This window comes from Streptomyces sp. NPDC006140 (assembly GCF_040628815.1).
Lineage (GTDB): Bacteria > Actinomycetota > Actinomycetes > Streptomycetales > Streptomycetaceae > Streptomyces.
In genome coordinates this window covers 53514-108719 of the sequence record NZ_JBEXTS010000023.1, presented here as the reverse complement: position 1 = coordinate 108719, position 55206 = coordinate 53514, and the positions used below count along the sequence as shown (strand labels likewise).

Here is a 55206-nt window from a genome sequence, read left to right as displayed (position 1 = left end):
TTCAAGGCCGCCCAGGCCCGCGCCTGGGCCGGCGCTCTCACGCTCGTCATCCTCGTGCTGCTGTTCACCGCCCTCGCGCGGCTCGCCGGACGCCGCAGCACCGTGACGAGCGCCCGGTGAAGCACAGCCAACGCAACCCCCTGACCGTCCTGGACCTCATCGCCATGAAGGAGCCCGAGATGCCGACGCCGGCGCCGCCCGTAGACCAGCCACGGACAACCAGGTTCGCCCCGGCCCGCATCGACGTTGTCGACCTGACCGCCTCCTACCGGGGCCGGCCCGCTGTCGCCGACGTGAACCTGGCCATCGAGCCGCGCCAGGTGACCGCCCTGATCGGCCCCTCGGGCTGCGGCAAGTCCACCCTGCTGCGCTGCATGAACGGCATGCACCTGATGGCCCCGCACGCGAGCGTCAGGGGCAAGGTGCTCCTGGACGACGCGGACATCTACGCCGAGCGCGTCAACCCGGTGGAGATCCGCCGCCGGGTCGGCATGGTCTTCCAGCGGCCCACGCCGTTCCCGACCATGTCGATCCGCGACAACGTCCTCGCGGGCCTGCACCTGGGGCGCAGGCTCAGCCGTGGCTCCCACGACGACCTGGTCGAGCAGGCATTGACGAAGGCCGGTCTATGGAAGGAGGTCAAGGACCGGCTCAAGGCGCCCGGCGGCGGTCTGTCCGGTGGCCAGCAGCAGCGGCTGTGCATCGCCCGCGCGCTCGCCGTCGAGCCGGAGATCCTGCTGATGGACGAGCCGTGCTCGGCCCTGGACCCGATCTCCACTCTGGCCATCGAGGATCTCATCAAGGAGATCAAGAAGACCTACACGGTTGTCATCGTCACGCACAACATGCAGCAGGCCGCGCGTGTCTCGGACACCACGGCGTTCCTGACCGTGCAGGGCGCGGGCGAGCCGGGCCGGCTGATCGAGGTCGGCGACACCGAGCTGATCTTCAACACCCCGCGGCAACAGGCCACCGAGGACTACATCTCCGGCAAGGTCGGCTGACCGCCCCTCCCGTGCACGCCGGTTCGGGAGGTCCGGAAGGGCGGTACTACGGGCCCTGCCTGGCAGCCGACGGGCTGCCAGGCAGGCGAGGCCGTGTCTACTGGCGCTTGTCGTTCCAGACCGTCACAACGGACGGCCGCGGGATGCTGCCCGGCCCGTCGGGCCAGACGGAGCCGGGCTTCTCGGCGGTGGAGCCGTCGGTCTCGCCCGGGTGCTGGGGCGCGACCAGGATGCGGTCCTTGGTGATGATGGGGCCGCAGCACTCGGCGCCGACGGGCACAGTCAGGAACTGCTTCACGTGCCCGCGCTGGGATCCCTTGACGGGGACGGAGAAGAGGCCGTCGTTGAAGCCGAGGGCCGCACCGTCGGTGGCGATCCACAGGTTGCCGTACTCGTCGAAGGCGACGTTGTCGGGGCAGGAGATCGGGCTGACCTGGTTCTTGTCGAAGCCGGCGAAGTACGTCGAGGGGTCCTCCGGGTCGCCGCAGACCAGCATCAGGCGCCAGCGGAAGCTCTTCGCCGCTGCGTTGCCGCGGTACTCGTCGAGCTCCAGGATGTGGCCGTGCTTGTTGCCGGTGCGCGGGTTGGCCTCGTCGGGGCCGGCCTTGCCGGTGGCGCCGCGGTCCTTGTTGTTGGTGAGGGCGACGTAGACGCGGCCGGTGTGCGGGTGGGGCTCGACGTCCTCGGGCCGGTCCATCTTCGTGGCGCCCACCTTGTCTGCGGCCAGCCGCGTGAAGACGTACACCTCATCGGCGCTCATCCCCGGCACGTGCGAGACCGAGCCCGAGGCGAGCGGGATCCACTCACCGCCGCCGTCGAACTCCCCGTCCGCCGGGAGCTTCCCGGTGCCGTCGATCTCGGTGGCCGGGCTGTCGCCGGTGAACTTCGCGACGTACAGGGTGCCTTCGTCGAGCAGGCGCATGTTGTGCTCGCGGGCGGCGCGGCTGTGGCCCTTCTTGTACGCGTGCTTGGAGACGTACTTGTAGAGGTAGTCGAAGCGTTCGTCGTCGCCCATGTAGAGGGCCACGCGGCCGTCGGCCGTGATGCGGGGCTCGGCGGCCTCGTGCTTGAAGCGGCCCAGCGCGGTGCGCTTGCGCGGGGTCGAGTCGGGGTCGTACGGGTCGATCTCGACGACCCAGCCGTGCCGGTTGGGCTCGTTGGGCTCCTTGCCGATGTCGAACCGGGAGTCGTATCGCTCCCACTTGCGCTCGCTGGCACCGGTGGGCAGGCCGTAGCGGGCCAGGCGGGCCTTCGCGGTCGGGTCGGTGACGGCGGCTGCGTTAGCGAAGTACTGGTTGAAGTTCTCCTCGCCGGACAGCACCGTGCCCCACGGGGTGATGCCGCCGCCGCAGTTGTTCAGGGTGCCCAGCACCCTCCGGCCGGTGGGGTCGGCGCTGGTCTTGAGCAGATCGCTGCCCGCCGCCGGGCCAGTGAAGTCGAAAGGCGTGGTTGCGGTGATGCGGCGGTTGAGGACATCGCCGACAACGGGGAACAGCCGACCGGAGCGACGGTCCTCGCGGACGACCAGAACCGTCAGGCCGTGGGCGGCCCAGGCGATCTCGACCTGCTCGCGGGTGGGGTTGGCCGGGTCGTAGCCGTAGAACATGACCTGTTCGCTGGTGTACTCGTGGTTCACCACGAGCACCTTCTGGCCATGACGGCGGGGCAGGTCCAGCAGCGCCATGTAGTCGGCGTTGTATCCGAACTGCCGCGCCTGTGCCCGCGCGCTCTGCTTGCGGGCGTCGAAGCGGGGAGCCCCGGTGAGGACGGGGTCGCCCCACCGTATGACGACCTGCTGGGCATAACCGTCCGGGATGATCACCGCGTCGGCCGTGTTCGGGTCGACAGGAGTGAAGTCCAGGCCACGCGGGGGGCGCGAACCCGACGAATGGTCCTGGCCGGCGGCTGCCACCGTCGTCGCCGCACCGGCGGCACCGGTCGCAAGAGCCAGCACAGCGGCGCCCTTGAGAGCACCTCTGCGTGACAGGGCCCGTTGCACAATGTCGCCGAAGTACGGGTTCAGCGTGCGGTTGGGAGCATCGTGGGAGCACGCGTCGCCGCAGCGGTAGCGGCAGGTCAGGGCCGAGCGGGCGGTGTTGTGGCTGGGGCTGGGGAGCACGGGCAGCTCGGCACGGCGCCCGGTGTGGTCGCCGGACTGATCAAGCACGGTTGCCTCCACGCGATCGAAGTAGGTGTTCCCGGCCGCCCGAAAATAGGCGGGTATCGATGCGTGACGCTAGGGGGCAGCACCCATCCGGGGGCGGCCGTAAGGTGAACTCTGGTCGAACCCTGCCTGCCGGGGGTGCGGACTCCGGCGCGCGGCGGTAGCTTCCGCTTACTCTCGCCTTACCGAGTTCAGTCATCTGTACCTGCACGAATGTGCAGGTCAGCAGCTCAAAGTCACGTTCCGCCACTCGATAGCAAGATCCTTCTATATAGATAAACCGCTATCATTCATACCTTGGCAGGGCCCCGTACACCTGCTGTTCACATAGGCTAGCTTCGATCCAACTGTCCGAGCGGCGCGCACCGCGCACTCATCCAGACGGCCGGAAATCTCCGGCGGACACGAGGATTGAGAGTCACGTGAACATTCCCACTTCGTTGCGCCGGGCCAAGGCACCTCTGGCCCTGACGGCTGCTGTGATGCTGGCCGCGAGTGCGTGCGGCGGCGGTGACGCCGGCAGCTCCGGCGATGGCGACGAGCTGTCGGGCAAGGTGTTGATCGACGGATCCAGCACGGTCGCTCCGCTGACGAGTGCGGCCTCGGAGTTCTACGCCGAGGAGCCGGGCAAGAACAAGGTGCAGGTCACGGTGGCCACGTCCGGCACCGGCGGCGGTTTCAAGAAGTTCTGCGTCGGCGAGACGGACATCTCCAACGCCTCCCGTCCGATCAAGGACGAGGAGATCAAGACCTGCGAAGAGAACAACGTCAAGTACGAGCAGTTCGCGGTCGCCAACGACGGTCTGAGCGTCGTGGTCAGCAAGGACAACACCTGGGCGAAGTGCCTGACCGTCGAGCAGCTGAAGAAGATCTGGGAGCCCGGCTCCAAGGTGAACAACTGGAACCAGGTCGACCCCAAGTTCCCCAACGAGCCGCTGAAGCTGTTCGGCGCGGGCACCGACTCCGGCACCTTCGACTACTTCACCGACGCCATCAACGGTGAGGAGGGCGCCTCCCGCACGGACTACAGCGGCAGCGAGGACGACAACGTCACCGTGACCGGCGTGTCCGGGACCAAGGGCGGCATGGGCTACTTCGGCTTCTCCTACTTCGAGGAGAACGCGGACAAGCTGAAGCTCGTGCAGATCGACGGCGGCGACGGCTGTGTCACCCCGAGCGTGAAGACCGTGCAGGACGGCACCTACAAGCCGCTGGGCAGGCAGCTGTACATCTACCCCTCGGACGCCGGCCTGAAGAAGAAGCAGGTCCTCGACTTCGTCGAGTACTACGTCGAGAACAACAAGAAGATCGCCGAGGACTCCAAGTTCATCCCGCTCAACGCCGAGCAGGAGAAGGAGCTCGAGGCGGCCCTGGCGAAGCTGAAGGAAGCCACCAAGTGACAGGCTCCACCGCCAAGTCCGCCGCGGGGACCGGTTCCCGGTCCCTGCGGCGGACGCGCCCGCGTTACGGCGAAGCCGCGATCAAGGGGCTGCTGCTGACGGCGGCCCTGGTCTCGGTCGCCACCACGGTGGGCATCGTCGTCTCGCTGATCCCCCCGGCCGTGGAGTTCTTCCGGACGGTCAGCCTGTCCGAGTTCTTCACCGGCACCCAGTGGACGCCGCTGTTCGCCGACAAGCACTTCGGTGTGCTGCCGCTGGTGGCCGCCACGCTGGTGATCACGGGCATCGCGCTGCTCGTCGCGATCCCCGTGGGCCTCGGTGCGGCGATCTACCTCAGCGAGTACGCCCGGCCCGGTGTCCGGAAGGTCCTCAAGCCCAGCCTGGAGATCCTCGCAGGTATCCCCACCGTGGTGTACGGCTTCTTCGCGCTCGCGTTCATCACCCCCCTGCTGCGGGACATCCTGCCCAGCGGCTGGGATATCTCGGTGCGCAACGGTCTGTCGGCCGGCCTGGTGATGGGCGTCATGATCGTGCCGACCATCGCCTCGCTCACCGAGGACGCGCTGTCCGCGGTGCCACACTCGCTGCGCGACGGGGCATTCGCGCTCGGCTCCGGCAAGCGCACCGTCTCGGTCCGCGTCGTCGTCCCCGCCGCCCTGTCCGGCATCGTCGCCGCCTGCGTCCTGGGCATCTCCCGGGCCGTCGGCGAGACCATGATCGTGCTCATCGCGGCGGGCTCGACGCCCGAGTTCACCATCAATCCGCTGGTGGAGATGGAGACGATGACCGCGTTCATCGCCCGGGCAGCCTCCGGAGACGTTCCGGTCGGCTCGATCTCCTACAACACCATCTTCGCGGTGGGTGCCCTGCTCTTCCTGGCCACCTTCGTGATGAACATGATCAGCATTCGGCTGGTGCGCAAGTACCGTGAGGTGTACGAATGACCGCCCCCGTCATCGACAAGCCGACGGCTCCCGGTCGCGGAACTCTGGCCGGCCCCCGGTGGCGACCGGGCGAGAGCCTGTTCCGCTGGATGCTGCTGGCCTGCCTGGCCATCGGGATCATCTTCCTGGTCTCGCTGCTGACGTACATCCTGATCGAGGCATGGCCGCGGCTGGACGCCCGGCTGTGGAACAACTTCCCCTCGATCCGCCGGCCCGAGAACGCGGGCGCCCAGTCGGCGATCTTCGGCACGATCTGGGTCATCTCCTTCACCGCGCTGTTCTGCCTGCCGACCGGCATCATGGCGGCGATCTACCTGGAGGAGTACGCCGACCACACCCGCTGGTACAACCGGCTGATCGAGCTCAACATCCAGAACCTCGCCGCGGTGCCCTCGATCATCTACGGCATCCTCGGACTCGGCCTGCTGGCACGGCAGTTCGCTCTCGGCACGACGGTGCTGACGGCCGCGCTGACGCTGTCGCTGCTGGTGCTGCCCGTGGTGATCATCTCCTCGCGGGAGGCGATCCGCGCCGTGCCGCAGTCCATCCGGCAGGCGTCCCTCGCGCTGGGTGCCACCCAGTGGCAGACCATCTGGCGCCAGGTACTGCCCGCCGCGGTACCGGGCATGGCGACCGGAGCGATCCTCGCTCTGTCGCGTGCGATCGGCGAGGCAGCCCCCGTGATCATGCTGGGTGCGGTCACCTTCGTCATGTTCAACCCCGAAGGTCTGCAGAGCCAGTACACGGTGCTGCCGGTTCAGATCTACAACTGGATCAGCCAGTCCCGCACGGAGTTCCACCACCTGGCCGCCGCCGCGATCATCTTGCTGCTGGGGCTCCTGCTGCTGATGAACGCCGTCGCGATCTGGCTCCGCAACCGCTACTCCCGCCGCTGGTGACCCCCATGGCCCAGACAACCGGCAAGCCAGTCACCATCGTTACCTCTCCGCAGGAGACCGCCATGACCCCTCCCTCCGACTCCGGCGGCGGCACCAAGGCCCCGCAGGTCACCTACCGTGACGCCCCGTCCCTCGTCAGCCCGGTCTTCGAGGTCGGCAGCCTGTCCGTCTTCTACGGTGACCACGAGGCCGTCCGCGACGTCAACATGACCATCGGGCACCGCCAGATCACGGCGATGATCGGCCCGTCCGGCTGCGGCAAGTCCACCGTGCTGCGCTGCTTCAACCGCATGAACGACCTGGTGCCCACCGCCCGCGTGGTCGGCAAGATCCGCTACCACGACGAGGACCTCTACGGAAAGGACGTCGACCCGATCGAGGTCCGGCGCCGGATCGGCATGGTCTTCCAGAAGCCCAACCCGTTCCCCAAGTCGATCTACGACAACATCGCCTACGGCCCCCGGGTGGGCGGCTTCAAGGGCAACCTCGACGACCTCGTCGAGGAGACCCTCACCCACGCCGCGCTGTGGGACGAGGTCAAGGACAAGCTCAAGACCTCCGCGCTGGCGCTCTCCGGCGGCCAGCAGCAGCGGCTGTGCATCGCCCGCACCATCGCGGTCAAGCCGGAGGTGATCCTCATGGACGAGCCCTGCTCGGCCCTGGACCCGATCGCCACCGCGAAGATCGAGGACCTCATGGAGCACCTGGCCCAGGAGTTCACGATCGTCATCGTCACGCACAACATGCAGCAGGCAGCGCGTGTCTCGCACCGCACCGCCTTCTTCACCGCCGACGTCGACGACAAGGGCGTACGCCACGGCCGCCTCGTCGAGTACGACGAGACGGAAAGGATCTTCGGCAACCCCTCCGACCAGCGCACCGAGGACTACATCTCCGGCCGCTTCGGCTGAGCGATGTCCCGTCCGACGTCCGTCCCTTTGCGCGCATCACGTGAAGGAGTACTACGGGTGACACCCGACGCACATCGGCCGCCAGGTCCCGCTCCACAGCGCGGTCCCGACGGCCCCGAAGCCGGCACTGCCCCGGACCTGCTACTGGCCGAGCCCGACACGGCGCTCGCCAAGGCGGCCACGGCCCGTTTCGCGCGCTCCGGCGTGCGCACCGTCGTGTGCCACGACGGCGCCGAAGCCCTCCTCCAGGTGGGCGCGCGCCACCCGCGGACGGTGCTGCTGGCCGCCCCGCTGCCGGTCGTCGGTGCGGCGAGGGTCACCGAACTGATCGCCCGTCTGCACCCCGTCCCAGTCATCGTGGGCGCCGGCGCCGACGGTGCACAGGAGGCGACCGCGGCGGTGGCGGCCGGTGCGGTCGCCTTCGTCGCCCGCCCCTACCGCGCCGAGGAGATCCTTCCCCTGCTCATGGGCGGCCGTGTCGGCGACGGGTCGGCGGAGACGCTGACCGTCGGTGACATCGAGCTTGACGTCGCAGGTTTTCATGTCTACGTCCGGGGCCAGTCCCTGCAATTGCCGGTCCGTGAATTCCTGCTGCTGCGCTATTTCATGGAGCGCCCCAACCGGGTCATCAGCCGTGCCGAACTGACCAAGGCTCTGTGGGGCACCGAAGAACTCCCCAGCAACACGCTCACGGTGCATATCCGCCGGGTCCGCAACAAGCTGCGCGACGAGGCGGGCAGCTGCTGCACGATCGACGCCATCCGCGGCATGGGCTACCGCCTGGAGTGCAGTTCCCCGGCGGCGGGAACAGCGGCCGTGTCCTCCCGCCCGGCTCCGGCGCCGTAGAGGGGGTCCCTGCCGTGCCGGACACGCCGGAGGAGGACTCCTACATCGACCTGCCGGTCTGGGCCACGCGTTACCCCCGGTTCGGCATCGTCCATGGACGGCACCACATCCCCACCGTCGGCATGCTCCTGCACCGCAAAGGGTGGTTGTCGGCGAAGGTCCGCGTGCGGTTCCTGCCCATAGGCCAGACGCAGTGGCGGACCTTCACCACTGACCGTGTGACCCTCGTGGAGATCATCACCGCGGGCAACCTGGCCGAGGCACGGACGCTGATCTCCCTGTGCCTCACTGACGCGGACCCATGACCGCGGGTACGCGTCCCCACAGACTCCGGCCGGCGGGCTGCATGGCGGTGCCCCGCCGGCCGGTTCAACTCGGCGTCCTTGCCACGTGGTTCGGTCATATGCGGTCATCCGGGGGACGGAGGCGTCCCGCGAGGGTGATCCGCACGCCTATGACGCCATGCATCGCCCCTCGGGCCAGCACCTCACGCCCGGGACGCCCCGGTCGGCAACAGCTCCCGCGCCAGCACGTCGATCCGCACGGCCAGCGCGTCCCGCACCGACCGAGCGGTCTCGATGTCGAGGCCACTCAGGTCCGGCAGGTCCCAGTCCAGATAGCGGCGGCCGGGGCGGACCGGGCAGGCATCGCCGCAGCCGAGCGTGACCACCACATCGGCGGCTGTGACCACCTCGGTGGTCAGCGGCTTGGGGAACTCCTCTCCCGTATCGAGCCCTTGCTCGGCCAGCAGTTGCTGCACCACGGGGGAAATCTCCTTACCCGGAGCGGAGCCTGCGGTCAGTACCCTGACGGCTTCACCGGTCCGGCGGCGCATCAGCGCGGCGGCCAACTGGGACCGGCCGGCGTTCTCCGTGCACACGAAGAGCACCTCCGGCGCCGGCTTGGGCGAAAGCCCCAGTCCGCGCGCGAGGGCGCCCAGCCGCTGGTCGGCGAACCGCTCGACCAGAACGGGCAGGTGGGTCCCCACGCGAGCCTGACGGCTCAGCAGCGCGGCGCACTCCTCGACGTACTGAGCGACGGTGGCCCGCGAGAACGACCTGCTGTGCCGGGCGGACAGCCTGCCGGTGATGCGCTCCAGCACGGCACTGGCGTCCCGCAGCGGCGGGGTCGGGCGGCCGAGTCCGCTTTGCTCGCCCATGGGGCACCTCCTCAGAAGGGGAGTCCCGCACTCCCTTTGAACTCGCATCATAGGTAAATGTCTATGAACTGGGTAGGGTGCATGAAAAGTGAACGCTTGATGAATAATGCTGCGTAGAGCCTTTGGCCAGAGCTGGCCGTTCCGAGCAGACCTTATGGTTGATAGATGACTGTCACTACAGAGCGTGCACCGGAGGCGCAGGTGAAGGACCCCAAGGCGTGCACGCCCGGCCTGGCCTGCCTGCTCATCGAGCGCGAAGAGGCCGAACGTCTGGCGGGCATGCTCAAGGCCATCGCCGACCCCACCCGCCTGCAGATCTTCCGGCTCATCGAGCGAGCGCCGACCGGTGAAGCCTGTGTGTGCGACCTGACCGAGTGCCTGGGCTTCCGGCAGCCGACCGTCAGTCACCACCTGAAGATCCTCACCGAGGCAGGACTGCTCAACCGCGAACGGCGCGGCACCTGGGCCTGGTTCTCCGTCAACCCCGACGGGCTGCGCCGACTCCGGGACATTCTCGAACCCGCGCACAGCTGAGCCCATCGCGCTTACGCGGGTACGGACGGACGCGCCTGCCCCCTGGCGAGTTCGTGTGCGTCTTCGAGGCAGGTGGCCAGCAATCGGTACAGAGCCCGGTCCGCCTCCTCGGCCGGGAGAGCAGCCAGTGTGCGCACCGCAGCTTCCAGAGCTCGCCGCGCCGGACCGTGCCGACGCATCCACCGCAGCGCCACCCCGGGGTGTCGTAGTGCTGCCGCATGATGCCGCAGCGCGGCATCCCGCTTCATGGGGCCCGGCGTTCAGTGGCACTGCCCGCGGGCGAGACCGAGGCCACCGCATTCCAGCAGTGATGGACGATGCGATCCACTCCCGGTTGGCCCGGCCCGAATCGCGCCAGGTGCATCAGACACGCGTGCCCGGCATCGCTCATCGCGTCGTTGACCGCCCGGGCCAGCGCACCCAGTCGTCCCTACAGGGGGCTGGTCACTGAACTCGGCTCCATCAGGCACCTCCCGTCGTCGGGGGCGAGATGGGCGTACCGCTTCAGCTGCACCGGCCTCTAACCGGGATGCGGTCATCGCACTCGCCTCCTTGCAGCGGCGGGATCAGATTCCGAGAACTAAGTGGATCAGGGCGTAGGAGCCGGCCGCCGCGATCATCAAGCGGTCAGGGGCCGAGCAGCGTCCCGCGCTGCGCACCGAGGTGGCGTTCCTGAACCCACGCCTGCGCCGCCATCTGGACCGCGTCCCATGGGGAGCCGAGCGGCGGGGTATAGGAAAGGTCCAGCTCGCTGATCCCGTCGACCGGCATGCCGTGGAAGAGGGCCGTCGCGTACGTGTCGACGCGCTTGGCGACCTCGGCGCCGAGCCGCCCGACGAGCTGGGCGCCCAGCAGCAGCCCGCCGTCGGTGTCTCCGGTGACACGGATGGAGATCGGGGTGGCCCCGGGGTAGTACGCCTTGTGGTCGTCGGGGCGGCTGGCGGTGGTCGCCGGGGCCCAGCCGCGACCGGCGGCCAGGGCCTCGTGCTCGCGCAGACCGGTGCGGGCGGCCACGACGTCGAAGACCTTCACCACCTGGGTGCCCAGGCTGCCCGCGAACCGGCGGTGGCCGCCGAGCGCGTTCTCCCCGGCGATACGGCCCTGCTTGTGGGCGGTGGTGCCCAGCGGCAGCCACGTCTTGCCCAGCAGGCGGTGATGCGTGACCACGCAGTCCCCGGCGGCATACACATCGGGGAGCGAGGTGCGCATGTACTCGTCGACGTCGATCGCTCCCTTCACCCCGAGTTGGGTCCCGGCCGCGGCGGCGAGGCTGGTGTCGGGGCGGACGCCGACGACGACCAGGACGAGGTCCGTGCCGCGGGTGAAGGTCTCGCCGTCCGGGCCGGTGGCCCGGACCCGGAGCAGGTCGCCGGTGGGCTCGCGGGTGACGGCGGAGACAGTGGTACCGGTGAGGACTTCGACGCCGTGGGTGATGAGTTCGGCGTGGACGAGGGAGCCCAGTTCCGGGTCGACGGTCGGCAGGACCTCGGGCAGCGCCTCGATCTGGGTGACTTGGATGCCCCGCGTGGTCAGGGCCTCGGCCATCTCCAGCCCGATGTAGCCGGCGCCGATGACGACGGCCGACCTGGGGCGGCGTTCGGTGAGGGACTGCATGACTTCGAAGGTGTCGCCCATGCTGTGCAGCAGGTGTACGCCGTCGGCCGGGCCGAGCGCGTCGGGCCCGGTCAGGCCCTCGATGGGCGGCCGGGCGCTGACGGCGCCGGTGCCGACGATCAGCGCGTTGTACGGCAGTTCGTCCACGCGCCCGTCGGCAGTCCGAACGGCGAGCTTCTTGCCGGTCACGTCGATGCCGGTGGCCAGGGTGTCCGTACGCACGTCCATGCCGGTGGCCTTGAGGTCGGCGAGCGTGCGGTGCGCGAGGTTGGACCAGTGGCCGACCTCGCCGGAGACGTAGTACGGGATGCCGCAGATGGAGAAGTTGGGGTAGGCGTCGGCCACGACCACGGTGACCTCGCTGTCCGGGTCGAGTTCGCGGGCGCGCAGGGCGGCGCTGATGCCCGCGTCGCTGCCGCCGACGGCGACGATGCGTTTGCTGGCCATGGGGTACCTCCGTCCGGGTGCCTACGGCGGGGTGCCTGGACACCAGGCCGTAGGCGGCCTCGTCTGTGCTTCTGGTCAGGCGAGGTGGTCGGCGAGCTCGCGTTCCAGGGCGGCCTTGGGCTTGGCTCCGACGATGGTCTGCACGACTTCACCGTCCTTGTAGACGTTCATCGTCGGGATGGACATCACGCCGTACTTCACGGCGGTGTCCGGGTTCTCGTCGATGTTGAGCTTGACGATCTCGATCTTGTCACCGTACTCCGCGGCGATTGCCTCCAGGGAGGGGGCGAGCTGGCGGCACGGACCGCACCAGGCGGCCCAGAAGTCGACCAGGACGGGCTTGTCGCTCTTGAGGACGTCCTGGGCGAAGGAGTCGTCCGTCACGCTCTTGAGGGCCATGGCGGCCTCCTCTTCGTAGGGCTGTGCTGTGGGTGCGGGTCAGACGGCGGCCGGGGTCTTCTCCGGCTCGGCGGGCGTGTTGTGGGCGAGGGCGGCCAGGTACCGCTCGGAGTCCAGGGCGGCCTGGCATCCGCTGGCGGCGGCGGTGATCGCCTGCCGGTAGGTGTGGTCGACGACGTCGCCCGCGCCGAAGACGCCCGGGATGCTCGTACGGGTCGACGGGGCGTCCACCTTCAGGTACCCCTGGTCATCCAGCTCCAACTGGCCCTTGAACAGCTCGGTGCGCGGGTCGTGGCCGATCGCGATGAACAGGCCCGTCACGTCCAGGTCCCGGGTGGCGCCGGTGAAGACGTCCCGGAGAACGACACCGGAGAGCATGCCGTTCGCCTCCTTGATCTCCGCGATCTCGCTGTCGAAGGCGAAGGAGATCTTGTCGTCGGAGAAGGCGCGATTCTGCATGACCTGCGAGGCGCGCAGGGTGGAGCGGCGGTGGACGACGGTGACCGAGCGGGCGAAGCGGGTGAGGAAGGTGGCCTCCTCCATCGCGGTGTCGCCGCCGCCGACCACGGCGATGTCACGGTCGCGGAAGAAAAATCCGTCGCAGGTCGCGCACCAGGACACGCCCCGCCCGGACAGCTCGTCCTCCTTGGGCAGGCCGAGCTTGCGGTAGCCGGAACCGGTGGCGACGATCACGGTCTTCGCACGGTGCACGGTCCCGGCCGTGTCGGTGACGGTCTTGACGTCGCCGGCGAGGTCGACCTCGACGATGTCGTCGTCGACCATCTCGGCGCCGAACTTCTCGGCCTGGGCCCGCATGTTCTCCATGAGCACGGGGCCGTCGATGCCCTCGGGGAAGCCGGGGAAGTTCTCCACCTCGGTGGTCGTGGTCAGCGCGCCGCCGACGAAGATCGCTCCGCCGAAGACCAGCGGCTTGAGCTGGGCGCGGGCGGTGTAGAGAGCGGCGGTGTATCCAGCGGGACCGGAGCCGATGACGATGACGTTCCGGATCTCGCTCACGCCGTGGTCTCCGGCTTCTCGGGAGCGATCTCCTCGATCAGACCCTCGACCAGAACCTTGATCTCGTCACGGATCGGGCGAACGGCCTCGACGCCCTGGCCCGCCGGGTCCTCCAGCTGCCAGTCCAGGTACCGCTTGCCGGGGAAGACCGGGCAGGTGTCGCCGCAGCCCATGGTGATGCAGACATCCGACTCCTTGACCGCGTCGATGGTCAGGATCTTCGGCGTCTCGGCGGAGATGTCGATGCCGACCTCGCGCATGGCCTCGACAGCGGCCGGGTTGACCTGGTCAGCGGGCGCGGAACCGGCGGAACGGACCTCGACGCGGTCTCCGGCCAGGTGGCTCAGCCACGCGGCGGCCATCTGGGAACGGCCGGCGTTGTGGACACAGACGAAGAGCACGGAGGGCTTGCCGGAAGTCTCGGACATCTGGGGGTCTCTCTTGTCTCGCAACGAGTCAGGCCCGATTGATATCAGCGCCTGGTGGCATCATCAACCACTGATGTGAGAGTATCAGTCCATGATGACGTCAGCCAACACTGATCTGATCCGGGTTCTGGCCGACCCGCTCAGACTCCAGATCGTGACCCTGCTCGCCCACGAGACACTGTGCACCTCGCACCTGGTGGAGGAGACGGGCGCGCGGCAGACGAATCTCTCCAACCACCTGCGGGTGCTGCGCGAGGCGGGTGTGGTCGAGACCGAACCGTGCGGCCGCTTCACCTACTACAAGGTGCATCCGGAGGTCTTGGACACCCTCGCCGGTATGTTCGCCGATCTGGCCGAGACCGCCCGTACCACCATCACCACCGACAAGAAGAGGTCCTGCCCGTGACCGACACCGAAACGAAGACCACACCCGGCCCTGATACGGACCAGGACGGGTCGGTCGTCGCCAAGCTGTCGACCCTCGACCGCTTCCTCGCCGTCTGGATCCTGCTCGCCATGGCCATCGGCCTCGGCCTCGGACGAGCCATCCCCGGCCTGAACGATGCCCTGGCCAAGGTCGAGTTCGGAGGCATCTCCCTGCCGATCGCCCTGGGCCTGCTGATCATGATGTACCCGGTCCTGGCCAAGGTCCGCTACGACAAGCTCGACGCCGTCACCGGCGACAAGAAGCTCATGGTGTCGTCGTTGGTCGTCAACTGGATCGTCGGCCCGGCGGTGATGTTCGCGCTCGCCTGGATCTTCCTGCCGGACCTGCCCGAATACCGCACCGGGCTGATCATCGTCGGTCTGGCCCGCTGCATCGCCATGGTCATCATCTGGAACGACCTCGCCTGCGGCGATCGCGAGGCCGCCGCCGTCCTGGTGGCGCTGAACTCAGTCTTCCAGGTCCTGGCGTTCGGCCTGCTCGGCTGGTTCTACCTCGACCTGCTGCCCGGCTGGCTGAACCTGGGCAACGGCGAGCACCTCGGCATCTCGATGTGGGAGATCGTGCTGAACGTGGTCGTCTTCCTCGGCATCCCGCTGCTGGCCGGATTCCTGACCCGCCGCATCGGCGAGCAGAAGCTGGGCCGCGAGAAGTACGAAACGCGTTTCCTTCCGAAGATCGGCCCATGGGCGCTGTACGGCCTGCTCTTCACGATCGTGATCCTCTTCGCCCTGCAGGGGAAGACGATCACCTCGCAGCCGCTGGACGTGGCCCGGATCGCGCTGCCGCTGCTGGTGTACTTCGCGGTGATGTGGTTCGGCACCTTCGCTCTCGGCAAGGCGATCGGCCTGGCCTACGACCGCACCGCCACGCTCGCCTTCACCGCCGCGGGCAACAACTTCGAGCTGGCCATCGCGGTCGCCATCGCCACCTTCGGTGTCACCTCCGGCCAGGCCCTGTCCGGGGTCGTCGGCCCGCTGATCGAGGTCCCCGTGCTGGTGGCGCTGGTCTACGTCTCGCTGGCCTGGCGGCGCCGCTTCGCGCCCTCAGCCCTGGCCACGGCCGGCGACAACCGCTGATGCACTGCTTCGAGGGCAGTGCGGCGCGGCGGGGGCACGCCGTCGTGCGAGGCAGAGCCTGACCTGCACCCGGCGTGTCTACCGGACGGTGGCCGTCAAACCGCCCGTCCGGAAACTGCTCCACGCCACCTGCGCGGCAGCACACCAGGCGTATGCCGACTGCTACCCGCAGGCTGCCCAAAGGGCGAACACCCTCTGATCCTCGCCGCCGCCGGCCGGCAGCGGCGAGGACGGCATCCAGACCACACGGAAGGACGGCTGATGCACTGCCTGGAATGCAGCACCGACAACACCGAACGGCCTGCGGTCGCCGTGTGCCAGGGCTGCGGCGCGGGTGTGTGCGCCCACCACGCCCACACGGTCCGCCGCACCGAACGCACGGGCCCGCCGCTCGGCCCTGCGGGGACGAGGCAGGCCCGCACCGTGCTGTGCCCCGCCTGCGCGGCCGCCACCGAAGCCGCATGACCGCGCCCCTGGACGTGGTGGTCGTCGGCGGCGGTCAAGCCGGTCTGGCCGCCGGCTACTACCTGCGCCGCCAGGGCCTGGGCTTCGTCATCCTCGACGCCCAGGACACCCCGGGCGGCGCCTGGCAGCACACGTGGGACTCACTGCACCTGTTCTCGCCGGCCGCGTACTCGTCGCTGCCGGGGTGGCTCATGCCGCCGCAGGAGGGCGAGGAGTACCCGGACGCCGGGCACGTCGTGTCGTACCTGCGCGACTACGAGAAGCGATACGACCTGCCCATCCAGCGCCCGGTCCGGGTGACAGGCGTCCACCGGCACAGCGAACTCCTGCGCGTCGAAACCGACTCCGGCACCTGGCGGGCCCGAGCGGTGATCAGCGCGACTGGCACCTGGTGGCGCCCCTTCCTGCCCGCCGTCCCCGGCCGCGCCGACTTCCGCGGCGAGCAGCTGCACACCGTCGAGTACCGGCGGCCGCAGGACTTCGCGGGCCGCCGCGTGATCGTGGTCGGCGGCGGCAACTCCGGCGCCCAGATAGCCGCCGACCTCGCGTACGACACGGAGTTGACCTGGGTAACCCAGCGTCCGCCGCGCTTTCTGGCCGATGACATCGACGGTCGTGCGCTGTTCGACGCGGCCAGCGCCCGCCGCCGCGCCCTCGACGAGGGCCGCACCGACACCGGCGGCGTCGCCTCACTCGGCGACATCGTCACCGTCCCTCCGGTCCGCGAAGCCCGCGACCGGGGTCTGCTCACCGTCGCCCCGATGTTCAGTCGCCTCACCCCGACCGGCGCGGAGTGGTCCGACGGCACCCACGCCGAGGCGGACGTCGTCATCTGGTGCACCGGTTTCCGCCCGGCCCTGTCCCATCTCGCGCCGCTCCAACTCCGCGCAGCCCGCGGTCACATCCCCACCGCCGGCACCCGGGCGGCAGATGAACCGCGCCTGCACCTGCTCGGCTACGGAGACTGGACCGGCCCCGCCTCCGCCACCCTCATCGGCGTCGGCCGCCCCGCCCGCGACGCAGTCCGGGAGATCGCCGAACTTCTCGGCCCCGGAGAGTGATTCCCGGCATCGTCAGCTCAACGTGCTGACAACCTTGCGCACTTCGGCGGCGACGGATTCCGGCAGCGGCGCGTAGTGAATCCTGGACAGCGGCTTCTGGCCCTCGTCGCTGGCGGTGTAGGTCAGGAACGACTTCAGGGCGGGCAGCGTCTCGGCCGCGTTGCCCCTGTCGCAGACGATCTCATAGCTGACCAGGACGATCGGATACGTGCCGTCGGTGGAAGTCCGGTAGTCGAACTTCAAGGTCATGTCCTTGCCCCTGCCGACCACCGTGGCGGCGGCGATGCCCGCGGACGACGTCTCCTCGGTCGCCGCCACGGGCTCGGAGGCGCCGGTGTCGATGCGAGCCGTCTTGATGTGGCGGGCGGCGGCGAAGGAGAGCTCGAAGTAACCGATGGACCCCGCTGTCGAGACGACCGAGGCCGCCACGGCGGTTGAACCGGGAGCCGACTCACCGCCCTTGCCGTGCCACGCCTTCTCCGCCGGGTACGACCAGACTTCGGGGGCCGCGCCCGCGAGGTACGCCTGAAAGTTCTGCGTGGTGCCCGAGTTGTCCTGCCGGTGCACAGCACGGATGGGCAGGGAGGGCAGTTCGGCACCGGGATTCAGCTTCCGGATCGCCGGATCGTCCCACGTCCTGATCTGGGAGTCGAAGATCTTGGCGATCGTCGTGGCGTCCAGGACCAGGTCGTCGACTCCCGGCAGGTTGTAGCCGATCGCGATGGAGCCGCCCACCATGGGCAGATTGATGACCCGCCCGCCTGGACACACACCCTCGTCCGGCCTGTTCTCCTTCGGATCAACCGGGCTGTCGGTGCCACCGAACGCCGTGAACTTCTGCATGAACTGGCGCACGCCGGCACCGGAACCCAAGGGGTTGTAGCCGATCTCCACCGGGGGGCACGCCCGCTCGTACTGCTTGATCCAGTACTTCATGGCGTTCTCCTGAGCGGTCGACCCAGAGCCCGGGACCTTCCCCTGCCGGGCGCAGTCGATGTCGGCCACGGGACTGGCGGACGCACGGTCACCGCTGTCCGCCGAATCTACGAGTCCACAGCCCGCCAGAAACAGCATGCCCGCCAGCCCGGCTGCAACGGCCGGGGTGCTCAGTTGACCCTTACGCTCTCCACGTCGGCGCTGCACCGTAGTCCCCTCATGTCACGCGACCAGAACATAGATGCTTGCCGATGTTCCGTGTGGCTGGGTGAGGTACAGGTGAATTTCGGCTAATGCGCTGACGTACGTCTGGTGATGCAGCCGGCCGATGCGGTCATCCGGTGCACCGGCTTCCGCCCGGCCCTCTCCCACCTGGCGCGCCTGGGGCTGCGCGGACCGCGCGGCCACCTCGCCACTGTGGGCACGGGAGCCGTGGGCGAACCGCGCCTGCACCTGATCGGCCACGGCGACTGGACCGAACCCGCCTCCGCCACCCTTATCGGCGTCGGTCGCCCCGCCCGCGATGCCGCGCAGGAGATTGCCGGCCTGCTGCGGGCTTGACCTTGAAGTCGGGTTGAAGGTTTACGTTCGAGGCATGAGCACACTGCGTATCTCGCAGCTGGCCGAACGCTCCGGTGTCCCGGCCTCCACGCTGCGGTTCTACGAGACGGCCGGGCTGCTGCCCGCTGAGCGCACCCCGTCCGGATACCGGCAGTACGGCCAGGACGCGGTGGAGCGGCTGGCGTTCATCTCCTCCGCGAAGCTGCTGGGGCTGGCGCTGGAGGACATCCGCGATCTGCTGGACGTGCGCGATGAGGGGGTGTGTGCCGCGGTGCGGGCGCGGATGATGCCGCTGGTCGCGGGCCGGATCTCGGACGCGGACCGCCGCTCGGCCGAACTCGCGGCGTTCTCCGCCCGCCTCGCCGACGTCCACCGGCAGCTGTCCGGCCCGGCCCCGCCGGCGGATGCGGCCCGGACTGCGGCTGCACCACCACCGCGGACCAGCCGCCGGGGCCGGTCCTGATCGAACTCTCACCCACCCGTCCCATCGACGTGGCCGACGAGCCGTGGCGCGAGGCGCCGGTGGCCTGCACGCTCGGCGTAAGCGAGCTCGGCGAGCGCACCGCGCAGTGGCAGGCACTCGTCGCACAGGCCACAGGCCGCGAGAACGTTGCGGACGGACTGTGCCTGACCTTTCCCAGCACCCCGGAGCTGGCCGCCGAACTCGCCTCGCTGGCGGCGGCCGAGCAGGACTGCTGTGCCTTCTTCGACTTCACCCTGAACCTCGCCCCCGCCCGGCTGACGCTGACCGTGCGGGCGCCCGAAGCCGCTGGCACCCTGCTGGCCGACCTGTTCGGAGCCACCGCATGAACCCCGAGACGAAGCCTGCCGGCAAGTCCGTCCTCGGCGTGGGCGCTCTGGCCGTCCTGGCCTGCGCGGCGTGCTGCATCGGCCCGGTCCTGGCTTTCCTCGGCGGGCTGGGAGTCCTCTCGGCGCTCGGCGCGCTGTGGGTTCCCGCCCTGGCCGCCGTCACGGTTCTCGCTCTGGCCGGCATGGCGTGGGTGCTGCACCGTCGGCGCCGGGCGGCGGTCTGCAGCACAGGGCAGGGCCCCGTGGACGTGGGCATGCCCGCCCCGCCACCCGGCAAGCCCGCCGGGCGCGCCTTGCCACAATGACTTTGCCCCGGGCGGGCAGCACGTAGATCAGCACAAGCAGGGAGTCATCGAAGGTGCCGCAGGAACCACAGGGTCTGGTCGAGCGCATGGAGCACCACCAGATCGCGATCTACCTCGGCGCCATGGCTCTGGGAGGACTCCTCGGCTGGATGGCCCCGGCCGTGGGCCCGGGACTCGAGCACGCCATCAACCCGGTCCTGGGCGCGTTGCTGTTCGTGACCTTCCTCCAGGTGCCGGCGGCCGATCTGCTGCGCTCCCTGCGGGACGGGCGGTTCCTGTCCGCGGCCCTGGCCGTGAACTTCCTCGTCGTCCCGCTGGTCGTCGCCGCGATGTTCGCCTTCCTGCCCGCCGACCAGGCCGTACGCATCGGGGTCCTGCTGGTGCTGCTGTGCCCGTGCGTGGACTACGTGATCGTCTTCAGCGGCTTGGCGGGCGGCTCCAGCCGGCGTCTGCTGGCCGCCACCCCGCTGCTGCTGGTCGTGCAGATGGTGCTCCTGCCGGGCTTCCTGTACCTCTTCATGGGCTCGGAACTCGCCGACATCGTCGAGACCGGCCCGTTCCTCGAAGCCTTCCTCCTGCTCATTGTGATTCCGCTCGCCCTGGCCTGGGCACTTCAGGCGTGGGCGGCCCGCAGGACGGCCGGGCAGAAGGTCTCGGATGCGGCTACGACGACGATGGTGCCGCTGATGGCCGCCACCCTGATCACCGTGGTCGCCTCCCAAGTCCCCAAACTCGGCGGCAGCCTCGGCAACGTAGCGGCGGTCATCCCCTTCTACGCCGTCTTCCTCGCTGTCATGGCCTTCGCCGGACGTCTCGTCGCCCGCCTCTTCCGCCTCGACACCGCGGCCTCCCGGGCCGTCGTCTTCACCGGCGCGACCCGCAACTCCCTGGTCGTGCTGCCGCTGGCTCTCGCCCTCCCCGACGAGCTGGCGGTCGCCGCGGTCGTCGTGGTGACCCAGACCCTGGTCGAGGTCATCGGCATGGTCGCCTACGTGCGCGTCGTCCCCCGCCTCGTTCCGGAGCGGGTGCCGGTCACGGCCGCGTGAGGATGGTGCAGATCTCGCCTTCCGAGCAGGTGTCCGGGTCGGTGGCGGCGGCCCGTCGGGCGAGCTCGCGCAGCGCGGTGCGGGTCTGGCGGAGTTCGGCCATGCGCCGCTCGATGTCTGCAAGGCGCCGGTCGATCAGTGTGGTGACGTGAGCGCACGGGGCCTCGCCGCTGTCGCGGACGTTCAGGACGGACCGGATGTCAGCAAGGCTCAGGCCCGCACCCTGGGCGTCGCGGATGAACGCCAGCCGCACCGCGGCTTCCGGCCCGTAGTCGCGGTAGCCGCCTGCCGTCCGGGGCGGAGCCGGCAGCAGGCCGGCCTGCTCGTAGAAGCGGATGGTCTTGGCCGTCACCTGGCCATGGGCCGCGAGATCACCGATGCGCATATCCCCACGCTACGCATGGACCTTCCAGTGCACTGGAAGGTCTACCGTCGGGCCGAAGGACACCCACCCACGGAGGACAGCGGAATGCGGATCACGATCCTTTCTGTGCCCGGCTGCCCGAACGTGGCGCTCGTGCGGGAGCGGATCACTGCCGCGCTCGGCCGTCGTAGCGCCGAGGTCGAGCTGGTCGAGGTGCGCGAGGAGTCCGAGGCGGCACGCTGGGGGATGACGGGCTCGCCGACGGTGCTGCTCGACGGCGTCGATCCGTTCGCGGCGGCTGACGCCCCCGCGAGCGTGTCCTGTCGCCTCTACCGGGACACCTACGGCCGCACGCAGGGGGCACCGAGCGTCCAGGCTCTGCGGCAGGCGCTGTCCAGCGTGAGCTCCCGGCGGACAGCAGCTGGCCAGGAGTGCTGCCAGAGGGATGTCCTCGATCCGATCGGCCGGGCCGGACGAGGCCGACGCGCCCCCGCCGAGCGGGGACTTCGAGCCGTGCAGCAGGCGGTACTGCGGCACGTCGCCGCCACCGGTCGCGCGCCCAAGACGTCCGTCCTCGAAGCCGTCGCTGCCCAGGCTGGAAGGACGGCCGACGACGCGCTCGCCGAACTGGACCGGGACGATTTCCTGGCCCTGGACGAACAGGGGCGGATCCGAGCCGCGTACCCGTTCTCGGCGGTGCAGACCCGGCACCGAGTACGGCTCGCGAGCGGGACGGACGTATGGTCGATGTGCGCCATCGACGCCCTCGGCATCTCCGCCATGCTCGGCCAGGACGTGATGATCTCCTCGTCGGACCCGGTCGACGACCAGCCGGTCACCATCACCTTCACCGGCGATTCGACGATCTGGGATCCGCAGGCCGCGGTCGTGTTCGTCGGCCGCCGAGATGGCACAGGACCCGCCGCCACCCTTTGCTGCGACGCGCTCAACTCTTTCACCGACCATGCCTCGGCCGCGCAGTGGCAGCAGGAGCATCCGGAGGTGAGCGGTCAGGTTGTCAGCCAGGCCCGCGCCGTGGAAATCGGGCAGCAGACCTTCGGCCCTCTCCTTCAGGACGGCTGACCGCCGCTTCCTGCCGGCAGGCGTGCTCGCGCATCGTCATCATCGGGAGCCCCGGGCGCATTCCCGAGTGTCGCCCCCCTCACGCCCTCAGCTGTGCGTGCCGGCGACCTTCCGCACCTCGGCGGCGACCGATTCCGGCAGCGGCGCGTAGCCAATCCGGGACAGCGCCTTCTGGCCGGCGCCGCTGGCGGTGTAGGCGAGGGACGACTTGACGGCGCACAGGGTGTCGGGCGGGGTTGCCTTGTCACACACGAACTCGTAGCTGACCAGGACGACCGGGTAGGTGCCGTCGGCGGACGTCCGGTTTCCTGTCGCCCAGTCGGCTACCGCCGTGGCCCGGATGGTGGGGGGCGGCCGTGGCCCAAACGACCTACTGGACCGTCAGCAGCTGCCCCATCGCCGCCAACACCCTCGGCTCGACCCGGTAGTAGACCCACGTACCGCGCCGCTCGGAGGTCAGCAGCCCGGCCTCTTTGAGCTTCTTCAAGTGGTGGGAGACCGTTGGCTGGGAGACGCCCACGTCGGAGATGTCGCACACGCACGCCTCGCCACCCTCGTGCGACGCGACCGCCGAGAAGAGCCGCAGCCGCACCGGATCGCCGAGCGCCTTGAACATCCGCGCGGTCCGCTCGGCCTCCTCGGCAGTGAAGGGGCGCTCGGTCAGCGGCGGGCAGCACGGCGCCGCGGCATCGGGAGCCTCGGTTTCGAGCAGCGGCAGCACCTCGACGTTCGACATACGTCTATGTTGACACATGTCGAACCAGGGTGGCGAGGTCGTGCAGGTTCCGTCTCAGCTGGAGGCCAGGTGGGCGGCCAGGCGGCGGGCGATACGGGCTGCGTCCCGCCCCACGCCGCGCAGGGAGTTCGACGACAGGCTGCGCTGCCACTCCAGCCCGACGTACGCCAGAGCGGAGTGCGTGAGCGATATGCCCTCACGGTGGCGCGGGTGGCCGCGCGCGTCGAGCGCGCCAAGCGGAGCGAGGTAGCCCAGGTCGGGCCGGTAACCGGTGGCCAGCAGGATCGCGTCGACCACCTCCCTGCCCCCGTCGGCCCATGTGACCTTGGCGCCGTCTACACCCGTGAAGACCGGCCGCCGGTCCGGCGCCCCGGCCGTGACGGCGGCACGGTAGCGGCCGTCGTCGATGACCAGCTGGGCCGGCGGGGTGCGTAGGAACCGGCCCACCGGCAGGAGGTCCAGGCCGGTGCGGGTCAGCCACCAGTGCAGATCCCGGCCGAGCGTGCGCTGGCGGGCGAACCGCACCGGATGCCGGGCCGCGAGCGTGACCCGAGCCCGCACGGCGAGCTCGGCGGCGATCTGCACCGCCGAGTTCCCGGCCCCGACGACCACGACGCGCTGCCCGGCGAACGGCTCGGGCGATCGGTAGTCGGCCGTATGCAGCACCGTGCCGGTGAAGCCGTCCAGGCCGGGCAGCTCGGGGCGGTGGGGCCTGCCGAAGGTGCCGGACGCCGCGACCACCGCACGGGCGGACAGCCGTCCTCCGCCCTCCAGGCCGAGCGTGAACCCGCCGTCTGCGGCGCGTACTTCGTGCACCCGTGTCCGGGTGCGAATGTCGGCGTCCAGGTGGTCGGCATAGCTCAGCAGATAGGCGGCGACCTCGTCTCGATGCGGGTAGCGGTCCGGGTCCCCGCCGAAGGACATGCCCGGCAGGGAGCTGTACCTGGCGGGAGAGAAAAGGGTGAGGCTGTCGTAGTAGCGCGGCCACGACCCTTCCGCCCGCTCGGACGCCTCCAGCACCACCGGCTCCAGGCCCTGAGCCCGCAGGCTGTGGGCTGCAGCCAGCCCGGACTGGCCGCCCCCGATCACCGCCACGTCAACATGCTCCACAAGCGATCTCCAGATTCGACGTATGTCTATGTTGACGCTCATCGAATCAGGTGGCATGCTGGCTGCGCAAGAGATTGACCGATATCGAAGCAAAGGGGATCGTCGTGGCCGTGTCCATCAACAGCGTGCCCACCACCGACCAACTGCCCGTCGTGGTCATCGGGGCCGGCCCCGTCGGTCTGGCCGCCGCCGCTCACCTCGTCGAGCGCGGGATCGAGCCGCTGGTGCTGGAAGCCGGCCTCTCCGCCGGGACCGCCGTACGGGAGTGGGCGCACGTGCGGCTGTTCTCCCCCTGGGCCGAGGTCACCGCGCCCGCCGCCGAGAAGCTGCTCGCGCCGACCGGCTGGGTGCGCCCCGACGGCTCGGCGTACCCGACCGGCGGCGACTGGGCCGAGCAGTACCTGAAGCCGCTGGCCGATGTCCTGGGCGACAGGGTCCGCTTCGGCGCCCGCGTCACCGGAGTCTCCCGCCTCGGCCGCGACCGGGTCGTGGACGCCGACCGCGAGCGGCAGCCCTTCACCGTCCACATCCTCAACGCCGACGGCACGGAAGAGCGGATCACTGTTCGCGCCGTCATCGACGCCTCCGGCACCTGGTCCGCCCCCAGCCCGATCGGCGGCGACGGCCTGCCCGCCCTCGGTGAGCGCACCGCGGCCGACCGCATCTCCTATCGCGTCCCCGACCTCAAGGACCCGGCCGTACGCGCCCGTTACGCGGGCAAGCGCACCGCCGTGATCGGCTCCGGCGCCTCCGCGTTCACCGCCCTCGCCTCCCTCGCCGACCTCGCCAAGGACGCCCCCGGCACGCACGCCACGTGGATCCTGAGGCGCGGCATCAGCGGCTCCACCTTCGGCGGCGGCGAAGCCGACGAGCTGCCCGCCCGCGGCGCACTCGGACTGCGCGCCAAGGCCGCCGTGGACGAGGGCTACGCCGACGCCGTCACCGGCTTCCGCACGACCGCCGTCGAGAAGAGCGACGAGCAGCTCGTGCTCGTCGCCGAGGACGGCCGCCGCCTCGACCCGGTCGACGAGGTCATCGTCCTGACCGGCTTCCGCCCCGACCTGTCCTTCCTCTCCGAGCTGCGCCTCGGCCTCGACGAGCGCCTGCAGGCGCCGACCGCGCTGGCCCCGCTCATCGACCCGAACGTGCACTCCTGTGGCACCGTTTACCCGCACGGTGTGAACGAGCTGTCCCACCCGGAGCAGGATGTCTACCTGGTCGGCATGAAGTCCTACGGCCGAGCCCCGACGTTCCTGGCGATGACCGGCTACGAGCAGGTCCGCTCCATCGCCGCCGCCCTGGCCGGAGACCAGGAGGCGGCCGAGCGCGTCGAGTTGACCCTGCCGGAGACCGGTGTCTGCGGCGGAGCCGGTCTCTTCGACGAGCCGGAGAACGCAGAGCAGTCCGGCGGCGGATGCTGCGCCACCCCCTCTACCCTCCAGATCGGCATCGGCGCCCCAGCAACCACCGGCGGCTGCTGACCACCGTGACTCACCTCGACGCCCGCGGGGCCGCGACCGGAACCGGGGACCGGTCGTGGCCCCGCGCCGCCCTGCCCGCCCTGTGCGCCACCCAGATCACCAGCTGGGGAATCGTCTACTACGCCTTCCCGGTCCTGAACGCCCGCATCACCGCCGACACCGGCTGGTCAACCACCACGACCACCGCGGCCTTCTCCGCAGCACTTCTCGTCTCCGCCGTCGCCGGTATCCCGGTCGGCCGCATCCTGGACGAACGCGGCCCACGCGCCGTGATGACGACCGGCTCCCTCCTGGGCGTTGCCGCTGTGCTGGCCATCGCGTACGCCCCCAACCTCACCGTCTTCACCGGAGCGTGGCTGCTCGCCGGCGTGGCCATGGCCGCGACCTTCTACCAGCCGGCCTTCGCCGCCCTCACCCGCTGGTGGGGCACCGACCGCGTCCGCGCACTCACCATCGTCACACTCGCCGGCGGCCTGGCCTCCACCGTCTTCGCACCCCTGACGGCCACCCTCGCCGAACACCTCAGCTGGCGCACCACCTACGCCGTCCTCGCCGCGATCCTTGCCGCCATCACCGTCCCCGCCCACGCGCTCGCCCTGCGAGCTCCCTGGCCCCCGGCACCACAACACTCCGCCCAACAGAGCGCCGCGGGCACGCCGGTTGCCCGCAGCCGCCCCTTCCTCCTCCTGGCCGCCGCCCTCACCCTCAACGGCTTCGCGATGTACGCGGTGGTCTTCGCACTCGTGCCCCTGCTGATGGAACGCGGCGCCGGGCCAACCGTGGCAGCGTGGGCCCTCGGCCTGGGCGGCGCGGGCCAGACCCTGGGCCGCACGCTGTACGCCAGGCTCGCACGCCATTCGAGCATCACCAACCGCACGGTCGCCCTGGTTGCCGCCGGTGGCGCGACGACGGCAGCCCTTGCACTCGTCCCTGGCCCGGTCCCGCTGCTCGTCGCCCTGGCCATCGCAGCGGGCATGGTCCGCGGCAACCTCACACTCCTCCAGGCAACGGCCGTCACCGACCGTTGGGGCGCTACCCACTACGGCCGCCTCTCCGGCCTGCTCATCGCCCCTGCCACCATCGCCGCCGCCCTCGCACCGTGGGCCGCAACCAGTCTCGCCACGGCACTCGGCGGCTACCCGCCCCTCTTCCTCGCTCTTGCCGCCGCATCGGCCGCGGCCGTCGTCCTCGCATCCCAGACCAGCACAAAGCGGTGAGCTCTTGACGCTCGCGGTCGCAGGAGCGCAGGTGCCTGCGGAGCTGAAGCCATAGCGACCGGGCGTCGTGGCCGCCGGCGGCGCTCGTCTTTCCATACCTGTGGACGGGAACGGTGGTTGGGCGGAAACAGTAACGACCCACCAGGGGGCTGGCGGGAAGCCCGCGCTCTGGCGCTGCCGCCCGCGCTCGTCGGTACGCCGCTCGCGTAGCGTCCATAACGATCTGTGGCACTCGGCGCTGTCCACCTGGCTGTGCGCGGGCGCGGACCCGGCCGAGGTCGCCCCCGGCAACAGCGTCGAGGTCCTCCTCACCCGCTACGCCAAGTGCCTCTATGACCGGCAGTCCCTCAACAACGAGCGCATGGAACACCTGCTGCGCTCATACGATCAGCCGTCTGAAGGGGATGAGTAGCGTCTGGCCTAAAACGCTGACGACCCGAGTATGTCTTACCGCGTTACGTCATGGCGACCCGGGATTGGCAGTTGCAGGCGGAGTTCGTAGCCGCCGTTCTTGGTGGGGCCGGAGGTGACGGTGCCGCCGAGGAATTCGGCGCGCTGGCGCAGCCCGGCGAGGCCGTGGTGGGCGCTGGGCAGGGGGAGAGCGGGGCGGGTGGGGGCTGTATTGGTGACGGTGGCGTGGATGGTGCCGCCGCTGTGGTGGATGCGGACGGTCGCTGTGGCGCCGGGGGCGTGCTTGCGCACGTTGGTCAAGGCTTCCTGGACGGTGCGGTAGACGGTGCGTTGGACGGCGGGCGGCACGTCGTCGGGCAGGTTTGTCTCCAGATGGGCCTCGATACCGCTGCCGCTGACCAGACTGTGCAGGTCGGCGAGTGACGGCTGGGGCGAGAGCTCGGTCGGGCGGCTACCGGAGGCGCGCAGGACACTGACCATGTGGCGCAGTTCGTCCAGGGTTTGCACGCTGAGCCGCCGGATAGTGGCCGCCGCCTCCCGGGCCGCGGCGTCCTGGCTGCTCACCTGGAGGGCCCCGGCCTGCACAGCGATCAGGCTGACTTGGTGGGAGACCACGTCGTGCATCTCCCGGGCGAGTTGGGCGCGTTCTTTCGCCAGTACGCTTTGGGCGGTCAGCAGCTGTTCGTGCTCGCGAGCTTCGGAGATCTCGGCGAGGCGCAGCGACAGTTCGCGTCTGGCCTGGACGAGTTGGCCGAGGAAGACGGGGGCGGCGGCCGTCGCGGCGGCGTAGCTGAGGTGGATCAGGCTGTAGCTGTCGGAGAGTTCGGCGACGTCCACCGACGTCCATGGCCACTGGGTGAAGTCGCTGATCGCGAACGCGGTGGCGCAGCCGGCCAGCAGAGCGCGGTGGCGGCTGAGTGAGGAGAGCGTGTACAGCGCGATCAGCGTGGCCAGCACCGCGTCGGTGACCAGGGTGGAGGGCAGGGTCAGCAGGAAGGTCGAGAGTGGCAGTCGGCGGCGCAGGGGCAGCGAGGCGGCGGCCAGAAGAGAGCACGCCAGGGCCGGGTGATCGTCGATGTCGACGTTGTCCCAGACATCCAGCAGCGAGACGCCCACGAGTGCGGCGTCCAGCAGCGGAGCGGGCAGACGCCGGGGCCTCATCCGCCCTCCTCGTTGCGCGGCGGCCGGAGCAGGCCCGCGCGTTCGGCGAGCAGGGCGGCCTGGACGCGGACACATAGGCACTCTGTGCCCTGTGTGACTCCAGGTCGGCGGCGAGGCCGGCAGCCGCGAGCGCCAGGAAGGCCGCGACCGAGCCGAGTCAGCCCACCGAGGCCGCGATGTGTGCGGTGAGCGCGAGTTTGCGCAGGCGGGGCGGCATCGCCATCAGTGGCCGCTGCCTGAGTGCATGCCCGGGCCGAACCCGCTGCCGGTGAGGTGCAGGACGAGAAACAGGACGATCAGAGCTACCGCGACAGCGCCGGACATCTTCACCCAGCGGGGAGTGGCGGGAGCGGACTCCCGGTCGGGTGTCGTGCCGGTGCCTGGGTCGGACGGTGAGTCGGTCATGCCGGTGGTGTCCTGTCTCTGGAGTGCATGTCGGGTGCTGAGGCGGCCAGATTTATCGATACAGGGCGTCTCTGTCAATCCATGTTGTATCGATGCTGCTGTCGCGTGTGCGCGTAGGGCCCCGGCATCTCGGAGCGCCGTGTCATGGGTAGGGTGATGCCGCCAAGAGTGACGATCAGCGCCTGCACAGGCGCCGGACAGGCTGGCGGGTCGGGTGAGCGGCGGTATGAAGGCGGGTGGCGTCGCCCTGCGGCTCGTGCTCCTCACCCTGCTGCTGCTCGGCGTCGGCGTACTGCACACCCTGAGCCACGCCGGGGCGCAAGGCGGCGTATCGGCGTCCGACGCGGTGGCGCACTCCCCTCAGGTGCACGCCGCCCTCGCCGACGATGTCGGTCTCCCGCAGAACCCGGACGCCTCAGCCGTAGCCCCGGAGCGCGACGACGCGCAGCACGGTGCCCACACCGAGGGGACACCTGCGTCCGACTGCCTCGCGCTGATCCCGAGCGGCCTTTGGCTGCTCCCGCCTTCGTGCACATCGACGTGGACCGGTATGGCGGACCTCGGTGCGGGCGGGGCCGACGTGGCCCAGGATCCCGGGCGCGGCCCGGCACGATCACGGCTGTCGGTGCTGCGGATCTAGGCCGACGGTGAGCTGAGGCGCGCACCCACGGGGTCCGCGCCATGGGTGCCAGAGCGGTTTTGCCCAGCGACCTCTTCCCAGTCACCGTCCACGCTCCCCACAGGCCGGCCTGACGCACCAGCGCACCGGCCTGCGCTGAAAGGCGTCCCTCCGTGTCCCAGAATCACCTTGCCGACCGCACCGCCAGGCCCGCGCCCCGACGGGCCCCGCAGTCTCACGAGCCGCATCCCGCGCCCACGCGACGCTCCCCGCTCCCGGCCGAGCCGGATGTGTCCCCGCGCCGCGCGGACCGGCGGCGAGGCCGCCGACGCGCACCCAAGCGCACACCCCTGCTCGGTGACTACCTCGGCTACGCCGCCACCTTCGTCGGCGCCGGACTCATCAGCGGCGCCATCGTCCACCACCCCCTGGACCCCGCCCGCTACACCCTCATCGCCGTCGCCGGCGCGGCGGTCTTCCTCTTCGCCACCGTCCTGAACGAGTTCGTGCTCACCAGGCAGCGCCCCGGCATGACCAGGGTGCTGGGCATCGTGGCCGCCTCACTCGCGCTGTCGTTCGGCATCGGCATGCTCAGCGGCGGGCTGCAGCACTTCGAGGACTTTCCCGCACGTGCCGCGATGCTGATCCCCTTCGGGCTGGCCCTGTCCTTCATCGCGTACGTCCTGCGGTACCAGCCGGCGCGTTGGCGCAGCATCGTCGGCCCGGCGGGCGTGCTCGTCCTGGTGACCGCCGCCCTCGCCTTCGTCGGTCTGCGCGGTATCGCCGACGGCATGGCCGCCGAGTCGGGCGGCGGCGGGCACAGCCACGGCGAGGAGACCACCGGGGAGGCGGAAGCGCCGGAGGAGGCCGAAACGGGGCACGGCGAGGAGTCCGGCGGGCGGACGCCGACGTCCGGTGCATCGCAGCCCAGAGTCCCGCCCGCGTCCAAGGAGGCCGGGCACGCGGAAGACGGCCACAGCCACTGATCGTGCGCCAGGCGGTGCCCGGTGGCGTCAGCCGGGTACGGCGACCCTGCTCATGAACTGGCCGGGTGATGACCGTGGGCGGAGTGGTGCTCGTGGTGGTGCGGCGGGTGCGAGGAGCCGTGGTCTGCGGGTCTGGTGGGTTCGGGCCGCAGCCCGGCCAGGGTGACCGTGACGAGCCGGTGGACGGCGGCCTTGGACGGCAGGCCGCCGGCCGCAGTCAGGGCGTGCAGGCAGTAGCCGGCGAGCTCGTCGGGTGCGATGTCGTCCCGGACGTCGCCGGTTGGTACGGCCTCGGCCAGTAGGTCCTTGATCATGCCGTGGAGTCGCCGCTGAGCCTCGGTGACCTGCTGGTCGCGATGCAGGAACGCCGCCAGATCGCCATCGTGATGCCTGCGGGACTCATGGGAGACGAGGGCGAACGCCCGCAGGGCCGCCTCGAGCCGCTCACCTGCGCCCTCGGCCCCGTCCCGGACCTCGGCCAGGTGGTCGAGGTGATGGCCGATCTGACGCTCGTGCCAGGCGAGCAGGATCGACTCGACGTCCGGAAAGTACTTGTACAGCGTCGCCCGGCCGATCCCGGAGTCCTTGGCGATCCGCGACATCGTCACCGACGTCAGCCCGTGTTCGGCGACCAGTGCCGCGGTGGTCTGAAGGACCGCGTCGCGTACGGCGGCGCGGTGCGCGTCGATCGTCTCGGTCCACAGCTTCGGCACGGCCCAAGCATACGGTCCGGCAAAGAGGTAACACTATGGATTGACGGTGACAATGTGTCTCGATAAAGCTGGAGTCGTCACAGAGGCCCGGACGATCACGCTCGACGGGAGGGGCGACTATGGCCGACCCGACTCGCCACCCCGGTATTGGGGCAGGTCCAGAAGACCTCTATGTCACCCGGCCGCCGTGGGACATCGGCCGCCCCCAGCTGGCGTTCCTGGCCCTCGCCGAGGCCGGTGCCCTGCGGGGCCGGGTCCTGGACGCCGGCTGCGGAACCGGCGAGCACGCGAGCATGGCGGCCGGGCTCGGTCTCGACGCCGCCGGGGCGGACCTGGCCGCGAACGCCCTGCGCACGGCCGAGGACAAGGCGCGCGCCCGAGGTCGTACGGTGTGCTTCCTGCGGCATGACGCCCGGCATCTGGCCGAGCTCAGTGAGGTGTTCGACACCGTGCTCGACTGCGGGCTCTTCCACCTCTTCGACGGCGACGACCGCGTCGCCTACATCGAAGCCCTGCGATCCGTGAGGCCGCCGGGTGGCCGCTACTTCATGCTCGGCTTCAGCGACCGGCAGCAGGGTGAATGGGGGCGGGTGCACAAGCTGACCCGGGCCGAGGTCGAAGCGGCCTTCGCCGACGGATGGCGCGTCGACTCGATCGAACCCTCCACCATCGACATCACCACCGACCCGGACGGCATCCGGGCGTGGCTGGTGGCCCTCACCCGCACCTGAAGGAACGTCATGCCGATCGCCGAAGCCCGCGTCGAGACCGAGCGCCCCAGCCGCTACCTCGTCCAGCTCTGCAAGCACTTCTCCAACAAGGGCCGCCACCTCGGCCACCGCACGCACGCTCACCAGGGCGGTGACGCGCAGGCGCTGCGCGACATGCGGACCGTGGCGGAGCAGGCGCAGGTCAAATGGTCCGACACGGCCGGGGAAGTCGGCCTGCCCTGGGGCCGGATCACTATGGGAACCGTCACGGGCGCTCTGACGCTGCGTGTCCAAGCCGCCGACGAAGAGGACCTGAGCCGCCTTCAGGGCCTTGTTGCCGGGCATATCGAGAGGTTCGGCCGACGCGAGGGGCTGCGGGTGAGCTGGCAGCGATCAGAGACCGCTGCCGATTCCGAAGTCGTTCACACGGCCGAGGTGTCCGGCGGGGGAGTCGTGCCGCGCCGCAGGTACCTCAGGGTGACAGCGCTGGTGGCCGTCATCGCGCTCGTACTCATCGTGCACCTGGGGCTCGGCGGGATGCTTCTGGCGAACTGGCGTTGGACGGGCTGGGCTGTCGGCGGCCTCCTGGCGGTGGTCCTGGTGAAGATCACCGTCCTGGGCGGGTTCGCCTTCCACCGCAACCGCACCTCGAAGAAGAACCGCTGGAGGAGCCGAACCGAAACGGATGGAAGTACGTGCTGCACGGCCGGCCCGGCGTCCGGGTCCCGGCGGGGCGGCAGGTCGGGCAGCTCCGGGTGAGGAAGAGCCTGTCTCCCCCCTCGGTCCGCTTCTCGAAGCGGCGCTGTGACGGGCGGTTCGAACGGCCATCTCGACGAGCTGCCCCCGATCGCGCCCCGGGCCGGGTAGCGCGGCTCTATGCCAGCCGGACCAACGAGAGTCAGTATTGAAAACCACTTCCAACAAGGGTTACGGTCGCCCCGGATGCGCATCACGTTCTCAAGAAGGGGGGAACGGATGGAGATCGACCACGTAGTCCTGGCCGCCCGGAGCAAATCCGACGCCGAACAGGTACTCAACCAGGCCGGACTGGGCATCGCCCGGGGGCGGACCATCCCCGGCCTGGGGCTGTCCAACCTCGTCGTACCGCTGGGGCAGGGCCTGCTGGAGATCCACTACCCGAACGGCGAACCTCCCGCACCCGGTGCCCCGCCGCTGCTCGAGCTCGACAGGAAAGCTCTTGCCGCACACCTCTCGGAGACCCCGGTCCCGATGGCCTGGCTGGTGCTGATCGAGGACGCCTGCCGCCTGCGCGACCTCGCCGCCGCGAACGACGCGCCGGTGAGTGAGGCACCCTCGGAAGGCCCCGGTTTCCCGCCGTACACGCTCGCCGGCTTCCCCGCGACCATCGGCCGGCCCTGGCTGCCCTCGCTCGTCCACTGGCCGGAGGGCCTCCCTGTCCTGAACGCCTCACACCGACGCCAGCCCCGTGGCATCACCCGCATCGACGTGGTCGGCCCGGCCGACGACATTCAACGCTGGTGCGGCGGACAGCCCCGTGCCCTGCACGCCGTGCCGGGCACCGCTGGCCCGCTGCAGGTCGAGATCACCTTCCTCGACGGGGGCACCATCACGCTGGGCATCACCGGCTCATGACGTTCTGCCCTCCAGGCGGTTCACTGCGATTCACTTGCGCCCCGGCAGGGCGCGAGCCGTAGTCCTTGTGCTGGTGGCAGCGATCGCGGTGGCGTCCAGAAGTGCCTTGCCGCCCTCCTTCAGTTCGTACCTCCCGGTCTGGGGGGTTGGACGGGAGGTGTCGGGCATCGGCTGCCGTGAGCGTGGGGCCGGGTCCGCCCGGCGTTGTATCGGTTCCTAGGCGGACGGTCGTTCTGCGGCGCCGAGCGCCTGGAGGGTTGTGGTGCGGAGTGCGGCCTGGGCTTCGGTGCTCGTCATGCGGCCGGCGCCGACCTCGTCACCGGCGGCGTGGCCGAGGGCGACCGTCACGGTCATCAGCCAATGCGGAGACAGTCCGGGGGCGAACTCGCCGGTCCGCTGGCCCCGTTCGATAAGACGGGCCAGCCGGTTGGCGACTGGTTCGTGGCGCGTCCGGTCGCTCTCTGCCGGGGTGACGTTCGCGGCGGCCAGGAGTAGTGGCGCGTTGTCCTCAAACGCTCGCCAGGAGGCGTCGAGGAACCTCAGCAGTGCGGCCGTGGCCGGTCCTTCGTCGAGGGCGGCGGCGTCCATGGCGGCGATGGCATCCTCGGTGATCCGGTCGATGGTGGCCGCGAGGAGTTCGTCGCGCGACGAGAAATGAGCGTAGACCGTCTGCCGGGTCACTCCCGCCGCCGTGGCGATGGCCTCCATTCCCGCATCCGGGCGCTTTCGCAGCAGGCGGACCGCCGCATCTAGGATGGCGGTCCGGCTGCGCTCGGCGTCGGCGCGGCGCCGACGGCGCGGCCCTCCGGAGGAAGTCATCTCTTACAGCCTTGTCTAAGTTATCGAGGGTCCATATCTTACAGGGGTGTAAGAGATCGTAGCTGTGCTGCGGCCTCTCCGTCATGCCCGCTGCCCGGCCCAGGCCGGATCGGAGCTGAGCGTCATGAAGCCACTTGCCGACACCACGCCCGAGCGATTCATTGCCGACTTCTTCACCTCACTCACCGAGTCCACGGTCCGGGGCGACCCACCGGAATCGGTGATGGACCGCCACTACACGCCGGACATCGTCCAGATCAGCGACGGGATCCGGCTCGACCACGACCGTCTCCTCGCCCATCTGCGCCCGGTGCGCAAGAACGTGGTCGACTGGCGATTCGACTTACACGAGGCCGTCGCGGACGGCGGGCGGATCGCCGCCCGGCTCACCATCCACGCCCGCACCCGCAAAGGCGGCGCGACCGCGACCGAGGTGCACCTCTTTGGTGCGTTCACCGACAGCGGACGTATGCACCGGGCACACCTGCTCACCCGGACCCTTCCCCCGGAGCAGGCCGACGTCACCGAGCAGACCTGATGCGCACCCGCCCGCCCGGGGCCCGCCCCCGCAGGAACCCGTCCACGGCTGCGGCACGGACCACGCGGGTCCGGCTCTTCCAGGGGCTCTCCCTGCTGTCCACCGGCCTGCTCGCCGGAGCCTTCGCCTACGGCGCCGCCAATCTCGTCCCCACCTTCAACGCCGTGCCGGTCGGTCTACGGCTCGACTTCCACAGCGAATTGATGAAGGCGAACGGGGTTACCGTGCAGGGCACGATGGCGGTCTCGACCCTGAGCTCCCTCGCCCTCGCCGCACTGACCTGCGGCCGGGACCGCCTCCTCGTGAGCGTGGCGGGGAGCCTGACCTTCGCGTCCTTCCTGATCACCCGGTTCGGGAACGTCCCGATCAACGGCCGCATCAAGCAGTGGGCTGCCACCGCGCCGCCGCCCGACCACGCGGAGATCCTGCGCCGCTGGGAGCTGTTCAACTACGCCCGCACCCTCACTGCCCTGGCCGCCTTCGCCCTCCTCACGTTCCTCGCCCTGCGCCGGACCGTTCCGAGCCCTCGGCCGCAGAGCCAGGGCGTACGCGTCTGAGGCCGGTCTCCTTTATGGATGGAGTGGCGCCGATCGAGGGTGGTAGGACGACACGTACCGGCTAGGGTCGCGGTAAGCGATCGCTTAGCCGCTTCCGGTGCAGCGAGGCCGGCAGCGCCAGGACAGAGAGGTAGGGAGCCCGTGCCGGTCATCGATGCGTGGATGCAGCACCCCACACTCCGTCACTCCAACCACGAGATGTTCGAGTCGTTGCGCCGGTGGACGGGGCGGGAACCGCTGGAGGAGCCGTTGCCGGTCAAGGCCACGGTGGCTGCGATGGCTGCGGCCGACGTCGAGATCGGACTATCGGCAGCCTGGTACGGACCTCATGGGCCGCTGATCAGCAACGACGAGGTGGCCGGGTTCGTCGCCCAGTCAGGTGGACGGCTGCGCGGGGTGGCCGGCGCGGACCTCACCCGGCCGGTCCAGGCCGTGCGTGAACTGCGCCGTGCCGTGGAGGAACTCGGCTTTGTGGCCCTGCGGATCGTGCCCTGGCTGTGGCAGCTTCCGCCCACCGACCGGCTGTACTACCCGCTGTACGCCGCCTGCGTCGACCTCGGCATCCCGTATTGCACCCAGGTTGGACACACCGGCCCGCTGCGCCCGTCCGAGACCGGCCGCCCCATCCCCTACATCGACCAGGTCGCGCTTGACTTCCCCGAGCTGACCATCGTGTGCGGGCACATCGGCTATCCGTGGACCACGGAGATGATCGCGGTGGCCGACAAGCACGCCAATGTGTACATCGATACCAGCGCCTACAACGCCCGTCGCTACCCGCGCGAACTGGTCGACTACCTGCGCGGCCGGGGCCGCAGGAAGGTGCTGTTCGGCACGAACTACCCCATGATCACCCCCGGCCAGGCCCTGGAACACCTCGGTGAACTGGGACTGGACGAGGAGGCCACCGAGCTGTTCCTGTCCGGCAACGCCCGACGGGTCTTCAGTCTTTGATCGCACCGGGTTAGCGCGGGGCCCAGATGAGGATCGCCGCAAGGTGGAGTGCGGCCTGGTCGGCGAGGGTGAGTCTTGTCGGTGCGCATGGCCAGGGCGCGCCACTGGTAGACCTCGGCGTCGAGGCTGGGCGGGCGGCCTCCCGCGCGACCGCGCCGGAGCCGGTCTCCGATCCGGGCGGCGGGCGACGGGATGACCGCCGGTCGGGTTCGCGGTCTCCCCAGTCCGCTTGGCGGAACTCGGATCCTGTCGATGCCCGACACAAAGGTGGGCGCGTCACCGGCCTGGCCCGCGGCGACATGGCAGGCCAGGGGCCGTGCCAGGCTGTCGCCGGTCAGGTGAACCTACGCCGGGTGCGCGACGGTCAGTGCCCGGCGCTCGCCCTGACGTCGAGGCGATGGGCGAACGTCTTGCCCCCGTCCTTGGACTCGTGCACCCCGGTCTGCGTGGCGGCCAGGACGTGCTCGGCCCCTACGGCCGTGAGCGCCTGGGGCTGACCGCCCGGCACGGTACCCGCGCGCTTCCACGTGGTCCCGCCGTCCGTGCTCCGGTGCAGCGCGCCATCGGTGTCGACGCCGTACAGTGCGTCCTTCGCCGGCCAGGACAGGAAGGCCATCACCGGCTGCTTGCCGGCGGCGAAGGTCTTGCCGCCGTCGGTGCTGCGGGCGATGCCCTCGGTGGTGGTGGCCAGGACGAGGCCGGGGGCCTCGGGGCTGACCGCGATGTCGAGGGCCCGGATACGTGCTCCGTTCTTCCAGGTTGTGCCGTCCTTGCTGGTGCGCAGCAGGCCGCCGGTGGAGTCGTAGCCGTAGACGGTGTTGTGGGCGTGGTCGAGGGCGTGGAAGTCGGACTCTCCGGAGAGCGAGAGCGAGGTCCAGGTCGTGCCGGCGTCCGTGCTCTTGATCAGTCCCTTGTTGCCGCCGGTGGTGGGGTGGCCGCTGGCGTAGAAAGTCTTGGCGCCGGCCACGGTGAAACCCATGAAGTCGTCCTTGCTGTCGCCGACCAGGGTGGGCTTGCCCTGGGCGTCGGGGGTGTAGATGCCTTCGTGTGTCGCGACGTACAGGCGCTGGTCGGCAGGGTCCAGGCCGAGTCCGTGGATGTGGCTGACGGTGACGCCGGATCCGGGACCGGATGTGGAGGTGTCCGTGTCGGTGTCGCTGCTGGAGCAGGCGGTCAGGGCGAGGGTCAGGGCGGCAGCGGTGGTGGCTGCTGCGGCGGTAAGGCGCGGCTTCATGGGTCCTCGGAGGGAAGTCGTGCGGGCGCCCCAGGGAGAGCACCCCGGCGCGTAGGTGAGGGAAGGCGGGGCGATCGCCCGGGCCCGCGTGCGGAGGCCCGGGCGATCGGTGTGCGACGCGGGTGGACGGTGCGGCGCGTCGATGGGGTTCAGAGCCGGTCGAGGATGCTCTGGAGCTGCTTCACCTCGGCGGACTGGCCCTTGATGATGTCGCCGGCCATCTTCTTGGCGTCGGCGTTCTTGCCGTTCTTCTGCTCGTCCTTGGCCATGGTGATCGCGCCGTTGTGGTGCTCGATCATCATCTCGGCGAACGCCTTGTCGAACTCGGTGCCCTTCATGGCCTTGAGCTTGTTCATGTCCGCCGCGGACATCATGCCGTCGCCGCTGTCGTGGCCTCCGTGGTCCATGCCGGGCATGGACTCCGTCGCGGTCGGCTGCTTCCAGGACTCCAGCCAGCCCTTCATGGTCGTGATCTCGGGGTCCTGGGCCTTCTCGATCTTGGTGGCGAGATCCTTGATCTCCGCGTCGGAGGCGCGGCCGTCGGCCAGCTTCGCCATCTCCAGGGCCTGCTCGTGGTGGGGGATCATCATCTGCGCGAAGGTGACGTCCGCGTCGTTGAAGTCCCCGGACGTGCTGGCCTCCCCGGCCTGGTCGGTCGCCGTCGCGGATGCCGAGCTGCTGTCGCTGCCGTGGTCCATGCCGCTCATGTCGTCGCCACCGCAGGCGGCGAGGAACAGGGCGCCGGCGCTGACGAGGCCCACGGCGGCGAGGCGGCGGGCGGGCTTGCGGCGTAGGGCGCGCGTGAAGGCAGTCATGGTGGATTTCACCTCGTATGTCGGTTATGTTGCTGTTCTGCTGGGCTGATTGGGCGTACGCGAAGTCGCGGGATCGCGCGTGTGCGCGCCCGCGAGTGCGCTTCGGCCTACAGCCGCAGCACCGACAACTGGGTGAGATCGGGTCTGCGTGGCGGGAGATTGGGTCGCAGTACGGCGGCGACCTGGGCGAGGAGTCGCGCCAGCCACTCCTGGTGCCGGGCGAACGCGGATTTCAGGAGCGTGGCGAGCACCCATGCGCCGAACAGGACCGCCACGCACAGCGAGAGCATGTCCATCGCCATGCCGGGCTCATGCGTGGACGACGAGTCCGACGGGCCCGTCGCGTGATCGACCGTGCCTGTGCCCGTGACGGCGGGAGCACTCATGGGGTCGTGGACCGCGGCAGCCGCATCCATCGGCGCCGAGTGGGAATCGGCGCTCATGGCGGAGCCGGAGGAGTGGTCGGGATGCCCCATGGTGTGCATGGCGAAGATGCCGAACGCGAGCACGACGAGCAGCAGGTGCCCGAGGGCGCCTCCCGCGCGTACGTACCGGCTCGCCTGCATTCCGAAGTCCTGTCCCTGGCGCTTGTTGATCTGCCCTTCCGACAGTACCGAATGCGTGCGGAGACTGCCGTCGGGGCACCGTCCTCCGCTCATCCGTGTCGGCCCGGCTCGTCCCATAGCGGCGATCACGGCGCCCGGTGGCCGACGGGCTGACCGCTCGGGCGTGCACACGCTCCCGGACATGACGAAGCGCCCCCGCCCTTCTGTGCGAGATGGGCCGCCAGGGCCTGAAGCAGCGTGGCGGCCGTCATCCTCACCACCGGGTGCGCGGCTGCCCGTCGGAACGCACCGGTCCGCGATGGCCTGTCCACCAGTACCTCTTTCGTCCTGTCGTTCTGCTGGATTCGCTGATCCGCTGGGAAGGCGCCGGTGGTCCGCCAGACCCCATTTGCGGGATCTGGCGGACCACCGGCCGTGACATCGCTCCTGTGCTGCTCGGCAGTCCATCACTCAGACGCCGACCTGCTTGCCCGGCTCCGTCCGCTCGGGCTGCTCCGTCGGGGCGGCCGCCGCGGACCTCTCGGTGCGCATCACCAGCAGTGTGATCAGGCCGCCGGCCGCAGCGATGACCGCGGCCGCGGTGAAGGCGGCGCTGAAGCCGTCGGTGAGGGCGGGCAGGTCGCCGAGCCGGCCCGCGCCCTGTGAGGTGGCCAGGGCGGTGAGCGCGGCCAGGCCGAGGGCGGAGCCGACCTGGTAGGTGGTGTTGACGATGCCGGAGGCCAGGCCCGCCTGCTCGGCCGGGGCGCCGGACATGGCGGCCATCATCGCCGGGATGTACGCCAGCGACATGCCGAGCGCGGCCACCAGCGAGGCGGGCAGCACGTCGACGACGAAGGACCCGGTCGGTTCCACCGCCGACAGCCACGCCAGGCCGAGTGCGAGGACCAGCAGTCCGCCGCCGATCAGCGGCTTGGCGCCGAACCGGGCGAGCAGTCGGGCGCTGATCGCGGTCATGAAGACCATCAGCAGCACGGTCATCGGCAGCAGGGCGGCGCCCGAGGCGAACGCTCCGTAGCCGAGGACCTGCTGGAGGTAGAGGTTGAGGAAGTACCACATCGGGATCCACGCGGCGCCCAGCAGTGTCATCGCCAGGTTCGCCGAGCCGAGCCGCGGCACGCGCCAGATGCCGAGCGGCATCAGCGGCTCGCGCACGGTCCGCTGGATCACGAAGAAGGCCGCCAGCAGGGCGCCGGCGCCGAGGAGTTCGAGCAGGGTCTGCGTCGCACCCCAGCCGACCTCCGGGGCCCGCACGACCGCGAAGACGGCGAGCGCGAGACCGGCGGTGACGGCCACCGCGCCGAGCACGTCGACCGCGCCGCGCCGGGGCGCGACGGCCGGGAGCAGCTTGGTGGCGGCGAGCGTGGCGACGCCGATCGGGATGTAGATGATGAACACCCACGGCCAGCTCAGCCACTCGGTGAAGACACCACCGAGGAAGACGCCGGCGGTTCCGCCCGCCGGGGCCGCGGCGCCGTAGAGGGCCATGGCCTTGCCGAGTTCCCTCGGGTCGTGCGCGAAGAGCGTCATCAGCAGGGTCATCGCGGCCGGGGCGATCAGAGCGCCGCCGACGCCCTGGACCGCGCGGCCGACGACCTCCACCCACGCGCTCTGCGCGGCCGCCGCGACGACCGAGCCGGCGATCAGCACGGTCCAGCCTGCGGTGAAGACGCGGCGGGCGCCGAGCAGGTCGGACAGGCGCCCGCCGAGGAGTAGCAGGCCGCCGAAGGCGATGACGTAGGCGTTGAAGACCCACTGCAGCTCGCCCTGCGAGAAGCCGAGGTCCTTCTGCATCTCGGGGAGTGCGACCCCGATGATCGACGTGTCCATGATCACCATGAACTGGGCGGTGGCGAGCACGGTGAGTGCCCACCAGCGCCTGGGGTTGACGGTTGGCATGACCTTCCCCTTTCCGGTTCCCGAAGCGATATACCCATGGGGGGTATCTCGCGACCGGAGGTTAGCATACCCCCTAGGGGTATGGAAGGTGGGATTGGCCTGCATATTGGCGCGTATCTGGACGCTGCCGAACCCGGTGATCGGGTGAGGCTCCCTGGGCGGGGGCGCCGGCGGCGAGTGGGCGGTGCGGTGAGGCTGTAGCCGTAGGCCCTGCTGGTGATCCCGGCTGTCAGAACCTGCGGAATGCCCGCCGTTCAGCGTCGGAGGGAGAGCAGAAGACCGCCGAGGGCCAGGATCATCCAGACGCCGAGGTAGGTGAAGGCGGTGCTCGGGGCCCGTGCTCCAGAGGATGCCCGCGATGGTAGACGCGGCGAGGTTGCCGAGGGACTGCACGGTGGCGAGCAGTCCGAAGGCGGACCCGCGCAGGTCCTTGGGGTCAGCGGGGCCACAGCCGAGTGCTGCGCGGTTTCGACCGCGCCGATGCCCACGCCCGCCAGGACGAATGGGACGGCGAGGGCGGCGATGGCCGGACCGACGGCGGCGAACAGGCCCAGGCCCTAGCGAACGCGGCGATACCGCCCGCCAGAACGAGGACCGCGAACGGCGACCTTGCGGCGGCGGGCGGGGGCATCGGCGAGGACACCGCCGCCGAAGCGGGCCGCGCCGGCCAGTGCGTCGGAGACACCCTCGATCGCACCGAGGGCCGCGGCGGGGGCGCCGAGGGTGGAGGGCAGCAGCGACGGCAGCAGCGTGGTGGGGATCTCGTGGCCGACGTCGGCTAGGAAGCTGGCAGATCCGATGCCCCGCAGGCCGGGGGTGAGCCATCGGTCCTGGTCCGAGGTGGCCTGGTCGGCGAGCCGAGGGGTGTCGGTCATGCCGGGCCGTCTGCCGGGTGATCGGCCGGGCTGGCGAGTGGGCAATCCGATGAACCGGCTCAGGCGCGGGCGGTGGAAACTGTGGCTTTGCCCAAGGCTGCCACTTCGGCAGCAGAAGCAGCTCCGGGCGTCTTGGCAAGCGTTTGCTTCGGTCCCGGTCGACGGGTGGCCGATGGTGAGGCATGGGGACATGGCGACGGCCGCCGGAGCCAGGTCCGGCGGCCGTGCGGCGGGGTCAGCAGCAGGCGTTGCCGCATGCCTCGGGCGGGCACTGCGGGTCGTCGCAGCAGCATCCGGCTGCCGGGGCCTCGACGGGGGCGGTCTCGTCGGTCATCGGGTCACCTCCTTCCGGGAGCCAGGTGCCCGGCGCGGGGTCCGGGCAGTCGGGGGCGGGAATGCCGGCGAGCATCCGCTCCAGCTCGGCGCGCAGGGCGGCCAGGCGTGCCATTTCGGCGTCGACCTCGCCGATGCGCCGTCGGAGCATCTGCTCGGCGGGCTCGCAGGGGCACTGTCCGGTGTCGCGGACGGCGAGCAGGTCGCGGATCTCGCGAAGCCGCAGGCCCAGGCGCTGGGCGCCTTGGATGAACAGCAGCCGGTCGGCGGCTTCGGGGCCGTAGATGCGGTAGCCGACGGCGGTCCGTTGCGGGGCGGGCAGCAGTCCGGCGCGTTCGTAGTAGCGCACGGTGTCGGCGGAGACACCGGCACGGGCCCCGAGCGCCGAGACGGTCAGGTGCGAGCCGTTCATGTCATTGACGCTAAACCTTGGAGCACGGTCCAAGGTCAAGCCGCATCTGGCTCCCAGGCCCGCGTGGGGTGAGACCGGTCCTGTGTCGTGGGCCACCGCGGCGATCAATCTGGGGGAATGCCGCGCTGCCATACCCGCTCCGGAAAACACCGGAGCCCGTTGGTACAGCGACGGTGGCCAGGACCTGGCGCAGTTGGTCGACCGCTGGAATTCCGGCCAGGCCGTCCATGGTCTGATCCATCCGGCAGGCCAGGCCCCGGGGCCGGCCGGGCTCGCCGAACGGGTCGCGTCCGTCAGGAAGGTCGGCGAGCCGGTGGCCCTGCCGCCTTGGCCTGATCGGCGATCACTCGGGTGGTGAGGGTGACGTCGTGCATCGGGTCGTCGAGGACCCGATGCACCGGGCCAGCCGCGGCCGGGTCTTCGGGCAGTCGGGGACGACCAGCGGTTCGATGTCCATATTTCCAGGATCACGCGCCTCGCGACCGGGCGCGGCCCCGCCCGGTGGGTGAGCACCTGACGGAGAGTGGTCCGCTCCTTGCCCCGGACCCCGTACTCCCTCCAGTACCGGGCGATCGGCTCGTCCAGCGCCAGTGCGCCCTCGCGCACCGCGACCAGGGCGGCGAGTGTGACGAACGCCTTGGACAGGGAGTAGGGCATGACCAGGGTGTCACCGCGCCACGGACGGCTCCGTGCGGCATCGGTCCACCCCGCGTTCAGGTGGACGACCTCGCGGCCGTCCCGCCAGACCGACAGGCCCGCACCCGTCTCCCGTCCGTCGTCCACCAGCCGCTGGAAGACCTCGCGTACGGCTTCGTACCCATACGCGACGAAACCTTCCAGGTGCACCCCGGCCACGTCACGGGTGACGTGCTCCGTCCCACCGGGTGTCTCGGACATCTTGCTCACCTTTCGTACCTCCCTCGGATACGCGAGTGCCCGGCCTGCCGGCCGGGCACGTCTCGTCAACGGTGTTACGCGGTCATCTACTTGAGGATCCTCACCCGGGGCCCCGGCTACTTGAAGGACCGCAGGCGCAGGCTGTTGGTCACGACGAAGACCGAGGAGAAGGCCATCGCGGCTCCGGCGATCATCGGGTTGAGCATGCCGGCGACGGCGAGCGGCAGGGCGGCGACGTTGTAGCCGAAGGCCCAGAAGAGGTTGCCCTTGATGGTGGCCAGGGTCCTGCGGGACAGGCGGATGGCGTCGGCCGCCACCCGCAGGTCCCCGCGGACGAGGGTCAGGTCGCCCGCCTCGATCGCCGCGTCCGTGCCGGTGCCCATGGCAAGGCCCAGGTCTGCGGTGGCGAGGGCGGCCGCGTCGTTGACGCCGTCGCCGACCATCGCAACCGTACGGCCTTCCGCCTGCAGCCGCTTGACCACGTCCACCTTGTCCTGGGGCAGGACCTCGGCGATCACCTCGTCGATGCCGACGGCCTTGGCCACCGACTCGGCGACGAGCTGGTTGTCGCCGGTCAGTAGGACCGGCTTCAGGCCCAGCCTGCGCAGTTCGGCGACCGCTTCCGCGCTGGTGTCCTTGACCGCGTCGGCGACGGTGAGAACACCGCGTGCCTCGCCGTCCCAGGCGACGGCGACCGCCGTACGGCCCTCGGCCTCCGCCGCGGCCTTGGCCTCGGCCAGCTCGCCGGGCAGCTCGATGACCCACTCCGCGAGGAGCTTCTCACGGCCGACGAGCACCGCGTGGCCGTCGACCAGGCCCTGGACGCCGAGGCCGGCGACGTTCTCGAAGTTCTCAGGGACAGGGAGGGACTCAACCCGCTCGATCGCACCCGCTGCGATCGCCTGGGCGATCGGGTGCTCGGAAGCGTGCTCCAACGCTCCCGCCAGACGCAGCAGTTCTGCCTCGTCGACCCCCGGTGCGGTGAACACGTCCTGCAGCTGCATGCGGCCCGTGGTGACAGTCCCGGTCTTGTCCAGGACGACGGTGTCGACGCGGCGGGTCGACTCCAGCACCTCGGGGCCCTTGATGAGGATGCCGAGCTGGGCGCCGCGTCCGGTGCCGACCATCAGCGCGGTCGGGGTGGCAAGTCCCAACGCGCACGGGCAGGCGATGATCAGGACGGCCACGGCAGCGGTGAACGCGGCGGTCGCGTCGCCGGTGACCCCGAGCCAGCCACCGAGGGTGGCCGCGGCGATCAGCAACACCACGGGGACAAAGACACCGGAGATCCGGTCGGCGAGACGCTGCACCTCGGCCTTGCCATTCTGCGCGTCCTCCACCAGCCTCGCCATCCGCGCGAGCTGGGTGTCCGAGCCGACCCGTGTCGCCTCGACGACCAGCCGGCCGCCGGCGTTCACGGTGGCGCCGGTGACCGCGTCGCCGACCGCGACGTCGACCGGCACGGACTCACCGGTCAGCATGGACGCGTCGACCGCGGAGGCTCCCTCGACGATGGTCCCGTCGGTGGCGACCTTCTCGCCGGGCCGGACGACGAAGCGGTCGCCGACCGCCAAGTTTCCGACAGGGATGCGGACCTCCTGGCCGCCGCGCAGCACGGAGACGTCCTTGGCGCCCAGCTCCAGCAGCGCCCTGAGAGCCGCGCCCGCCTTGCGCTTGGACCTTGCCTCCAGGTAGCGCCCGGCGAGGATGAACGTGGTCACGCCGGCCGCGGCCTCCAGGTAGATGGAGGAGGAGCCGTCCGAGCGGGAGATGGCGAACTCGAAGCCGTGCCGCATACCCGGCATCCCGGCATGCCCGAAGAACAGCGCCCACAGAGACCAACCGAGCGCGGCGAGCGTGCCGAGGGACACCAGGGTGTCCATGGTCGCGGCCCCGTGCCGGGCGTTGGTCCAGGCCGCCTTGTGGAAGGGGAAGGCACCCCAGACCACGACCGGGGCGGCCAGCGTCAGCGACAGCCACTGCCAGTTGTCGAACTGCAGTGCCGGGACCATCGCCATCAGGCGACCGGGACCGAGAGTGCCAGCGACACGAACAGACGCTGCCGCAGGGAGACCAACTCCCCGTCCGCGGCGGGCGGAGCCGCCTGGGCATCGCCTTCGTCGCCGGCCGCGGGGACGGGAGGAGGCTCCTCGGCTGTATAGCCGGTCTTCTCCACGGTGGCGATGAGGTCGGCGACCTCGATCCCGTCCGGGTAGGAGATCTTCGCCTTCTCCGTGGCGTAGTTGACGGTCGCCGTGACGCCGTCCATGCGGTTGAGCTTCTTCTCGATGCGGGCCGCGCACGAGGCGCAGGTCATCCCGCCGATGGAGAGCTCGACCTCGGCGGCGGGCGCGGAAGCTTGGCCGGGAACGGTCCTGTGCGGATCCGTGCCGGTTGTCTCGGGAACCGTGCTGGTCATGGGAATTCTCCTGGGACGGGCCGGGACGTACGGCGTCCGTATCAGCGGAGCGATACGTCCCGGCGGGGAGGAAAACGCGTGCCTGGGGCTGCTGGGCCCCGGGGCGGGCTCAGGCGGTGCCGATGAGCTCGTAGCCCGCCTCGTCGACGGCGGCGCGTACGGCCTCCTCGTCGAGCGGGGCGGCGGAGCTGACGGTGACCTCGCCGGTCTTGGCGACGGCCGTGACCGCGGTGACGCCGTCCAGCGCGGATATCTCCTGCGAGACCGCGCCCTCGCAGTGGCCGCAGGTCATGCCGGACACCTTGTAGACGGTGGTGACGCCGACGCCCTGGACGTCGGATGCCGCACCGGAGTGGCAGGAACCGTCGGTGGAGCAGCAGGAGCCGGAGGTCTTCTGGTCGGTCATGGCTTCTTCCTCACCTGTCGATGCGTGGGCGTTGTGGGAGGGGCTCGATCCCGCCCCTCTCATGCGAGTCAACAATATACCCCCTGGGGGTATTCCTGTCGTGTGGTGCTGCCCGCGCGGGATGCGCATGCGGGCGTGGATCTCGGCTCAGGAGTGCGGACTGAGGGAGGCGGTCATGCGGAGCGGCGGGCATCCCTGGGTTCAGCGCACGATGATGAGGCCGCCGTGCTGCCGTCTGTCGCTGCGGAGAGGGGCCTGGATGGGGGAGGGGTTGGTGGCGGTCCGTGAAGGGGGCAGTCCTGCCCTGGCGAACTGATGAGCGCGGTCAGGGGTTGCTGCGGGCATGCCGCATCTGTCCTGGCCCTGACGGTCACATCGTCATCATCAGCAGCATGGCGGACATGGTTCCGCCCATGCCGATATGAGCGGCGAGGGCCGCCTCCGGCGCGGCGCCGATCCGGCGGCGTCGGCCACCGTGGCGACCCCGCTCCGCGGTGCGGGTCCTGTCCCACGCGGAGAGCGTTCAGTGACGCCAGGTACACGACGACCGTGTCCGGCATGGTCAGCAGCCAGCGGGCCCAGCTGCGGCGCCGGCCGCTCTGGCGGCCGTCGACGAGGCCGTTCCTCTGTGTGCCGCGGACGCGCGTCCACACGGAAGCGGCGATCGACAGAAGGAAGTAGACGGCGAGCGCAGTGATCACCCAGCGCCAGGCCGAAGATGACGAGGTGTCGGCCCCAGCGGTGGCGGCGTGGGCGCTTATCCCGGGCATGTGCATCCCGGCCGCGTGCTCCATGCTGGCGGTGTGCTGGGTGGCTGCCGTGTGCTCCACCCCCGGCATGCCCCGTCGAGCCCCGTGCTCGCCCTGGGCAGCGATCACACCAAGCACATCCCAGCTCGACGGCCCTTCGCCCTGGGGCGTGCCCGTTGACCTACTCGCGCCGGCCAATGCCGCCGTATCGCCGCATCCCTCCTTCCTGTGACACAGCACTTGAAGTATACCCCTGGGGGGTATAAGTTCCTGGTGTGGGACTCGGAACGGGCCACACTGGACGGGATTGGGGATGAAGGTCATGGACCACAGTGCTCATCACACCGGTACGGCGCACGACCACGCCACCCATGAGGGCCACCACGCTCCCGCCGACCAGGCGGCGCACCAGGGCGGGCACGCGGGAGCGTCCTGGGGTACGGCGGCGAAGGCGACGCTGCATTGCCTGACAGGCTGCGCTATCGGCGAGATCCTCGGCATGGTGATCGGCACCGCCCTGCTATGGGGCAACGTCCCTACCATGGTCCTGGCGATCACGCTGGCGTTCCTGTTCGGCTACTCCTTCACCCTGTTCGCGGTCCTCCGGGCCGGCCTGGACCTCAAGTCCGCGATCAAGGTGGCGCTGGCCGCCGACACCGTGTCCATCGCAGTGATGGAGTTGGTCGACAACGCCATCATCGCCCTGACCCCGGGCGCGATGGACGCCCACCTGTCGGACGGGCTGTTCTGGTCCGCCCTGCTGGGCGGGTTCGGCGTCGCCTTCCTGATCACCACCCCGGTGAACAAGTGGATGATCGGCCGGGGCAAGGGCCACGCCGTCGTCCACGCCTACCACTGACCTGGCCGAACCGGCACGCGCCTGGGGGACCCCCACGTCACAGGGGGGACCCCCGGCGCGTTTGTGCAGCCTCCCGACGGCTATCTGGGAAGTGCCGCTGTCGGGCTCGAAGAGGTGTGGCCGTCCGGCCTGCGGCAGCGAGAGGGGGCGATGCGTGATGGCCACGGTCAAGGACATGCTCGCCACTTACCCGGCCGACCTCGGCGACATCGACCGTGAGAAGCTCACCAAGTGCATCGAGGAGTGCGTCGCCTGCGCCCAGGCGTGTACGGCACGGGCGTGCGGCCGTCGGCCGCTCCGACGCCCAGGCCATAGACGTGGGAGAACGCCGTTGCCTCCGACGCCGCGCTCATGTCCGACAACCCACCAACAGGCGGCGAGGAACGTTCGGGCAGCTGGCGGGCGGTCACGGATTCTCGTTGTGCGGTGGTGCTCAGGGCCGGGACGCGGCGAAGAACGGCATGGAGTCCACCGGGACGATCTCGACGTTCTTGCCGGTGCGGGGTGCGTGGATGGCCTTGCCGTTGCCGACGTACATGCCGTTGTGCTGGTTGTCGTTGTACCAGTAGATGATGTCGCCGGGCTGCATGTCCGACCTGGCCACCTTGCGGCCGGCGTCGTACTGCTGCTTGACGGTGCGCGGCAGCGAGACGCCCGCCGCGCGCCATGAGGCGCCGGTGAGTCCGGAGCAGTCGAAGGAGTTGGGTCCGGTTGAGCCCCACTCGTAGGGCTTGCCGAGCTGCGCGTACGCGAAGTCGAGTGCGGCTTTGGCGCGGCCGCTGGCCGGGCCGTTGTAGGTGGCGGCGGAGTCGCTGACGCCCGCGGCGGCGTCGTCGCGCTCCTGATCGGCTTCCATCCTGGCGCGCTGTGCGGCCGTCAGGCTGTTCAGGAGCTTGCGCGCCCTGGTGAGCTTGTCCTGGACCTCGTCCTTCTTCTTGGCGGCCTTGGTGCGCGTCTCCTCCAGCGCCTTCAGGCGCTTCTGGGCAGCCTCGCGCTCCTGGGCGAGCTCGCGCTGCTTGGCCTGCATCGCCCTGAGGGTGTCGGCCTGCCGGTTGCTCGTACGGTCGAGCATCTCGGCCTGCTCGAGGTAGTCGTCCGGGTCGCCGGACAGGAAGAGCTGCACGCTCGGGTCGATGCCGCCGCTGCGGTACTGCGCGGCCGCCAACGGGCCTATCTTCTCCCGCAGTTCATTGATCTCCTGCTGCTTGCGGGCGAGGCGGTCCTGCGCGGCGTCGGCCTCGCGCTGCAGTTTCTTGTGCTTCTCGCGGATGCCGTTGTACTCCTCGGTGGGGCCCTCGGCTTCCTCGTAGAGCCGCTCCACCTCCTTGCGGACGTCGTCCACCGTGGGCTTTGGGGCCGCCTGGCTCTGTGTCGGCAGGAGGCTCACGGCGCCGGCGGCCATGCCGAGCGTGGCGATCCGGGCGCGGCTGGGCGGCTTCGGCCGACGGTGCGTTCCCATGCGCGGGCGACTCCTTAGCGCGTCTGCGGACAAGGCGACGGTGACGGGATTCGGCCGTCGGGGCCCGGCGACTCATGGTGCCGGTCGACCGGAGTAAGCGTGTTAGAACTTAGTAGCTTCGTAGTTCGCATCGCAAGTGAGTCCGAGTCACAGGAATCTCACGCAAAACCGGTCAGCCGAGAACGGGCGGACAGGCGACGAGCAGCGGCAGCAGCGGAACGACCACCGCCGCGGCGGCCACGGACCCCCAGAAGGCGGGGTGAGGAGCCTTGCGTGGTCCGAGGACCCGCTTCAGGCGGATGAGAACCGTGTGCCCGCCTGCCGCGAACGCGCCCTTGGGCGTGCGGGCCGCCGCCATCTCGTACATGGCGGTCGCCAGCGCCTCGTCGGAGTGCCCGCGCAGCGCACGGTCGTCCGCGATCATCTCCAGCAGCAGCGCCGTCTGCTCTCGGGCGTGGCGGGCGAGCGGGAGCCGGCGGAACACCGAGTGGAACGCCTCCACGGCGGCCAGCGCCAGATGATGGCGGCCCACGATGTGGGCCTGCTCGTGCTCCAGTACGGCGGCGAGCTGCTCGGGCGTCAGTTCGCGTACGGCCGCGTCGCTGACCACGACCCGCGGGTGCCGGCCGGGGAGGCAGTAGGCGGCGGGGACGTCGTACGGCAGGACGGTGGCGCTCAGCCGGGGGGAGCGGCGGCCCACCAGGTCCACCGCCTCCCGGTGCCGTCTCCGCGCGCGACGGGCTTGTACGGAGTGGAAGGAGAACGCCGAGGCCAGGGCGATTCCGATCGCGGCTGGCAGCGCGACGGCGAGCCGGTGCGCGGTACCGGGATCGGGACCGCCCGCGCTGATGTCCAGTCCGCAGGAATGCAGCAGACCCAGCAGGCCGGCGTGCAGGTGCTCGGTCGGCATGGCCAGGTGGTACGCGGTCAGCGCGGCACCGATCGAGAAGGAGATCGTCAGGGCGTGCCAGACCGCGGCGGCCAGGGCGGGCGCCCGGTGCGGCCAGCGGGCGCGGAGGACCAGGTGTGGAACGACGAAACCCACCGCCGCCGTGTAACCGACCAATAGCGGGGCCGCGTTCACGCCTTCGCCTGTCGTCCCACGGTCTGCAGGGCCTGGCGTAGGGCGGCCACCTCTTCCTCGGACATGTTCTCGACGAAGTGCACCAGTGCGGCCGGGCGGTCGTTGCTCTCTCCCAGGCCGTCCTCCATGAGCGCGGCGGCGTACGCCTCACGGCTGCGCACCGGGGAGTACAGCCAGGCGCGGCCCTGCTTGCCGCGCAGCAGCCAGCCCTTGGTGTAAAGGATGTTGGTGACGGTCATCACCGTCGTATAGGCGATGGGGCGGGTTTTGTTGATGTCGTCGACGACCTCGCGCACTGTCGCCGGACGGTTCCACGTCCAGAGACGATCCATGATCTCCGCTTCGAGATCCCCCAGCCGCCGCATGGCCCTGACTCCCTTTCGCCGCCGGATGCGCAAGCGAATACGCAAGGCCATAGTAGACGGCTGATCTGCCGCCCTTCCGGAGTGGCGGAGGGGGAGAGGGATCACAGTCGCCCGGTGAGTTCGTAGCCGGCCTCGTCGATCGCCTCACGTAGCCGGGCGTACGTGGCGAGGGATCGGCGGTGGGGGCCGTCACGGTACTGGTCACCCACAGTGCGTCAGGCGGGGGCGAGCCGCAGTTCCTCCCGTAGGGCCAGTCGTCCGCTGTGCGCGGGCGCGGCCGGCGCATGCCTTACACGTGAGCTCGGCAGCGGTCAGGGCACACCAGCGTCTGTGCAGGCTCCACCTGTGCTCCGCCCAGCCGGTGAGTCGCAGCTGTCCCACGACGGTGACCGCGGCCGAGACGACGAACCGTCCGCTCGTCGCGCAAGTGCTGTTCGATTCCAAGGTGTTGGTGGCGGCCCTCGGGAGGGGCTGTGCAGCGCCGTTTTCCGGCGTGCTGGAGGTCGTTGTTCCCCGTCACCCCGCACGCTGTTCATGCCGTGTTCGGCTCGCCCTTGAAGGGTCAACGGTTGGCAGTTCCAGGAGCGTTGGACGAAGGGTTATACGGTGAAGGACAAGAACGTCGAAGATCCCGAGCGCGCGGCGATCTCGCGGCGCCGGTTGGTCAAGTACGCCGGCGTCGGGGCGACGCTGGCGGCCGCGAGCCCGATGGTGGGCGGTGGCTCCGCAGCGGCCGACGATGATGACGACGGCAGACACGGGAAGCCCGACTCCCGTGGGCGGGTGTGGCGCGCCGGCGATCACCATGTGCACTCGGAGTACAGCGGCGAGTTCGACACGTCGACGAATCCGCCGACGTTCCACAAGGGCGCGGACGCCGTCTACCCGATCGTCACCAATGCGATCATGGCCAAGCACTTCGGTCTCAGCTGGGTGATGTGCACCGACCACGGCGGGCCGACGCACTCGAAGGTCAACCTGGAGCAGGCTTACCCCGACCTCCTGCGCTCACGCGTCCTCGTACCCGGGGTCCTGCAGTTCTGGGGTATGGAGTTCGACGCCCCTTCGCTGGACCACCACACGCTGATGATCCCTCACCACCGTGACGAGGCCCAGCAGCTGTTCGAGCTGGAGAGCCGCTTCGCCAAGCGTGACGCCTTCCCCAACGATCCCGGCCGTGACACCGAGGCCAAGATGATCGAGTTCCTGAAGGCCGCGAGGGACATGCCACGCAAGCCGCTGGTGATCGCCCACCACGCCTCACGGTCCGCGACCGGCCTGGGCGTCTACGGGCAGGACACTCCCCGCGAGTTCCGCAACGGCAACAACGTCGCACCGGAGATCTACGTCGGCTTCGAGGGGTCTCCCGGCCACCAGGCGGGCCCGCTCAACGGAGATGCGCGCGGGGGATACGGCAGCTACCCGACTCACGGCGGCTTCGACCAGATGACGGCTCGCGTCGGCGGTCTGTGGGATGCGCTGCTCGGCGAGGGCCGGCGCTGGTGGATCACCGCGACCTCGGACTCGCACGTGCACTGGACGCGCGGCGGTACCGACTTCTGGCCGGGCGAGTACAGCAAGACCTGGGTGCGGGCCAGGCAGGACTACGCCGACATCATGGACGGGTTGCGCAACGGGCGGGTCTGGGTCGGGACCGGGGATCTGATCACCAGCCTCGACCTCACGGCGAGCAGCCGGGGCCGGGACGCTGCGATGGGGGAGACGCTCACCGTCAGCGCCCGCAACCGCACCGACGTCGACATCGAGATCAGGTTCCGGCCGCTGGAGGGCAAGAACGCCAACGGTGACCGGCCGGAGGTCCGGCGCGTCGACCTGATCACCGGCCGGATCACCGGCCCGAGCGCCAGCCTCGACACGGACACGAACCCCACCACGAAGGTGGTGGCGCGTTTCGGCCCGCGCGACTGGCGCAAGCAGGGGAAGGAGTACGTCATCCGGCACACTCTGCGCGACGTGGAAGGCGACCTCTACGCCCGCGTGCGCGGAACGAGCACCGACGAGGCCGAGCCGCTCGCTGACGGGCAGGAAAGCCCCTGGGACGATCTGTGGTTCTACTCGAATCCTGTTTTCGTCCAGGTCCGTTAGCCAGTTCTCAGACCAGGCACAGCCTCTCTTGGTTCGGTGTCACAGCGGATCTGGGCCTGCCTCTCTCCCGCCGAGCGGATTCGGCGGGAGAGAGGGTTGGGAGATCAGGCAGGTACGAGCTGCGGATCCCTCCTCGTGAGTCGCCCGGTGCGGGCGAGCGCCGCGACCGATGCGGCGCAGGCGAGCCCAGTAGCGGTCAGGGCACACCAGGCCAGCCAGCGGGCATCGTGTTGGTCGGCGAAGTCCCATAGCGCTCCGGTGCCAAGGTTTCCGAGCGTGATCCCAAGGCCCGAGACGGTGTTGTAGAACCCGTAGTGCGTAGCGACCAGTCGGTCGCCGGAGAGCATGACGACAGTGTCCATCTCGAACGGGTAGACCACCGCACTGCCGGCCGCGAGCAGCACTACCGCCGTGACCAGGGCGGCGAGCACCGTCACGGAGTCGTCGGGCGGTGTGAGTGCCAGTGGCAGGAATGCGAGCCCCATCGCGATCAGTCCCCGGACCAGTGCCTGACTCGGTGTCCATTGCCGCTTCGCCCAGCCGGTGAGTCGCAGTTGACCCACGACGGCGACTGCGGCCGAGACGACGAAGAGCCCACTGGTTACCACCGTGGCGCTCCCCCTGAGAGCATCGGCCGCGGCCAGCGGTAGAGCCAGGTAGACCTGGAAGGTCAGGACGTACGAGCCGATCATCGCAAAGGAGAAGAGCAGGAAGCAGCGGTTGCTCACGACCGTGCGCCACTGGGCCAGCACGCTCTCCGGAGCCGCAGCGGCGGGGGAGGCGCCACCTCGGCGCGCGGGCAGTGCCCGCCACTGCATCAAGGTCAGAGCGGCGAAGATGGCGGCTGCGGCCGTGCACACGAGACGGAAGTCGGCGGCCAGCAGGGCGAGTCCGACCAGCGGGCCGAGCAGCATGCCGGCCTGGTAGTAGACGTTGAAGGTGGCGAAGGCGTCTACGCGGCGCTCGCCCGCCTCAGCCGCGAGGTAAGCGCGCACGGCCGGGTTGAACAGGGCGCCCGCGAAGCCGGTCGCCGCGGAGGCGGCGATCAGGGCGGGCAAGGTGTCGACCCAGCCGAGCAGGCCGAAACCGGCGGTACGCAGGAGGCAGCCCACCATGATCGGGGCCTTGTAGCCGAAGCGGTCGGCGATGGTGCCGCCGATGAGGAACATGCCCTGCTGGGAGAAGTTGCGTACGCCCAGCACGAGCCCGACCGCCCAGGCCGCGAGGCCGAGCCCGCCGGCCAAGTGGGCGGCGAGGTAGGGCATGAGCATGTAGAACGCGAGATTGATGGCGAACTGGTTGGCCATCAGCAGCCGTACGGCCGGGGGGAAGGAGTGGGTCTGCTGCCACAGGTGCGTCATCGAACGGCCCCCGCCAGCTGCTGCTCGCCGGCCGTGGCAAGGGGATCGGTGACACGGGTGCAGCGCGTCCAGCGGGTGACGACCCGTTCGCCGGTGTGGGCGATCTCGTCCGGGTCATCGGCGGGCAGGTGGGCGAGGAGGTCGTTGGCGCGGCAGTAGGTGTCGTCGAAGACGGTGCCGACGTACCGCTGAGGCCCGTCGGGGAAGACGGCGACGATCCGCTCCTCGGCGGGGAGCACGCGGGACATCCAGCGGGCGACCAGCCCGACGGCGCCGACGCTCCAGCCCCCGGTGGCGTAGTGGTCGCGGGCGAGGCGGCGGGCGGCCCACACCGCCTCCGGGGCGGCGACCCAGTGGACCTCGTCGAAGAGGTCGTAGGCGACGTTGCGGGGGTAGATGCTGCTGCCCAGGCCGCGCATCAGGCGGGGTGCGGCGGGCTGGCCGAAGATCGTGGAGCCGGTGGTGTCGACGCCGACGACGCGCAGGCGGGGGAAGAAGCCGCGCAGGACGGAGGCGATGCCGGCGGAGTGGCCGCCAGTGCCGACGGCAACGACGAGGGTGTCGATCCGACCGAGCTGGGCGATGAGTTCGTGGGCGAGCGGGGCGTAGGCGGCGACGTTGTCGGGGTTGTTGTACTGGTCGGGGCACCAGGCGTCGGGATGCACGGCGAGGAGTTCCTCGACGCGCTGCCTGCGGGCTTCCTGCCAGCCGCCGGTCGGGTGCGGTGTGTCGACCAGTGCGACCTCGGCGCCGTATGCGGTGAGCAGGCCGGTCATCAGGGGTTCCATGCCGGGGTCGGTGACGACGGTGACCGGGTGGCCGTAGGTGGCACCGGCCAGGGCCAGGCCGAGGCCGAGGGTGCCGGAGGTGGATTCGACGATGCGGGCGCCGGGCAGTAGCTGCCCGCGTTCGCGGGCGGCGCGCACCATGTGCAGGGCGGAGCGGTCCTTGATGCCGCCGGGGTTGTGGCCTTCGAGCTTGGCCCAGAAGCCGCGTCCGGCGGCGGTGAAGGGCTCCCCGATCCACAGGACGGGGGTGTCGCCGGCCAGGCCGGCGGGGGTGTGCATCGGGCGTTTGGCATCGGCCAGCAGTTGGGCCGGGGAGGCGGGGACGGCAAGGGGGCTGAGGTGTTTCATGGCGTGCTTCTCCCGCGGCCGACCGGGGTGAGCGAGGTGGGCCGCTGTGTCGTGGAGGGAGGCTGGACTGATCGGCGGCCGACCCCAGGCACACGGGCGTGCACTGCGCACTGCGGCAGGGGGCGGCTCAGCTGCTGATCAGGTCCGCCACACGCCCAGACGGGCTCGTGACTGCCCGACGGATTCCGCGTCGGGTCTCGGATCCGTTGGCGGCGCCGCCCACGGGGCAGCGGCCGGAGCGCCGACGTATTGCGGCGGCAGATCTGTGGGCATCACCGCGGC

The 55206-nt window shown here is 70.1% G+C and carries 57 protein-coding genes and 6 pseudogenes (1 of these 63 cut by a window edge); 33 read left to right on the top strand and 30 right to left on the bottom strand.

Annotated features, from left to right (window positions below; genetic code table 11):
* Both pstA (ABZ386_RS38600) and pstB (ABZ386_RS38595) read left to right on the top strand, forming a co-directional pair.
* A protein-coding gene (pstA, locus tag ABZ386_RS38600; RefSeq protein WP_355714953.1) for a phosphate ABC transporter permease PstA crosses the window boundary here: on the top strand, positions 1-120 show its 3' portion. It extends 777 nt beyond the left edge of the window; the window shows 120 of its 897 coding nt (coding positions 778-897); its start codon lies beyond the left edge, outside the window; the stop codon is at positions 118-120.
* Positions 121-179: 59 nt separating this feature from the next.
* Entirely contained in the window at positions 180-1004 is an 825-nt protein-coding gene (gene pstB, locus ABZ386_RS38595; RefSeq protein ID WP_355714971.1) for a phosphate ABC transporter ATP-binding protein PstB, read from the top strand.
* A gap of 97 nt (positions 1005-1101) precedes the next feature.
* On the opposite strand, the gene ABZ386_RS38590 is transcribed toward pstB (ABZ386_RS38595), so the two are convergent.
* Entirely contained in the window at positions 1102-3171 is a 2070-nt protein-coding gene (locus tag ABZ386_RS38590) for a PhoX family phosphatase (protein ID WP_355714950.1), read from the bottom strand.
* A gap of 419 nt (positions 3172-3590) precedes the next feature.
* Here ABZ386_RS38590 and ABZ386_RS38585 point away from each other — a divergent pair, with 419 nt between their 5' ends.
* The 6 genes from ABZ386_RS38585 to ABZ386_RS38560 all read left to right on the top strand — a co-directional run bounded on the left by ABZ386_RS38585 (position 3591) and on the right by ABZ386_RS38560 (position 8473).
* Positions 3591-4568 (top strand): PstS family phosphate ABC transporter substrate-binding protein, encoded by a 978-nt coding sequence (locus ABZ386_RS38585; RefSeq protein ID WP_355714947.1) that lies wholly within the window; start codon positions 3591-3593, stop codon positions 4566-4568.
* Positions 4565-5512, top strand: coding sequence for a phosphate ABC transporter permease subunit PstC (pstC, locus tag ABZ386_RS38580; protein WP_355714944.1), 948 nt, complete (start codon positions 4565-4567; stop codon positions 5510-5512). Before ABZ386_RS38585 ends, pstC begins: the two co-directional genes overlap by 4 nt.
* Positions 5509-6411, top strand: coding sequence for a phosphate ABC transporter permease PstA (gene pstA / locus ABZ386_RS38575; protein ID WP_355714941.1), 903 nt, complete (start codon positions 5509-5511; stop codon positions 6409-6411). Before pstC ends, pstA (ABZ386_RS38575) begins: the two co-directional genes overlap by 4 nt.
* A gap of 62 nt (positions 6412-6473) precedes the next feature.
* A complete protein-coding gene (gene pstB / locus ABZ386_RS38570; protein ID WP_355714938.1) occupies positions 6474-7322 on the top strand; it encodes a phosphate ABC transporter ATP-binding protein PstB in 849 nt (282 codons plus the stop codon).
* 57 nt (positions 7323-7379) lie between these two features.
* On the top strand, positions 7380-8168 hold the full coding sequence (locus ABZ386_RS38565) for a response regulator transcription factor (RefSeq protein ID WP_355714935.1): 789 nt from the start codon (positions 7380-7382) through the stop codon (positions 8166-8168).
* A gap of 14 nt (positions 8169-8182) precedes the next feature.
* The gene (locus tag ABZ386_RS38560) at positions 8183-8473 is read left to right on the top strand and encodes a hypothetical protein (RefSeq protein ID WP_355714932.1); all 291 of its coding nucleotides are present in this window, start codon (positions 8183-8185) and stop codon (positions 8471-8473) included.
* Positions 8474-8655: 182 nt separating this feature from the next.
* Here ABZ386_RS38560 and ABZ386_RS38555 read toward each other — a convergent pair whose 3' ends face one another.
* Positions 8656-9327: a three-helix bundle dimerization domain-containing protein gene (locus tag ABZ386_RS38555; protein ID WP_355714929.1), complete on the bottom strand. Its 672-nt coding sequence runs from the start codon at positions 9325-9327 to the stop codon at positions 8656-8658.
* 165 nt (positions 9328-9492) lie between these two features.
* Between ABZ386_RS38555 and ABZ386_RS38550 the strand changes: the two genes are divergently transcribed.
* The gene (locus ABZ386_RS38550; protein WP_355714926.1) at positions 9493-9861 is read left to right on the top strand and encodes a metalloregulator ArsR/SmtB family transcription factor; all 369 of its coding nucleotides are present in this window, start codon (positions 9493-9495) and stop codon (positions 9859-9861) included.
* A 627-nt stretch (positions 9862-10488) separates the two neighbouring features.
* Here ABZ386_RS38550 and ABZ386_RS38545 read toward each other — a convergent pair.
* The 4 genes from ABZ386_RS38545 to ABZ386_RS38530 form a co-directional block, all read right to left on the bottom strand.
* Positions 10489-11922 carry an FAD-dependent oxidoreductase gene (locus ABZ386_RS38545; protein WP_355714923.1) on the bottom strand — a complete coding sequence of 478 codons (1434 nt, stop codon included), beginning with the start codon at positions 11920-11922 and terminating at the stop codon, positions 10489-10491.
* Positions 11923-11997: 75 nt separating this feature from the next.
* Entirely contained in the window at positions 11998-12321 is a 324-nt protein-coding gene (trxA, locus tag ABZ386_RS38540; RefSeq protein WP_355714920.1) for a thioredoxin, read from the bottom strand.
* Positions 12322-12360: 39 nt separating this feature from the next.
* The gene (trxB, locus tag ABZ386_RS38535) at positions 12361-13338 is read right to left on the bottom strand and encodes a thioredoxin-disulfide reductase (protein ID WP_355714917.1); all 978 of its coding nucleotides are present in this window, start codon (positions 13336-13338) and stop codon (positions 12361-12363) included.
* Positions 13335-13766, bottom strand: coding sequence for an arsenate reductase ArsC (locus ABZ386_RS38530; RefSeq protein ID WP_355714914.1), 432 nt, complete (start codon positions 13764-13766; stop codon positions 13335-13337). The genes trxB and ABZ386_RS38530 overlap by 4 nt, the downstream gene beginning before the upstream one ends.
* A 91-nt stretch (positions 13767-13857) precedes the next feature.
* On the opposite strand from ABZ386_RS38530, the gene ABZ386_RS38525 reads away from it, so the two are divergent.
* From ABZ386_RS38525 to ABZ386_RS38510, 4 genes are all read left to right on the top strand, one after another.
* Entirely contained in the window at positions 13858-14172 is a 315-nt protein-coding gene (locus ABZ386_RS38525) for a metalloregulator ArsR/SmtB family transcription factor (RefSeq protein WP_355714911.1), read from the top strand.
* A complete protein-coding gene (gene arsB, locus ABZ386_RS38520) occupies positions 14169-15290 on the top strand; it encodes an ACR3 family arsenite efflux transporter (protein ID WP_355714908.1) in 1122 nt (373 codons plus the stop codon). Before ABZ386_RS38525 ends, arsB begins: the two co-directional genes overlap by 4 nt.
* Before the next feature lie 261 nt (positions 15291-15551).
* The gene (locus ABZ386_RS38515; protein ID WP_355714905.1) at positions 15552-15755 is read left to right on the top strand and encodes a DUF2180 family protein; all 204 of its coding nucleotides are present in this window, start codon (positions 15552-15554) and stop codon (positions 15753-15755) included.
* Positions 15752-16816 carry an ArsO family NAD(P)H-dependent flavin-containing monooxygenase gene (locus ABZ386_RS38510; RefSeq protein WP_355714902.1) on the top strand — a complete coding sequence of 355 codons (1065 nt, stop codon included), beginning with the start codon at positions 15752-15754 and terminating at the stop codon, positions 16814-16816. Before ABZ386_RS38515 ends, ABZ386_RS38510 begins: the two co-directional genes overlap by 4 nt.
* Positions 16817-16828: 12 nt before the next feature.
* On the opposite strand, the gene pstS is transcribed toward ABZ386_RS38510, so the two are convergent.
* Positions 16829-17890 carry a phosphate ABC transporter substrate-binding protein PstS gene (gene pstS, locus ABZ386_RS38505; protein WP_355714899.1) on the bottom strand — a complete coding sequence of 354 codons (1062 nt, stop codon included), beginning with the start codon at positions 17888-17890 and terminating at the stop codon, positions 16829-16831.
* Positions 17891-18076: 186 nt separating this feature from the next.
* Between pstS and ABZ386_RS38500 the strand changes: the two are divergent.
* From ABZ386_RS38500 to ABZ386_RS38480, 5 genes and pseudogenes are all read left to right on the top strand, one after another.
* Positions 18077-18313 (top strand): annotated as a pseudogene (locus ABZ386_RS38500) (pyridine nucleotide-disulfide oxidoreductase); the annotation flags it as partial.
* Between the two features lie 34 nt (positions 18314-18347).
* Complete coding sequence (locus tag ABZ386_RS38495; RefSeq protein WP_355714896.1) at positions 18348-18776, top strand: MerR family transcriptional regulator; 429 nt, start codon at positions 18348-18350, stop codon at positions 18774-18776.
* Between the two features lie 29 nt (positions 18777-18805).
* Positions 18806-19123: a hypothetical protein gene (locus tag ABZ386_RS38490; RefSeq protein WP_355714893.1), complete on the top strand. Its 318-nt coding sequence runs from the start codon at positions 18806-18808 to the stop codon at positions 19121-19123.
* Positions 19120-19428, top strand: coding sequence for a hypothetical protein (locus tag ABZ386_RS38485; RefSeq protein WP_355714890.1), 309 nt, complete (start codon positions 19120-19122; stop codon positions 19426-19428). The genes ABZ386_RS38490 and ABZ386_RS38485 overlap by 4 nt, the downstream gene beginning before the upstream one ends.
* Before the next feature lie 53 nt (positions 19429-19481).
* Complete coding sequence (locus tag ABZ386_RS38480) at positions 19482-20474, top strand: bile acid:sodium symporter (protein ID WP_355714888.1); 993 nt, start codon at positions 19482-19484, stop codon at positions 20472-20474.
* Here ABZ386_RS38480 and ABZ386_RS38475 read toward each other — a convergent pair.
* On the bottom strand, positions 20461-20859 hold the full coding sequence (locus ABZ386_RS38475; protein WP_355714885.1) for a heavy metal-responsive transcriptional regulator: 399 nt from the start codon (positions 20857-20859) through the stop codon (positions 20461-20463). The two genes, ABZ386_RS38480 and ABZ386_RS38475, sit on opposite strands and share 14 nt — an antisense overlap.
* On the opposite strand from ABZ386_RS38475, the gene ABZ386_RS38470 reads away from it, so the two are divergent.
* On the top strand, positions 20833-21921 hold the full coding sequence (locus ABZ386_RS38470; protein ID WP_355714882.1) for an alkylmercury lyase family protein: 1089 nt from the start codon (positions 20833-20835) through the stop codon (positions 21919-21921). The genes ABZ386_RS38475 and ABZ386_RS38470 overlap by 27 nt on opposite strands.
* Before the next feature lie 87 nt (positions 21922-22008).
* Here the strand turns inward: ABZ386_RS38470 and ABZ386_RS38465 are convergent, their stop codons facing one another.
* From ABZ386_RS38465 to ABZ386_RS38455, 3 genes are all read right to left on the bottom strand, one after another.
* Positions 22009-22173 (bottom strand): hypothetical protein, encoded by a 165-nt coding sequence (locus ABZ386_RS38465; RefSeq protein WP_355714879.1) that lies wholly within the window; start codon positions 22171-22173, stop codon positions 22009-22011.
* 118 nt (positions 22174-22291) lie between these two features.
* Positions 22292-22657: a metalloregulator ArsR/SmtB family transcription factor gene (locus tag ABZ386_RS38460; protein WP_355714876.1), complete on the bottom strand. Its 366-nt coding sequence runs from the start codon at positions 22655-22657 to the stop codon at positions 22292-22294.
* Between the two features lie 54 nt (positions 22658-22711).
* Positions 22712-23767 (bottom strand): NAD(P)/FAD-dependent oxidoreductase, encoded by a 1056-nt coding sequence (locus ABZ386_RS38455; RefSeq protein WP_356505865.1) that lies wholly within the window; start codon positions 23765-23767, stop codon positions 22712-22714.
* Between the two features lie 110 nt (positions 23768-23877).
* Here ABZ386_RS38455 and ABZ386_RS38450 point away from each other — a divergent pair, with 110 nt between their 5' ends.
* From ABZ386_RS38450 to ABZ386_RS38440, 3 genes and pseudogenes are all read left to right on the top strand, one after another.
* Positions 23878-25248, top strand: a complete 1371-nt coding sequence (locus ABZ386_RS38450; RefSeq protein WP_355726024.1) for an FAD-dependent oxidoreductase — start codon at positions 23878-23880, stop codon at positions 25246-25248.
* A 5-nt stretch (positions 25249-25253) separates the two neighbouring features.
* Complete coding sequence (locus tag ABZ386_RS38445) at positions 25254-26465, top strand: MFS transporter (RefSeq protein WP_355726021.1); 1212 nt, start codon at positions 25254-25256, stop codon at positions 26463-26465.
* A 150-nt stretch (positions 26466-26615) separates the two neighbouring features.
* A pseudogene (locus tag ABZ386_RS38440) lies at positions 26616-26877 on the top strand (site-specific integrase); the annotation flags it as partial.
* A 35-nt stretch (positions 26878-26912) separates the two neighbouring features.
* On the opposite strand, the gene ABZ386_RS38435 reads toward ABZ386_RS38440, so the two are convergent.
* Positions 26913-28037 carry a histidine kinase gene (locus ABZ386_RS38435; protein WP_355726019.1) on the bottom strand — a complete coding sequence of 375 codons (1125 nt, stop codon included), beginning with the start codon at positions 28035-28037 and terminating at the stop codon, positions 26913-26915.
* A gap of 222 nt (positions 28038-28259) precedes the next feature.
* A complete protein-coding gene (locus ABZ386_RS38430) occupies positions 28260-28442 on the bottom strand; it encodes a hypothetical protein (protein ID WP_355726016.1) in 183 nt (60 codons plus the stop codon).
* 214 nt (positions 28443-28656) lie between these two features.
* Here ABZ386_RS38430 and ABZ386_RS38425 point away from each other — a divergent pair, with 214 nt between their 5' ends.
* Together ABZ386_RS38425 and ABZ386_RS38420 are read left to right on the top strand one after the other, a co-directional pair.
* Complete coding sequence (locus ABZ386_RS38425; protein ID WP_355726013.1) at positions 28657-29082, top strand: hypothetical protein; 426 nt, start codon at positions 28657-28659, stop codon at positions 29080-29082.
* A 269-nt stretch (positions 29083-29351) separates the two neighbouring features.
* On the top strand, positions 29352-30047 hold the full coding sequence (locus ABZ386_RS38420) for a hypothetical protein (RefSeq protein WP_356505861.1): 696 nt from the start codon (positions 29352-29354) through the stop codon (positions 30045-30047).
* A 50-nt stretch (positions 30048-30097) separates the two neighbouring features.
* On the opposite strand, the gene ABZ386_RS38415 is transcribed toward ABZ386_RS38420, so the two are convergent.
* Positions 30098-30760 carry a TetR/AcrR family transcriptional regulator gene (locus ABZ386_RS38415; protein WP_355723551.1) on the bottom strand — a complete coding sequence of 221 codons (663 nt, stop codon included), beginning with the start codon at positions 30758-30760 and terminating at the stop codon, positions 30098-30100.
* A 119-nt stretch (positions 30761-30879) separates the two neighbouring features.
* Here ABZ386_RS38415 and ABZ386_RS38410 point away from each other — a divergent pair, with 119 nt between their 5' ends.
* The 3 genes from ABZ386_RS38410 (at position 30880) to ABZ386_RS38400 (ending at position 33084) form a co-directional block, all read left to right on the top strand.
* On the top strand, positions 30880-31491 hold the full coding sequence (locus ABZ386_RS38410) for a class I SAM-dependent methyltransferase (RefSeq protein ID WP_355723554.1): 612 nt from the start codon (positions 30880-30882) through the stop codon (positions 31489-31491).
* Between the two features lie 9 nt (positions 31492-31500).
* Positions 31501-32229, top strand: coding sequence for a DUF2218 domain-containing protein (locus ABZ386_RS38405; RefSeq protein ID WP_355723557.1), 729 nt, complete (start codon positions 31501-31503; stop codon positions 32227-32229).
* A 216-nt stretch (positions 32230-32445) separates the two neighbouring features.
* Complete coding sequence (locus ABZ386_RS38400; protein ID WP_355723560.1) at positions 32446-33084, top strand: VOC family protein; 639 nt, start codon at positions 32446-32448, stop codon at positions 33082-33084.
* Between the two features lie 216 nt (positions 33085-33300).
* On the opposite strand, the gene ABZ386_RS38395 is transcribed toward ABZ386_RS38400, so the two are convergent.
* Entirely contained in the window at positions 33301-33903 is a 603-nt protein-coding gene (locus tag ABZ386_RS38395) for a TetR/AcrR family transcriptional regulator (RefSeq protein WP_355723563.1), read from the bottom strand.
* A gap of 124 nt (positions 33904-34027) precedes the next feature.
* Here ABZ386_RS38395 and ABZ386_RS38390 point away from each other — a divergent pair, with 124 nt between their 5' ends.
* The 3 genes from ABZ386_RS38390 (at position 34028) to ABZ386_RS38380 (ending at position 35952) form a co-directional block, all read left to right on the top strand.
* A complete protein-coding gene (locus ABZ386_RS38390; protein ID WP_355723565.1) occupies positions 34028-34441 on the top strand; it encodes a nuclear transport factor 2 family protein in 414 nt (137 codons plus the stop codon).
* Positions 34441-34998, top strand: coding sequence for a DUF1772 domain-containing protein (locus tag ABZ386_RS38385; protein WP_355723567.1), 558 nt, complete (start codon positions 34441-34443; stop codon positions 34996-34998). The genes ABZ386_RS38390 and ABZ386_RS38385 overlap by 1 nt, the downstream gene beginning before the upstream one ends.
* Before the next feature lie 141 nt (positions 34999-35139).
* Positions 35140-35952, top strand: a complete 813-nt coding sequence (locus tag ABZ386_RS38380; RefSeq protein WP_355723570.1) for an amidohydrolase family protein — start codon at positions 35140-35142, stop codon at positions 35950-35952.
* Positions 35953-35962: 10 nt separating this feature from the next.
* Here the strand turns inward: ABZ386_RS38380 and ABZ386_RS38375 are convergent.
* The 10 genes and pseudogenes from ABZ386_RS38375 to ABZ386_RS38330 all read right to left on the bottom strand — a co-directional run.
* A pseudogene (locus tag ABZ386_RS38375) lies at positions 35963-36404 on the bottom strand (IS5/IS1182 family transposase); the annotation flags it as partial.
* Positions 36317-37186, bottom strand: coding sequence for a F510_1955 family glycosylhydrolase (locus ABZ386_RS38370; RefSeq protein ID WP_355723573.1), 870 nt, complete (start codon positions 37184-37186; stop codon positions 36317-36319). The pseudogene ABZ386_RS38375 and the gene ABZ386_RS38370, both read right to left, overlap by 88 nt.
* A gap of 149 nt (positions 37187-37335) precedes the next feature.
* Positions 37336-38001: a DUF305 domain-containing protein gene (locus ABZ386_RS38365; protein WP_355723576.1), complete on the bottom strand. Its 666-nt coding sequence runs from the start codon at positions 37999-38001 to the stop codon at positions 37336-37338.
* A gap of 107 nt (positions 38002-38108) precedes the next feature.
* Positions 38109-38567, bottom strand: coding sequence for a hypothetical protein (locus ABZ386_RS38360; RefSeq protein WP_355723579.1), 459 nt, complete (start codon positions 38565-38567; stop codon positions 38109-38111).
* A gap of 450 nt (positions 38568-39017) precedes the next feature.
* A complete protein-coding gene (locus ABZ386_RS38355; RefSeq protein WP_356505856.1) occupies positions 39018-40463 on the bottom strand; it encodes an MFS transporter in 1446 nt (481 codons plus the stop codon).
* A gap of 557 nt (positions 40464-41020) precedes the next feature.
* Positions 41021-41338, bottom strand: a complete 318-nt coding sequence (locus tag ABZ386_RS38350) for a hypothetical protein (protein ID WP_355720256.1) — start codon at positions 41336-41338, stop codon at positions 41021-41023.
* A 235-nt stretch (positions 41339-41573) separates the two neighbouring features.
* Positions 41574-42083, bottom strand: a complete 510-nt coding sequence (locus ABZ386_RS38345; RefSeq protein ID WP_355720283.1) for a heavy metal-responsive transcriptional regulator — start codon at positions 42081-42083, stop codon at positions 41574-41576.
* 501 nt (positions 42084-42584) lie between these two features.
* Positions 42585-42980: pseudogene (locus tag ABZ386_RS38340) on the bottom strand (serine hydrolase domain-containing protein); the annotation flags it as partial.
* 116 nt (positions 42981-43096) lie between these two features.
* Positions 43097-45297, bottom strand: a pseudogene (locus ABZ386_RS38335) (heavy metal translocating P-type ATPase).
* Positions 45298-45508: 211 nt separating this feature from the next.
* Positions 45509-45805, bottom strand: a complete 297-nt coding sequence (locus ABZ386_RS38330) for a heavy-metal-associated domain-containing protein (RefSeq protein WP_355720259.1) — start codon at positions 45803-45805, stop codon at positions 45509-45511.
* 1071 nt (positions 45806-46876) lie between these two features.
* Here ABZ386_RS38330 and ABZ386_RS38325 point away from each other — a divergent pair.
* Complete coding sequence (locus ABZ386_RS38325; protein ID WP_355720262.1) at positions 46877-47413, top strand: DUF4396 domain-containing protein; 537 nt, start codon at positions 46877-46879, stop codon at positions 47411-47413.
* A gap of 157 nt (positions 47414-47570) precedes the next feature.
* Positions 47571-47696, top strand: a pseudogene (locus tag ABZ386_RS38320) (four-helix bundle copper-binding protein); the annotation flags it as partial.
* A 150-nt stretch (positions 47697-47846) separates the two neighbouring features.
* Here the strand turns inward: ABZ386_RS38320 and ABZ386_RS38315 are convergent.
* The 3 genes from ABZ386_RS38315 to ABZ386_RS38305 form a co-directional block, all read right to left on the bottom strand.
* Positions 47847-48872 (bottom strand): NlpC/P60 family protein, encoded by a 1026-nt coding sequence (locus tag ABZ386_RS38315; RefSeq protein ID WP_355720265.1) that lies wholly within the window; start codon positions 48870-48872, stop codon positions 47847-47849.
* 172 nt (positions 48873-49044) lie between these two features.
* A complete protein-coding gene (locus ABZ386_RS38310) occupies positions 49045-49956 on the bottom strand; it encodes a M56 family metallopeptidase (protein WP_355720268.1) in 912 nt (303 codons plus the stop codon).
* Positions 49953-50321: a BlaI/MecI/CopY family transcriptional regulator gene (locus ABZ386_RS38305; protein ID WP_355720271.1), complete on the bottom strand. Its 369-nt coding sequence runs from the start codon at positions 50319-50321 to the stop codon at positions 49953-49955. The genes ABZ386_RS38310 and ABZ386_RS38305 overlap by 4 nt, the downstream gene beginning before the upstream one ends.
* Before the next feature lie 606 nt (positions 50322-50927).
* On the opposite strand from ABZ386_RS38305, the gene ABZ386_RS38300 reads away from it, so the two are divergent.
* Complete coding sequence (locus ABZ386_RS38300) at positions 50928-52427, top strand: phosphoesterase (RefSeq protein WP_355720274.1); 1500 nt, start codon at positions 50928-50930, stop codon at positions 52425-52427.
* Positions 52428-52531: 104 nt separating this feature from the next.
* On the opposite strand, the gene ABZ386_RS38295 is transcribed toward ABZ386_RS38300, so the two are convergent.
* Together ABZ386_RS38295 and ABZ386_RS38290 are read right to left on the bottom strand one after the other, a co-directional pair.
* Positions 52532-53788: an MFS transporter gene (locus ABZ386_RS38295; protein WP_355720277.1), complete on the bottom strand. Its 1257-nt coding sequence runs from the start codon at positions 53786-53788 to the stop codon at positions 52532-52534.
* Positions 53785-54924, bottom strand: a complete 1140-nt coding sequence (locus ABZ386_RS38290; RefSeq protein ID WP_355720280.1) for a PLP-dependent cysteine synthase family protein — start codon at positions 54922-54924, stop codon at positions 53785-53787. The genes ABZ386_RS38295 and ABZ386_RS38290 overlap by 4 nt, the downstream gene beginning before the upstream one ends.
* Between the last annotated feature and the right edge of the window lie 282 nt (positions 54925-55206).

Bases quoted from the DNA above. Each gene is read 5' to 3' on its own strand.
- ABZ386_RS38290 (WP_355720280.1), bottom strand. From the start codon at position 54,924: ATGAAACACCTCAGCCCCCTTGCCGTCCCCGCCTCCCCGGCCCAACTG.
- ABZ386_RS38475 (WP_355714885.1), bottom strand. From the start codon at position 20,859: ATGCGCATCGGTGATCTCGCGGCCCATGGCCAGGTGACGGCCAAGACC.
- ABZ386_RS38345 (WP_355720283.1), bottom strand. From the start codon at position 42,083: ATGAACGGCTCGCACCTGACCGTCTCGGCGCTCGGGGCCCGTGCCGGT.
- ABZ386_RS38295 (WP_355720277.1), bottom strand. From the start codon at position 53,788: ATGACGCACCTGTGGCAGCAGACCCACTCCTTCCCCCCGGCCGTACGG.
- pstA (WP_355714941.1), top strand. From the start codon at position 5,509: ATGACCGCCCCCGTCATCGACAAGCCGACGGCTCCCGGTCGCGGAACT.
- ABZ386_RS38485 (WP_355714890.1), top strand. From the start codon at position 19,120: ATGAACCCCGAGACGAAGCCTGCCGGCAAGTCCGTCCTCGGCGTGGGC.
- pstB (WP_355714971.1), top strand. From the start codon at position 180: ATGCCGACGCCGGCGCCGCCCGTAGACCAGCCACGGACAACCAGGTTC.
- ABZ386_RS38530 (WP_355714914.1), bottom strand. From the start codon at position 13,766: ATGTCCGAGACTTCCGGCAAGCCCTCCGTGCTCTTCGTCTGTGTCCAC.
- ABZ386_RS38515 (WP_355714905.1), top strand. From the start codon at position 15,552: ATGCACTGCCTGGAATGCAGCACCGACAACACCGAACGGCCTGCGGTC.
- ABZ386_RS38360 (WP_355723579.1), bottom strand. From the start codon at position 38,567: ATGCAGGCGAGCCGGTACGTACGCGCGGGAGGCGCCCTCGGGCACCTG.
- ABZ386_RS38385 (WP_355723567.1), top strand. From the start codon at position 34,441: ATGCGCACCCGCCCGCCCGGGGCCCGCCCCCGCAGGAACCCGTCCACG.
- ABZ386_RS38325 (WP_355720262.1), top strand. From the start codon at position 46,877: ATGGACCACAGTGCTCATCACACCGGTACGGCGCACGACCACGCCACC.
- ABZ386_RS38355 (WP_356505856.1), bottom strand. From the start codon at position 40,463: ATGCCAACCGTCAACCCCAGGCGCTGGTGGGCACTCACCGTGCTCGCC.
- ABZ386_RS38430 (WP_355726016.1), bottom strand. From the start codon at position 28,442: ATGACCGACTCACCGTCCGACCCAGGCACCGGCACGACACCCGACCGG.
- ABZ386_RS38410 (WP_355723554.1), top strand. From the start codon at position 30,880: ATGGCCGACCCGACTCGCCACCCCGGTATTGGGGCAGGTCCAGAAGAC.
- ABZ386_RS38435 (WP_355726019.1), bottom strand. From the start codon at position 28,037: ATGAGGCCCCGGCGTCTGCCCGCTCCGCTGCTGGACGCCGCACTCGTG.
- ABZ386_RS38370 (WP_355723573.1), bottom strand. From the start codon at position 37,186: ATGAAGCCGCGCCTTACCGCCGCAGCAGCCACCACCGCTGCCGCCCTG.
- pstS (WP_355714899.1), bottom strand. From the start codon at position 17,890: ATGCTGTTTCTGGCGGGCTGTGGACTCGTAGATTCGGCGGACAGCGGT.
- ABZ386_RS38365 (WP_355723576.1), bottom strand. From the start codon at position 38,001: ATGACTGCCTTCACGCGCGCCCTACGCCGCAAGCCCGCCCGCCGCCTC.
- pstB (WP_355714938.1), top strand. From the start codon at position 6,474: ATGACCCCTCCCTCCGACTCCGGCGGCGGCACCAAGGCCCCGCAGGTC.
- ABZ386_RS38545 (WP_355714923.1), bottom strand. From the start codon at position 11,922: ATGGCCAGCAAACGCATCGTCGCCGTCGGCGGCAGCGACGCGGGCATC.
- ABZ386_RS38495 (WP_355714896.1), top strand. From the start codon at position 18,348: ATGAGCACACTGCGTATCTCGCAGCTGGCCGAACGCTCCGGTGTCCCG.
- ABZ386_RS38390 (WP_355723565.1), top strand. From the start codon at position 34,028: ATGAAGCCACTTGCCGACACCACGCCCGAGCGATTCATTGCCGACTTC.
- ABZ386_RS38305 (WP_355720271.1), bottom strand. From the start codon at position 50,321: ATGCGGCGGCTGGGGGATCTCGAAGCGGAGATCATGGATCGTCTCTGG.
- ABZ386_RS38555 (WP_355714929.1), bottom strand. From the start codon at position 9,327: ATGGGCGAGCAAAGCGGACTCGGCCGCCCGACCCCGCCGCTGCGGGAC.
- ABZ386_RS38460 (WP_355714876.1), bottom strand. From the start codon at position 22,657: ATGTCGAACGTCGAGGTGCTGCCGCTGCTCGAAACCGAGGCTCCCGAT.
- ABZ386_RS38510 (WP_355714902.1), top strand. From the start codon at position 15,752: ATGACCGCGCCCCTGGACGTGGTGGTCGTCGGCGGCGGTCAAGCCGGT.
- ABZ386_RS38550 (WP_355714926.1), top strand. From the start codon at position 9,493: ATGACTGTCACTACAGAGCGTGCACCGGAGGCGCAGGTGAAGGACCCC.
- ABZ386_RS38405 (WP_355723557.1), top strand. From the start codon at position 31,501: ATGCCGATCGCCGAAGCCCGCGTCGAGACCGAGCGCCCCAGCCGCTAC.
- trxA (WP_355714920.1), bottom strand. From the start codon at position 12,321: ATGGCCCTCAAGAGCGTGACGGACGACTCCTTCGCCCAGGACGTCCTC.
- ABZ386_RS38400 (WP_355723560.1), top strand. From the start codon at position 32,446: ATGGAGATCGACCACGTAGTCCTGGCCGCCCGGAGCAAATCCGACGCC.
- ABZ386_RS38525 (WP_355714911.1), top strand. From the start codon at position 13,858: ATGATGACGTCAGCCAACACTGATCTGATCCGGGTTCTGGCCGACCCG.
- ABZ386_RS38350 (WP_355720256.1), bottom strand. From the start codon at position 41,338: ATGACCGACACCCCTCGGCTCGCCGACCAGGCCACCTCGGACCAGGAC.
- ABZ386_RS38315 (WP_355720265.1), bottom strand. From the start codon at position 48,872: ATGGGAACGCACCGTCGGCCGAAGCCGCCCAGCCGCGCCCGGATCGCC.
- ABZ386_RS38395 (WP_355723563.1), bottom strand. From the start codon at position 33,903: ATGACTTCCTCCGGAGGGCCGCGCCGTCGGCGCCGCGCCGACGCCGAG.
- ABZ386_RS38330 (WP_355720259.1), bottom strand. From the start codon at position 45,805: ATGACCGACCAGAAGACCTCCGGCTCCTGCTGCTCCACCGACGGTTCC.
- ABZ386_RS38470 (WP_355714882.1), top strand. From the start codon at position 20,833: ATGGGCCGCGAGATCACCGATGCGCATATCCCCACGCTACGCATGGAC.